Raw genomic sequence first — 57671 nt, 5'->3', positions numbered from 1 at the left:
TGACCACACCAAAGCTGATCCCCAGCGCGGCCTGCCAGAGCGGTAACGTTGGCGGGACAATCAGGGCAAACAGAATGGAAGTAACAAAGAAGCCTTCGTTGATCTCATGTTTACGAATAATGGCAAACAGCACTTCCCAGAACCCACCCACGATAAATACCGTGATGTAGATCGGGAGGAAGAACACCGCCCCCAGCGTCATCATGCTGATCCAGCCCGCGTCTGGGGCAAAACTCACGCCAAGCGACTGTGCCATACGGTAATGCCAGTCAGACTGGATCACCTGCGCCAGTTGCTGAGCATCGTACAGATGATGCAGCGCCGGAATGGTCTGCAGCCCCACGTTGTACATGCCCCAGAACATTGCCGGGAAGACGGCAAACCAGACCAGAATCATCATTCGCTTCAGGTCGATGGCGTCACGAACGTGCGCCGCGCCTTTCGTCACCAGACCTGGCGTGTAGAAAATGGTCGTCGTCGCTTCATACAGCGGGTAGTACTTCTTCAGTTTACCCTCGGTAAAATGCGGCTCTATTTTTTCAAAGAGGTGTTTTAAGCCCATGGTTATCCTTCCTGCTCAATGCGGGTTAACACCTCGCGCAATACCGGTCCATATTCGTATTTTCCCGGACAGACATAGGTACAGAGCGCCAGATCTTCTTCGTCCAGCTCCAGGCAACCCAGCGCCTGGGCGCTGTCGGTGTCCCCGGCAAGCAGATCGCGCAGCAGCACGGTGGGCAGAATATCGAGCGGCATAACACGCTCGTAGTTGCCAATCGGCACCATGGCGCGCTCACCGCCGTTTGTGCTGGTGGAGAAGTTGAACAGCTTATGACGCAGGAAGTGGCCGAGCGTGGTGCGGGTGACGGAATACTTTTCTGCACCTGGCAGCACCCAGCCGAAGAGCTCTTTCTCACGCCCTTCCAGCACAATGCTCACCTGCAGATGGAAGCGTCCCAGATAGGCCTGCGGCCCAACGGCATGACGGCCGCTGAGTACCGAACCGGAAATCAGACGGTTTTCACCCGCTTTGGTTTCGTCGTCCAGCAGTTCATTGATATCCGCACCCAACAGCGTTGTCACCAGGCGCGGGTTTGCCGCCTGCGGCCCGCCAATCGCGATCACTCGCTCTGTGCAGAGCTTACCGGTGGTAAAGAGTTTGCCGATGGCAATCACGTCCTGATAGTTAAGGTGCCAGACCTGTTTTGTCAGGCTGACCGGCTCAAGGAAGTGAATATGCGTTCCCGCCAACCCCGCCGGATGCGGGCCTGCAAATTCATTGAACGTCACCTGTCCCTGCGGATGGCCACCAAGTTTACCGGCACTGGCCTGGCACACGTGGACTTTCCCGGGCGTCAGCCGCGTGAGAACGGTCAGCCCGGCATCAAAGGCCTGACGTTGTGCCAGAATAACCGGCTGCGGGTCTGCACTGAGTGGGTTGGTGTCGATTGCCGTAACGAAAATAGCGGCCGGAACCGTGCCAGGCACAGGCGTTTTGCTGAAAGGGCGTGTGCGAAATGCGGTCCACAAACCGGCGTCCAGCAGTTGCGCCTGAACGGTTTCACGGCTCAACGCCGCGAGGTCTGCGGCCTCATAATGGGCAAACTCACGCTGTTCATCCCCTTCAATGCGGATAACCACCGACTGCAACATGCGGCGTTCGCCACGGTTGATCGCCACAACGGTGCCGCTGGCAGGGGCGGTAAACATCACGCCGGGATTTTTTTTATCTTCGAAGAGCGCCTGCCCTTTAATGACGCGATCGTCCTGCTGGACCAGCATTGAGGGGCGCATCCCCACGTAATCGTCGCCCAGAATGGCAACATGGCGAACGCTTGCGCCTGCCGAAACGTGCTGTTCGGGCACGCCTGCGATGGGCAGGTCAAGTCCTTTTCTTATTTTAAACATGTGGTTAGCAAGTTTCCGTGAACAACTATTCTGAGGGCGTGAAGTGTACCATTTCCGGCGTTTTCCGGGCAGATAAAACTCAGCTGCAGGTGTCAAATTGCGAACTGATACGCAAAGTTCCTGGAGCCAGCGCGATTTTGATGGGTTATAAAGTAAAACTAATTTGTAAACTAACAGCTCCGCTCTTGCGAAAATCTATAGCGGTGCTAATGTGAGCGCTCCTAACAGATTAATCTGATTTCGGGTCTCTTTTGCCGTTCTGGCAAGTTGGTCTTAGTTTTATCAAGGAACTTGTAGTATGCGTAAAATCGCATTGTTCATTGCGATGCTCCTGATTCCGTGCGTGTCGTTTGCCGGGCTGCTCAGCAGCAACAGTTCAACCACGCCTGTGAGCAAAGAATATAAACAGCAGCTAATGGGATCTCCCGTTTATATTCAAATCTTCAAGGAAGAACGCACACTCGACCTGTTTGTGAAAATGGGTGAGACATATCAGCTGCTCGACAGCTACAAGATTTGTAACTATTCCGGTGGTCTGGGGCCAAAACAGCGTCAGGGCGATTTCAAAAGCCCGGAAGGGTTTTACAACGTTCAGCGTAACCAGCTAAAACCGGATAGCCGTTTCTATAAAGCGATTAATATCGGCTTCCCGAATGCCTTTGACCGTGCGCACGGTTACGAAGGTAAGTATCTGATGATCCACGGTGCCTGTGTGTCCATCGGCTGTTACGCGATGACCGATTCCGGCATTGATGAGATTTTCCAGTTTGTCACGGGCGCACTGGTCTTTGGTCAGCCAAACGTTCAGGTCAGCATCTATCCGTTCCGCATGACCGATGCCAACATGGCGCGTCACAAGTACTCTTACTACGCGGATTTCTGGAAACAGCTAAAACCGGGCTATGACTATTTCGAGCAGACGCACAAGCCGCCAGTCGTCTCGGTTGTGGATGGCCGTTATGTGGTCAGCAAACCGCTGAGCCACGAAGTTGTCCACCCACAGCTGGCATCAAATTACACGGTCCCCGAGACAAAATAACACCCACTCGCCTGGCATAATCTTCTGCCAGGTCTCGTTGCCGGTCAGCGGCTGCGTGGCGATAACAGTGACCACATCGTTTGGTGTGGTCTCTTTCTGAAAATCAATTTCCACATCCTGATCGAGCAGCTTTGCCACGCCAAACGGTGCACGGCGGGTGATCCAGAACAGGTTCGTCGAGCAGAACGCCATCACATAGCGCCCGTCAGACAACAGCATGTTAAACACGCCCTTCTCGCGCAGTTCAGACGCCAGCGACGCAATATATTTAAATACCGCCGCCATGTTGCCAGGGGTGCGCGGATAACGCTCTGTTAGCTTATGCAGCAGCCAGCAAAAGGCTTTTTCGCTGTCGGTTTCGCCAACCGGGCGAAAATTACCGGTCTCCAGCGACTTATAGCCCGTAAGTTGCCCGTTATGAGCGTAGGTCCAGTTACGGCCCCACAGCTCACGGGTAAACGGATGGGTGTTTTCGAGCGCCACTTCGCCGCGGTTTGCCTGACGAATATGGGCGATTACCGAACAGGATTTAATGGGGTAATCCTGCACCAGTTTGGCAATCGGTGAGTTAAAGCTGGGTTGTGGATCCTTGAACGTGCGACACCCTTTGCCTTCGTAGAAGGTGATACCCCAGCCGTCTTTATGCGGCCCGGTTCCCCCACCGCGCTGTACCAGCCCGGTGAAACTAAAGCAGATATCGGTTGGCACATTGGCGCTCATCCCGAGCAGTTCGCACATAGATTACCTCCACTCCACAACTGCGGGGGGCACCGGTGCCCCCCAGCGAAGCCTTACTTAACCATCTCTTTTTCGATCAGCTGGATCAGGATGTGGATCACTTTGATGTGAATTTCCTGAATGCGGTCAGCATAACCGAAGTGCGGAACACGGATTTCAACGTCCGCGGTACCGTCCATCTTACCGCCATCTTTGCCCGTCAGGGTGATGACTTTCATCCCTTTTTCACGCGCCGCCGCAATCGCTTTGATCACGTTACCAGAGTTGCCCGAAGTGGAGATACCCAGCAGCACGTCACCTTCACGACCAACCGCTTCAACGTAGCGGGAGAAGATGTAGTCGTAACCGAAATCGTTGCCCACGCAGGAGATATGGCTCACGTCGGAGATCGCAATCGCCGGGTAGCCCGGACGGTTTTCACGATAACGCCCGGTCAGCTCTTCTGCGAAGTGCATAGCGTCGCAGTGGGACCCCCCGTTACCGCAGGAGAGCACTTTGCCACCGGCTTTGAAACTGTCGGCCAGCAGGACCGCCGCGCGCTGAATAGCGTGAATATTGGCATCATCTTTCAGAAAGTTAGCCAGCGTTTCCGCCGCTTCGTTCAGTTCGTTACGAATAAGATCCTGGTACATGAGGATAATCCTTCAGTATTGATGAGATAACACAGTGGAGTGTACCGGATAGCAATAAAAGCGAGAAGCTAAAGGGATGCGAATCGTCTGACGTTTTGCGTTTTCGTGCCGGCAAACAAACGAACAATGTGAACCAGGTTGTAATTATTTTGTAAACACATTGCTAAAGGAAATAACATCAACTACAACCATATCATCACAAGTGGTCAGACCTCCTACAAGCAAGGGAGCTTTTCTTTATGATGATTTTGAGCATTCTCGCAACCGTTGTCCTGCTCGGTGTGCTGTTCTATCACCGTGTAAGTTTATTCCTGAGCAGCCTGATTCTTCTGGCCTGGACGGCTGCGCTTGGCGTCGCAGGTCTCTGGAATATCTGGCTTTTAGTGCCGCTGGCCATCATCCTTCTGCCGTTTAACTTTGCCCCGATGCGTAAGTCGATGATCTCCGCACCGGTATTCAAAGGTTTCCGCAAAGTGATGCCACCGATGTCGCGCACCGAGAAAGAAGCGATTGACGCCGGTACCACCTGGTGGGAAGGCGATCTGTTCCAGGGCAACCCGGACTGGAAAAAACTGCATAACTACCCGCAGCCGCGTCTGACAGCGGAAGAACAAGCCTTTATTGACGGCCCGGTAGAAGAAGCCTGCCGTATGGCCAATGACTTTGCCATCACCCATGAAATGGCCGACCTGCCGCCGGAGCTGTGGGCATACCTGAAAGAACATCGCTTCTTCGCGATGATCATCAAAAAAGAGTATGGCGGTCTGGAATTCTCCGCGTACGCTCAGGCTCGCGTGCTGCAAAAACTGGCTGGCGTCTCCGGGATCCTGGCGATCACCGTGGGCGTACCTAACTCCTTAGGCCCGGGCGAACTGCTGCAGCATTACGGTACAAAAGAGCAGAAAGATCACTATCTGCCGCGTCTGGCACGCGGTCAGGAAATTCCATGCTTCGCACTGACCAGCCCGGAAGCGGGTTCCGATGCAGGCGCCATCCCGGATACCGGTGTGGTCTGCATGGGCGAATGGCAGGGCGAGCAGGTGCTGGGTATGCGCCTGACCTGGAACAAACGCTACATTACGCTCGCGCCTGTCGCTACCGTGCTGGGCCTGGCGTTTAAACTCTCCGACCCGGAAAAACTGCTGGGTGGTGAAGAAGATCTGGGCATTACCTGTGCGCTGATCCCCACCTCTACCCCGGGCGTTGAAATTGGTCGTCGCCACTTCCCGCTGAACGTGCCGTTCCAGAACGGTCCGACCCGCGGTCAGGATATCTTTGTCCCGATTGATTACATCATCGGTGGGCCGAAAATGGCCGGTCAGGGCTGGCGTATGCTGGTGGAATGTCTGTCCGTTGGTCGCGGCATTACCCTGCCGTCGAACTCAACCGGCGGGCTGAAATCGGTGGCGATGGGGATTGGTGCCTACGCGCACATCCGTCGTCAGTTCAAAATCTCCATCGGCAAGATGGAAGGGATCGAAGAGCCGCTGGCGCGTATCGCAGGCAACGCCTACGTGATGGATGCCGCCGCGTCGTTAATTACCTACGGCATTATGCTGGGTGAAAAACCGGCCGTACTGTCCGCGATTGTGAAGTACCACTGCACCCACCGCGCACAGCAGTCGATCATTGATGCAATGGATATCGCAGGTGGTAAAGGCATTATGCTCGGCGAAGGCAACTTCCTGGCGCGTGGCTATCAGGGCGCACCGATCGCCATCACCGTAGAAGGGGCAAACATCCTGACCCGCAGCATGATGATCTTCGGCCAGGGGGCGATTCGCTGCCATCCGTACGTGCTGGAAGAGATGGCCGCCGCGCAGAACAACGACGTGGATGCCTTCGACAAGCTGCTGTTCAAACATATCGGTCACGTAGGCAGCAATAAAGTGCGCAGCTTCTGGCTGGGTCTGACCCGCGGGCTGACCAGCGCCACGCCAACCCATGATGCGACAAAACGTTATTACCAGCATCTGAACCGGCTGAGCGCCAACCTGGCGCTGCTGTCCGACGTCTCCATGGCGGTGCTGGGCGGTAGCCTGAAGCGTCGCGAGCGCATCTCTGCCCGTCTGGGTGATGTGCTGAGCCAGCTCTACCTGGCTTCTGCGGTACTGAAACGCTACGACGACGAAGGCCGTCAGGAAGCGGATCTGCCGCTGGTGCATTGGGGGGTGCAGGATGCGCTGTATCAGGCCGAGCAGGCGATTGACGATCTGCTGGTGAACTTCCCTAACCGTCTGGTGGCAGGTGCCCTGCGCGTGGCGATCTTCCCGACCGGTCGTCATCATCTGGCGCCGTCTGACAAGCTGGATCATAAAGTGGCGAAGATCCTGCAGGTACCGAGCGCAACCCGCTCACGTATCGGCCGCGGTCAGTATCTGGCGCCAACGCCACATAACCCGGTGGGTCTGCTGGAAGAGGCGCTGCTGGACGTGATGGCCGCCGACCCGATTCACCAGAAGATCTGTAAACAGCTGGGCAAAAACCTGCCGTTTACCCGCCTGGATGAACTGGCGAAACAGGCACTGGCGGGTGGCATCATTGACAACAGCGAAGCCGCACTCCTGGTGAAAGCCGAAGAGAGCCGTCTGCGCAGCATTAACGTCGATGATTTCGAACCGGACGAGCTGGCGACACAGCCGGTAAAGCTGCCGGAGAAACACCGCAAACCTGAAGCCGCTTAACGCGTTTCGTCCTGAAAAACCCCGCCACGCGCGGGGTTTTTTATTGCCATCTTTTCTCTTTATGTCGTGCTACAGTGTCAAAAAGGGTCGTTTGAGGAGTCTGAATTGTGCCTGGTCTGAAGATTTCTATTTTGCAGCAACCTTTAGTGTGGATGGATGGCCCTGCCAACCTTCGCCACTTTGATCGTCAACTGGAAGGCATTACCGGGCGCGATGTGATTGTCCTGCCGGAGATGTTCACCACGGGCTTCGCGATGGAAGCCGCACAACAGTCGATGCCGCAGGATGAAGTGGTCGCCTGGATGCACGCCAAAGCGCAGCAGACCAACGCGCTAATCGCCGGGAGCGCCGCCCTGCAAACGGAACGCGGCCCGGTGAACCGCTTCCTGCTGGTTGAGCCGGAGGGGAAGGTCCATTTTTACGATAAGCGCCACCTGTTCCGCATGGCCGATGAGCATCATCATTATCAAGCCGGCAACGAACGCGTGGTGTTTGAATGGCGCGGCTGGCGTATTCTGCCGCTGGTTTGTTACGACCTGCGCTTCCCGGTCTGGTCGCGCAACCGCAACGATTACGACCTGGCGCTGTATGTCGCCAACTGGCCTGCGCCGCGCTCCCTGCACTGGCAGTCGCTGCTGGTGGCACGCGCAATAGAAAACCAGGCGTACGTGGTGGGGTGTAACCGCGTGGGAACAGACGGCAACGGACATCACTACCGGGGCGATAGCCGGGTGGTGAATCCGCAGGGCGAGATCATCGCCACCGCCGAACCGCATCAGGCGACGCGCATTGATGCCGAGCTGTCGTTGACGGCGCTAAAGGAGTATCGCGAGAAGTTCCCCGCATGGCAGGATGCGGATCCGTTTAGTATTGGGTGAAAAAAGCCGGGTGGCGGCTATGCCTTACCCGGCCTACAAAAAGCACAGCGTAGGCCCGGTAAGCGCAGCGCCACCGGGCGTTAATCAACTCACCAGCGCCTGCCCGTCTTTGCGGCTCTCCGTCGCGGCCACGTAGTGCCCTTCCGGCATCCGGTAAATCACCTGCGCACCGCCAAAGTTATACTCCTGGAGCGGATCTTCCACGACGATGTGGTGGCCACGTTCACGCAGGGCAGCAATGGTGTTGCGATCGAACGTCGATTCGACGATCACCTCCCGGCCCTGCACCACGCGCCAGCGCGGGGCGTCGATTGCCGCCTGCGGGTTTTGCCCGTGCAACATGATGCGCAGCGCCATCTGCATATGCCCTTGCGCCTGCATTGGCCCACCCATCACACCAAAAGACATCAGCGGCTGGCCGTTGCCGTCCATCGCAAAACCCGGAATGATGGTGTGGAACGGACGCTTGCTGCCCGCCAGCGCGTTCGGGTGCTTCGGATCCAGCACAAATCCGCAGCCGCGGTTTTGCAGGCTGATGCCGGTATCCGGTACCACAATCCCTGAACCAAAGCCCATATAGTTGGACTGGATAAACGAAACCATCATCCCGCTGGCATCCGCGGTGCTGATGTAGACCGTGCCGCTCTGCGTCGGCGAACCGTACTCAAAATCCGAGGCTTTATCAGGGTCGATAAGCGCCGCGCGCGATTTCAGATAATGGTCGCTCAGCAGCTCTTTAGCCGCAAACTCCATGTGCGCTTCATCCGCCACGTAGCGGTCGAGATCCGCCAGCGCCAGCTTCATCGCCTCAATGGATAAATGCAGGGATTGCACGGAGTCCGGATGATGGTGCTCAATGCCGCACTGCTCCAGAATGCCGAGCGCAATCAACGTGGCGATCCCCTGCCCGTTCGGCGGCAGCTCCTGCACCGAACCGCCGGCAAAGTCACGCGACAACAGATCCACCCAGTCCACACGATGGTTCGCCAGATCCTCAGCCGTCAGATGTGCGCCGTGCGCTTTGGCGAAGGCGGCAATTTTCTGCGCCAGCTCGCCCCGATAAAACGCCTCGCCGTTGGTTTTTGCAATCAGCTCCAGCGAGTTAGCCTGCGCCGGGTTACGGAAGATCTCCCCTACGCGCGGGGCGCGGCCTTCCGGTGCGAAGCAGGCGCTAAAGCCCGGCTGGTCTTTGAGTTTGTTATAACCGCGCTGCCAGAGATGGCCAATCAGCGGCGAAACCGGGAAACCGTTACGCGCATACTCAATGGCAGGCTGCGCCAGCGTGGTCAGCGGCAGCGTGCCAAAACGTTCCGCCAGCGCCACCCAGCCCGATACCGCACCGGGCACGGTTACCGCATCCCAGCCGATTTCCGGCATCGCCGTTTTGCCAGCGAACAGATCTGCATGCCAGGTCGCAGGCGAACGGCCAGAGGCGTTCAGGCCGTGGAGCTTTTCACCATCCCAGACGATGGCGAAGGCATCGCTGCCAATCCCGTTACCGGTGGGTTCAACCACCGTCAGCGCCATCGCGGTGGCGATAGCCGCATCAACGGCGTTGCCGCCCAGCTGCAGCATCTTCATCCCCGCCTGCGCCGCCAGCGGCTGCGAGGTGGCAACCGCGTTATGGCCCATCATCGGCGGGCGTCGTGAAGCGTAACCGGACGTAAAATCAAGCGCTTTGGTCATCATGACTCCTTAGTCGTGGCGCGGATCGAGCGCATCGCGCAGCCCGTCGCCGAGTAAATTAAAGCCCTGCACGGCAAGGAAAATCGCCACGCCGGGGAAGACGGACATCCAGGGCGCCTGCTCAAGGAAGCCTTTGGCGGTGTTAAGCATTGAGCCCCAGGAGGGGTTTGGCGGCTGCTGCCCCAGACCCAGAAACGAGAGACTGGCTTCGGCGATAATCGCCGAGGCAATGGCCAGCGTGGCCTGCACCAGAATGGGTGACATCACGTTCGGCAGGACATATTTGATGATGATCCAGCGATCCGGCAGGCCAATTGCCCGCGCGCCGTCGATGTACTCTTCGTTGCGAATGGCGATCACCTGGCCGCGCGTGAGACGGGCGAAGATCGGCATCGCGGAAAGGCCAATGGCGATCATGGCGTTGGTCAGGCTTGGGCCTAAAAACGCCCCGAGGGCGATCGCCATGATCAGAAACGGACAGGCCAGCAGCGCTTCGATAACGCGTGAGATCACCCCATCCCACATCTTCTGAAAGTAACCAGCCACCAGCCCCAGCGGCACGCCGATGACCACGGCGATGACTACCGACATACACCCCGCCATCAGCGAGGTTCTGGCTCCCCAGATAATGCGGGATAAAATATCGCGCCCCAGCTCGTCGGTGCCGAACCAGTACATCGCCGAGGGCGCTTTACGCACCGCGAGGAAATTCGCCTTCACCGGATCGAACGGCGCGATCCACGGTGCAAGCAGCGCCACCAGCACAAAGAAGCCCACAATCACCGCGCCGATCACCGCGCTTTTATTGGCGAGAAATTTCTTCAGCACCCGGTTCTGCGCGCGGGGCAGAACCGGCGCAACGGTTTGAGTTGTCAGTTCCGCCATGGTTAACCTCGCATTTTCGGATTGATGAGAACGTACAGCACATCGGCCAGCAGGTTCAGCAGCAGGAAGCCAATCGCCACGATCAGCACCACGCCCTGCACCACCGCGTAGTCGCGGTTAAACACCGAGTCGACGATCATTTTGCCAAATCCCGGAATGGTGAAGACCTGCTCGGTCAGCACCGCGCCGCCCAGCAGCTCGCCGAACAGCAGCGTGGTAAGCGTGATCACCGGCACCAGCGCGTTGCGAAACGCATGCTTGATAATGACGGCTTTTGGCAGCAGCCCTTTGGCCCGCGCGGTGCGGATGTAGTCAGCTTTGAGCACGGCGATCATGGAGGCGCGGGTATGGCGCATCAGCGTGGCCGCCAGCCCGGTGCCGAGCACGGCGGCAGGCAGCAGCAACGTCCGCAGGTTCTGCACCGGATCTTCACTAAACGGCACAAACCCGGACGCCGGCAGCCACTGCAGATTGACCGAAAAGACCAGTATCAGCAGGATCCCGAGCCAGAAGTGCGGTATCGAGATCCCGGAGATCGCCACAAAGTTCGCCCCGTGATCGACCCAGCTGTTTTTGTTCACCGCCGCGAGGATCCCCATGCTGATGCCGAACACCAGGGCGATGATCATCGCCAGCAGCGACAGCTCCAGCGTGACCGGCAGTTTGCTGGCGATAAGCTCGGTCACCGGTTCGTGCGTGCGTAAGGAGACCCCTAGATCGCCCTGCAGCGCGCGCGTCAGCCAGTGGAAATACTGCACCGGGATGGGCGCATCCAGATTGAGCTCAGCGCGCAGCTGGGCGATCACCGCCGGATCGCGCTCCTCGCCCGCCATGGCGATGAGCGGATCGCCGGGCAGCAGCTTCTGCAGCCCGAACACCATCATACTCACCAGCAATAGCGTCGGAATGGCCAGCAGCAGACGTTTGCAAATCAGTTCCAGCATGGTCTCTCCTCGGGACGGTTATTTCGCCAGCGTCACACCGGCCAGACGCACGATGCCGTCCGGGTACGGCTTAAAGCCCTGCACACTTTTGTTCAGGCCGAAAATGCGCGGCTCGAAGTAGAGGTAGGCAACAGGCATGTCGGTTTGCAGCTGCTTCACTACCTTGTCGTACAGCGGCTGGCGAACGGCTTTATCGTTGCTGAGACGCGCCTGGGTCAGCCACTCATCGACCTGCGCATTGCTGTAACGGCCGTCGTTAAGCGTCCCTTTGCTGTGGATAAAACCGTAGATGCTGCCATCCGGGTCCGGACGTCCTGACCAGCCGGAGAAGCTCAGCTGGTAATCACCGCTCTGCTGGCGATCGAGCAGCGTGGCGAACTCGGTCATCTGCAGATTCAGGGTAAAGCCCGCCTCGGCCACCATCGCCTGCAATACCTGGCCGACCTGCTGCGAGGTTGGGTTGTTCGGCACCAGCAGATTCACGTTCAGCGGCGTCGCGACGCCTGCGGCTTTAAGCAGCGCTTTCGCCTTGTCGACGTCACGCGGGGGCACCGGCAGGTTGACGTGATATGGGCTTACCGTCGAAAACGGCTGGTTGGCAGGCGTATACAGCCCCTCAAAGACCACCTGATTGAGCGCATCGCGGTCAATGGCCTGAGAGAACGCTTCACGCACGCGGGCGTCCTTGAACGGATCGTTCGCTGGCACCTTGCCATTATTGATATTGAAGGTGATGCCCTGATACCCGAGCCCCGTCACCTTCGCCAGCGACAGCTTGCTGTCGGCTTCGACGGTTTTAACGTCGCTGGCGGCAATGCCCTCGGTCAGATCGAGATCGCCCGCGCGCAGGTTCGCCAGACGCACGGAGGCATCCGGGATCGGCAGGTAGATGATCTTGTCGAAGTGGTAAGCGTCTTTATTCCAGTAGTTGTCGAAACGAGTCAGAACAATGCGATCCTGGGAGACGCGGCTGTCGAATTTATAAGGACCGGAGCAGACGGGATGGGCGGCAAAGTCCGGTTTTTTCGCCGCTTCGGGGGCCATCATCGCCCCGGCGCGGTCGGTGAGCTGCATTAACAGGGCAGCATCGGGGGTTTTCAGGTGCAGGGCGATCTGCATCGGGCCGGTGACCTCAACGGACTCCACGGACGATATTTCACTTTTACGCAGAGAGCCTTTTAAGGTCAGCGCCCGGTCGAGGTTGTATTTTGCCGCTGCCGCATCGAATTTTTCGCCATCATGGAAGGTGACGCCCTCACGCAAATTGAAGGTCAGGGTTTTGCCATCCTCGCTCCAGGTCCACTCTTTCGCCAGACCCGGCACCACTTTCAGGTTTTCGTCCACATCCACCAGCCTGTCGCACAGGGAGGCAAAAACGAAACGGCCATAATAGGTGCGCGCCAGATGCGGATCGAGCATGTCCGGGTCTGCACCCAGCCCTACTCGCAGCACGCTTTCAGCCTGGGCGGGCAGCGCCGCGCCGAGCAACATAACACTTCCCAGTACGGTCAAAAGAGAATTACGCATTGTCATTATCATGAGTTCCTTGAAGGAAGGGAGGAGTGAGAGGCCGCGTGTTCAAACAGCGCGCGGCGGCGCAGAAAGGCGGCAGACGGCGGTGCTATCTGGATAACACTGCGATCGCGGTTAATCTCCTGCCAGCGGTGGCAGGCAATCTGGCGTCCGCCTTCCAGCACCTGATTAATGGGCTCGGCAAGGCGACATTCATCCGTGGCATACGGGCAACGGGTATGGAATCGGCACCCGGACGGGGGATCGGCCGGGTTCGGTAAATCCCCTTGCAGCAACGGGGCAGCGCGTCGGGCGCCCGGCTGCATCTGCGGTGCAGAGGCGATGAGCGCCTGGGTGTAAGGATGGAGAGGCGCGTCAAAGATCTCGTCGACGCTGGCAAGCTCAACGATCTGCCCGAGATACATCACTGCCACGCGGTCGCTCATATGGCGGATGACCGCCAGACCATGGGCAACAATCACCATCGTTAGCCCCAGCTGATGCTTCAGGCTTTCCAGCAGATTGATCACCTGCGCCTGCACGGAAACATCCAGCGCCGAGACGGGCTCGTCTCCCAGCAGCAGTTTTGGCCCGGAGGCCAGCGCACGCGCAATACCAATGCGCTGGCGTTGCCCACCTGAAAACTCGTGCGGAAAACGCGCTGCCCAGGCGGCAGGCAGACCCACCGTTTTAAGCAGTTCCGCAACGCGATAGTGACGATCGGCTTTTTTCATCTCCTGATGCAGCCACAGCGGCTCACCCACAATCTGCTCAACCGTCATGCGCGGGTTTAGCGACGCAAAAGGATCCTGAAAAATAATCTGTAATTCCCGGCGCAGCTGGTTGAGACGAGCTCCTGAGGCGTGTGTGATCTCTTCCCCCTGATAAAACACGCGTCCTTCGCTGGCAGCCAGCAAACGCAGCAGCAGACGGCCGAGCGTGGATTTGCCGGACCCGGACTCCCCGACAATCGCCAGCGTTTCGCCGGGCATCACGGAGAGGGAGACGCGATCCACCGCCGTCACAAAGCGGGCTGGAGTAAAAAGCTTCTTCGGGCCGGGGAAGCGCTTGCTCAGGTCACGGGCTTCAAGAATGGGCGTGGTCATGCGATCTCTCCCAGCGCAATGTGTTGTTCCAGCGGCACGCGGAAGCAGGCGACCAGATGGTCAGCCCCCTGCGCCGTGAGCGACGGTTTTTCGTTATGGCAGCGCGTTTGCGCGAAGGGGCAGCGGGTCGCAAAGCGGCAACCTTTCGGCATGGATTCCGCCAGGGGAACCGCGCCGGGAATGGTGGCGAGCGGCCCTTTACGCGCGCCCGCGGACGGAATAGAGCCCATCAGACCAATGGTGTACGGGTGCTGCGGATCGGCAAAGATGGCCTCGACGCTCCCCTGCTCCACCACCTGCCCGGCATACATCACCGCCACCTGCTGCGCCACTTCCGCCACCACGCCTAAATCATGGGTGATCATCAGCACCGCCGTACCGGTCTCCTCTTTTAAGGTGTTGAGCAGCGCGAGGATTTGCGCCTGAATGGTGACGTCCAGCGCGGTGGTCGGCTCGTCGGCAATCAACAAACGCGGATGGTTAATGAGCGCCATCGCAATCATCACGCGCTGGCGCATGCCGCCGGAAAGCTGGTGCGGATACGCTTTCAAACGCATCTCTGCCGCCGGGATCTGCACCTTCTCCAGGATTTGCAGCGCGGTATTCATCGCCTGTGCACGCGAAACGTTCTGATGGCGCATAACCGCTTCGCTGAGCTGGTCCCCAAGGGTAAAGGCGGGGTTGAGCGACGTCATCGGCTCCTGGAAAATCATCGCCAGCTCGTTACCGCGGAGATCGGCATATTCCCGCGGGGAGAGCTTTCGCAGATCGTGGCGACGAAACTGCATATCGCCGCTGACAATCTGCGCGCTGGCGGGTAATAGCCCCATCAGCGCTAAGGAGGTGATACTTTTCCCGCAGCCGGACTCCCCCACCAGCGCCAGCGTTTCACCCGCTTTGACCGTCAGCGAGATACCGTCAAGCACACTCACCGGCGATCCGGCGAACTTAACGTTGAGGTTTTGCAGGCCCAGTACCGGAGTGGCTTCCTTAAACGGAATCGTCGTCATAGCGTGATGTCGTCCTCAAGGTGGATCGCCTGTATCAGGGCGTTTTGCAGGCTAAGCAGATGTTCGCGCATGGCGGCCGCTGCTTCGTTGGGCTGGCGATGGATAATCGCGGACATGATTTTATGATGATGGTCGTTGTAGACATCGACCCGTTCGGGGGTTCGGGCAAGCTCACGCAAATGCTGCCAGCCAGGCTCACGCCTGACGGCATCAATGGCATCAAAAAGACCGAGCATCAGGCGATTGCCTGCGGCCTCCGCTATGGCGCGGTGAAAGGCGCTGTCCCACAGTTCATTCAGATCGCGGTCGTCCGGGCTGACCTTATCGATGCGTTCCAGCATGCGCTGCATGAGCGCGAGGTTTTCCCTGGTGGCACGCAGTGCCGCAAGCCGGGCTAAGCCGGGTTCGAGCTGTAGACGAGCTTCCATCACTTCCAGAAGGTTGGTTTGCTGAACCAATCCCTGAAGGGCCAGCGGTTCCACAGGCGCAGCAGGACCAATAAAAGTGCCTTTGCCCTGCTTACGCCAGATCCGCCCCTCTTCTTCCAGCACATCCAGCGCACGACGTACTTCACGTCGTCCTACGCCGAGAGTTTCCGACAGCTCACGTTCCGTGGGCAGCGGAAGGCCTGGTGTTGACTCGTGCTGGTGAATAAGACCGCGCAATTGTTCAAGCGCGGTGCTGGAATTTGCCAGAAACCGTGACGGTTTTTCCATATTGGTTCGCTCGCTTTCATCATGACTTTATTGTTATTAACGATAAGTTATTGATATGAGGCGCTACTTATCGTGCTAATGATTAAGCAATAAACGAACCAATTTTATATTGGTTCAAAATTTCGCAGTGTAAAGGGTAATAACCTGTTAATTTATAAGCAGAACATCAAAAACGAATTGGCACGTCAAACGTTGCGCCAGCACATTAGCCATCCCGTTCACTGCACAAAAACAGTGCAACAAATGCACCAAAAACGATCAAATGTTAAATAAATGCACTTTTTATGTATATTCTTTGTTAACTAAAGATTATGTAACCGATAAAACAGGCAACGATGCCGCCGGTTGGTAACGCCGGGCACTGATATAACGGACGACGAGTCACAAGAAACAGGTAAATAATACGCTTTATAAACAGGACAACTATTTTCTGCGGCTATATTTAAATGCGTATTTTATTGCTCCACGCCGCTTACTTTAGTTAATAAAGTCCGTGCTTTTTCGGCTTATTAAACCGTGTCTTTCACCCGGTATTTCAGAAAGTAAACGACTCTGCCAAAAATTAACCAAAAAACAACAATTACAGCATTTTAGATAAAAATAAATGAATCTCACTCTCATTTAAGAACTTTTATAACACCTTGTATTATATAAAATTAATTCTTAAATCGCATTCATAATAGTCAGTTCATACTATTTAATTAAGATTATTGCCTGGTCCAGCATATGATTATTCCTAAAGAACGACGGCGTTTGTCAGACTCCGGCTTAATATCATTAACGTAAGAAAACATCGCGTGTGAGGTATAATATGTACTGTGCAACTAACAATCCTGGCTATTTATCTCATACAGGTGGACAACCTGTTTGTCATACCCCTGACATGCGTTGTTATGGTTGCGAAAAGCAATGCCGCTTTAATACGTCTGAAGATGGCCAGAACCGTGATTGCCACGCGCTTGAATATTATATCTGGCCTGATAATAACACCTTTTTGGTTGAAGGCATTCGCCATCACTTTGGCGAGGTAAATGATAAATATATTTCGCAGCCGGTTGTCATCATCGACTTCAGTCATAAAAACATCAATTATTTTTTATCTGAAAACTGGTTAGATCAGTTCAAAAACATGAGACTGATTCTTGTCACTGATAAAAAGATGACGGCAATTGCGCACTACTGGTTTTACAACGACACGTTAGAAACCACTATCAGTTCAATTATCTTTTATGACGATAGTGCAGAAGAAGTCTCGACGAAACTGAAAAAAACGTTCCTGGCAAAAACGATTAAACCGACAGGTAACAGACCCAAACTGAGTCAGAATGAATACTGCCTGTTTTCATTCCTCTTTAACGGATGGTCGCCAAAAAAAATCGCCTACCGGAACGGCACCAGTGTTAAAAACACCTACGCCATGAAGAACCGCATTGAACGCAAGCTGGGCGTGTCCATCACACGGCTTGCAAGTTAGTGTAAAACTGACAATACGCTCTGTCGAAAATTCCTGGACAAACAGAGCGTATTCTGACTGTCACTCGTGTTTTTCCGTAATGCATAATTTATCTGATTGTTGATATATTACATAATATTTTACATATATTATATGGACGCGTAGCGTTTGATCACATGAACATTATTACTATTAAACAAAATGAGAATGACAACTACACTATGCGTTGTTACGGATGTGTGCATAAATGCGCCTATGCTTCCATTCGCAGCACAAAGTGCGATGAATGTTCAGGAACAGAATTTTATATTTGGCCAGAAAATAACTCATTTCTGATAGAAGGCATTTTACAATACTTTGCTGATATTAATTCAAAAATAATTTCACAACCGATTGTTGTGATAGACTTTAATTACAAAAATATAAATTACTTCTTATCAAACAATTGGTTAGCTCAGTTCAGAAACTCGCGCCTGATTCTGATCACCGATAAAAAAATGGCGGCCATTGCCCACTACTGGTTCTACAACGACACGGCAGACACGATCATCAGCACGGTCATTTTTCATGATGACCTGGCCGAGGATATCAAAATGAAGATCAGCCAGTCTTTTATGGGGAAAATAATACGGCCTTCAGAAAAAAGAGCCAAACTTAGCGCAAATGAATATGCACTCTTTTCTGAACTGTATAAAGGTCAACTGCCTAAAAAGATTGCTATGAAAAATGCCACGAATGTCAAAAACATTTACGCCATGAAAATAAGAATTGAAACAAAGCTGGGCGTTCCCATTTCAAGGCTGGCGAGCTAATACGTCCACGTTAGAAAGAGACGTTAAAACATCAGCATAGCAAATTTGACGTAGAATATTCTTAAAGGAACAGTTACTTTTCCTTATTGTGTGTAAGAGGGATAAAACCCTACACTACGATATTACCAGTGCTTGTATTTTTACATAATCCACCCGCGTCACCCGTTGTATTTACGGATGCCCCTGGTCGTTTTTAAATAACATATTCTTTACTTTTTAATTCTAAGTGAGGAACGCAACTACAGGTCTGAATTCAAAATGAATACGCATCTCTCCACGGTAAAAATTAATTCAGAGCATACTCTTGATGATATTGAAGCCCCTGAAAAAGATTCTCTTCTGTGGGGCGTTGAATGGCTTTGTGGGCATCATTCTAAGTATGCCAGCAAAGAGGTGCTGTATGCAGGCCTGCCAAAAAGCGACAAGCTGGAGCCTGAAATGGCATTACGTATGCTTGAGCAGATGGGCATTTCCGCCGGTTGGGTTAAACGCGATCTGAATTCGCTTTCCTCCTGGCTGTTCCCTTTGCTTATTGCACGCAAAGACGGGACATACTGCATTCTTACCGCACGCAAGGGAAAGCGCGGGCAACATACGTATCAGATTGTGGTACCTGAAAACGACGGAACGCTCCTCGTTGCAGAGGCGGATTTACACGAGGCTTATGGCGGTTATGCCCTTGTGACGACGCCAAAACCCACGCTGGACGCGCGTGCTGAAGACCAGCTGTTACCGAAAGCCAAGGATGAAGGTCACTGGCTCTATTCGACGCTGTGGCGCTACCGGCATTACTTCTACAGCGCGGCACTGGCGGCGCTGCTGGCGAACATTCTTACGCTGGCCGGTACCTTCTTCACCATGAACGTCTATGACCGCGTGATCCCCACCCAGGCGTACGTCACCCTGTGGTCGCTGGCGATTGGCGTGGTGATTGCCATTATTTTTGAATTTGCCAGCCGACAAATCCGCGCCTATTTGATCGACATCGCCGGTAAAAAAGCAGATCTGATCCTCGGGGCGAAGCTGTTTCGCCAGGTGATGTCGATGCGCATGGAATACAAGCCGCAATCCTCCGGAACCTTTGCGAACCAGTTACGCGATTTTGAGGCCGTCCGCGACTTTATCACCTCTGCGACCCTCGCCACGCTGTCCGATTTGCCGTTCTGTCTGCTGTTCATGTTCATCATTTACATGATTGGCGGCCCACTGGCCGTTGTACCGCTGGTCGCCATGCCACTGATTTTGATTGTCAGCGTCATTATCCAGTGGCCACTGGGTCGCTACATGGAAGAAAACGTCCGGGAAATTTCGCTTAAGCAGGGTCTGCTGATCGAGAGCATCGAAGGGCTTGAGGCCTTAAAAGCCGCTCAGGGCGAAGGGGTGATGCAAAAGCGCTGGAATGATTTCAGCGCACTGGCTGCGGCCTCCTCGATGAAAACCCGCTATCTCTCCATGCTGACCACTAACTTTGTCTCTTTTGTGCAGCAAATCACCACCGTCTGCATCGTGGTGCTCGGCGTCTATTTAATCCACGCCGGAGAGCTGACCATGGGGGCCATGATTGGGGTGGTGATCCTCTCCAGCCGTTCGCTCGCGCCTCTGGCCTCCGTGGTCGGTCTGGCGCTGCGTTATCAGCACGCTAAAACCGCGCTGAAATCCCTTAACCAGCTGATGGAAACGCCGACCGAGCGCGATGCGCTGATCAATTATCTGCCGACGCCCAATTTCACCGGCAGCCTGCGTCTGAAAAAGGTGGGGTTTACCTATCCGGTACCGGGAATGATGGTCGCGCCACGCATTCTGGACAACATCAATATCAACATCGAGGCCGGGGAACAGGTGGCCGTGCTGGGCAAAATTGGCAGCGGGAAGTCGACCCTGCTGCGCGTGATGGCGCGCCTGTACCAGCAGAGCAGCGGACAGCTTTTCATTGATGGTGTGGATGCGACACAGGTTGATCCCGCCGACTGGCGCGCTGCGGTGGGTTACGTCGGGCAGGACTGCCGCCTGTTTTACGGCACCCTGCGCCATAACATCATCATTGGCAACCCGGGCGTGAGCACGGAAGAGTTTCTGCGGGTGGTTCGCCTGACCGGGCTTGATCACGTGGCGGCCAGACATCCACTGGGTTTTGACATGCCTATCGGCGAAATGGGCAATTGCCTTTCCGGTGGACAAAAACAGCTCGTCGCCCTCGCCCGCTGCCTGTTGCTGCGGCCAAAGATTTTGCTGATGGATGAACCCACCAGCTCAATGGATGCGATGACGGAAACCCTGTTCCTTCGTCGGCTCAAAGAAGCGACGCAAGGACAAACGCTGGTCATTGTGACCCACCGCATGTCCGTACTGAGCCTGGTAGAGCGTCTGATCGTCATGGAAGACGGACACGTAGTGAAAGACGGTCCCAAAGATCAGGTGATGGCCAGCCTGAATGAGAATGTCATGAAGAAAAAGCAAGCAATGCATTCAGTCGAAGAGAAGCAACAGAAACAAGGTGTGAATGAATGATGAACGAGGACGAAGTGAATCATAACGCCTCAAAGGGAGAGGCCGAAACGGATGCAGGCGTACCCTCAACGGCACTGGAAAACGTGAACGCTACGCAGAGAGCGGGCACCGGGCTGGCATTACACCCTGCACAGCCAACGGGGAAAGTGAAAGCCGACGATCTGAAATTCATGCACGACCTGCAGGGCGCGCTGATCGCACAGAAGACCCCTTTCAGCATGATCATGCTCTACACCATCACCCTGGTTGTGGTGGTGGCGCTGGTCTGGGCGCATTTCGCCCGGGTTGAGGAGATTACCCGTGGCGACGGGAAAGTGATCCCCGCCAGCCGCGAGCAGCTCATTCAGAGCCTGGAAGGCGGCATTCTCGAAGAGCTGAACGTGCAGGAAGGCGACATCGTCGAGAAAGGCCAGATTCTGCTGAAGATTGACCCAACTCGCGCCGGGGCCAGCTATGGCGAATCGTTGTCTAAAGTGCAGGGGCTGAAAGGCAGCATTGCCCGTCTCAGGGCGGAAGCCTACGACACGCCACTGACCTTCCCGCCGGATATCGCCGGGATTGAGTCAATCGTGCGTGATGAGACCCAGGCCTATAACGCCCGCCTGAAAACCCTGAATGAAAGCGTAGAGGCCTTAAAACGGAGCCTGACACTGGCGCAAAACGAGGTCAGTCTGTCGGAGCCGCTAGCGCGCAGAGGGTTAATGTCGGATGTCGAAATCCTGCGCCTCAAGCGCCAGGCGAACGAATTCAGCCTGCAGATCACCGAGCGTACCAACCGCTTCCGCTCTGATGCCAACAGCGAACTGAACCGACTGGAATCTGAGCTGGCGCAGGCGGAAGAAATTCTGCGCGGACGCCAGGACGTAATGAACCGTACCACGGTGGTGGCGCCCGTGCGCGGCACCGTCAACAACATCCGGGTGACAACCCGTGGCGGCGTCATTCAGCAGGGGGCGGAGATCATGACCCTCATTCCGCTTGAAGATAACCTGCTGGTTGAAGCCAAAATCAAACCCTCTGATGTGGCCTTTATCCATCCGGGCCTGCCCGCCACGGTAAAAATTACCGCCTACGACTATGCCATTTATGGCGGATTAAACGGTGTCGTTGAACACCTCAGTTCAGACACCCTGATCGATGAAGAGAAAGCCCGTCAGGGGCGTGGAGATTCTACCTATTACCGGGTGTTCGTCCGCACCGACCGTGCCGCGTTACAGGTAAAAGACAAGTCATTCCCGATCATGCCGGGAATGGTGGCAAACGTAGAAATCAGAACGGGGGAGAAGACCATTTTGTCTTACATCCTCAAACCGATACTGAAAGCGCGCGAAGCCTTCAGGGAGAGATAATTATATGGTTAAGGCACGTAAAGAGCGTCGTTGGGCAAGGGTAGCAACCGCAGTTGCACTCTGCTTGCCCTGCTCTTCTTTTGTCATTCCGCTGCACGCGGCTGACATTGCTCAGGCTAAAAGCAGCCTGGCGTCATTGCCGCCGATGCGCACACAGTCACAGCTCAACCGCGAAGTGCAGCCTGTGCAGCGGACGGTGTCGCACAGTGCGGCATCGCCGCGTTCGCTGCCCGCCATGCGTACCCAGTCGCAATACGTCAGTACGCAAAAGGCGATGCCAACGCAAGCCACTGCGCGCCCAGAACGTTACGCCTCTGCACCGACAGCCAGGGAGTTTGCCCCCGGCCCGTCAAAACCGGCGGAAAGCCGGGCTGCGCTGAAGAAAAACGCAGACTTCTTCCCGCCCGTCACCGAGTATTACAAACCGGACCCGGCGTACGCCGGGGTGCGTCGTGACGGCGGTGCGCGTCAAGCCATCAGCGGCATGTCGCAGGGCTACCATGCCGGCAGTCAGGATTCGCTTGTTTTTCTGCGCAGCATGGTGGCCAGAGCGCTGGCGTATAGCCCGGAACTGCGGGCCGCCTCAGCAGAGGTGATGGCGTCTGACTACATGGTCGATCAGGTAAAAGGCCAGCGCATGCCCCAGGTACGTCTGGGCGTAACCTCGCCGCTGTCGACCGTGGGCGGCGATCGCCAGTCGTCATCCAACAATAGCCATATCAGCGACTCTAGCGGCACGATCTCCGTTAATACGCCGATTATTGACTGGGGAAGGATCAGTAACCAGGTGGACAACTCTCTGGAAACGGCAAAAGCAGCCCGTTATTCAAAAGAGTATTCCCGCGAACAGTTGGCCTACAACACCGTGTCCGAGCTGATGAACATGGGGCGTTACCAGCACAGTAAGGTTGTGGCGAAACAGTATGTTGGCCGCATGAAAGAGCTGGTCACCATGCTGTCGCAAATTACCCAGGCAGACCGCGGCAGAGAGAGTGAACTGGTGCAGGCAAAAGCAAAACTGATGTCGGCCCAGGCGAGTCTCGACAATATTGAGCATCAACTGAGCGCCAGCAAAATCAAACTGGTGCGTCTGCTGGGGATCGAGCCTGAATTACCGGAAGGCATAAGCTGGCACGACACGGTCATTCCGGCGTCGGTGGCGCTTTCTGGGCTGGATAAAAACCCGATGATGCTGAACCTGCAGTCCAAAGTCCGGGCGGCAGAGTATGAGGCAGAAAGCATTAAATCGTCGGCCCTGCCGCAGGTGAACTGGGTCATCTCCAAAAGCACCGCCAAAGACAGCAACGGCAACGAAGCGGGTTGGTATACGGGCTTAAACGTCGAGTGGGAGGCGTTTAGCGGTGGCTCTCAGCGTGCCGCTGAGATGTCGGCACGGGCGAAAGCCAATATGGCGCAGCAGCAATATGAAGTGAGTTACAAAGATCTGGAGTATCAGATTAACTATCAGATTCAGGTACGTGACTCCTCTTTCCTGCGCGCCGATGATTACGATCGCCTGACAAGTGAAACGGATCGGGTGCGTCGTATGTTCTACGAACAGTGGTATCACCTTGGCAAACGCACCTTGCTCGACGTGCTCACGGCAGAAAACGATCATTTTAATAATCAGCTTTCTGCCATTAACAACCGCTACGACGGCTATATTTCCAACATTAACGTCATTGCCAGCGCCTCCATGCTGCTGTCATGGATGAAAATGAGCTAAGCGAAACAGACGTAATAAAAAGCCAGACCATCAGTGATGAGGGTCTGGCTTTTTTATGTCTTTCAGAAGGCGACTACCAGGGGGTGTCCTCTCTGCTGATCTCCGCCCAGCGCAGATACATATCGCTCGACATCATAAAATCGGTATGCCATTTCCACCAGGTGTGCAGCGTGTAGTACACCAGACATGGCAGATAGCAAAGCAGGAAATAGACCTCAAACCAGACCTGCCATCCCGAAAGCGTAAGCAGCACGCCGATAACAGCCGACCAGACACATTCCACGCCCACCAGCATCACCAGCCGCAGCCATAATGGTTTCTCAGACAGTGTCCTCCACGGGATTGACGGGGAGAAATAGAGATCAATCTCGTTAAGGAACAGATGGCCCAGAAACACATAGCGTCGGGTAAAGCGCAAGAACAGCAGATTGATTCCCAGCACCACCACGCAGAGCACCACCATGGTAATGATGGCGGTTAAGGTGAAGTAGCGCCCATAGAGATCAAACTGCGCACTGTTGCGTAAGGGGCTGATGGTCAGGAGATTCATCACCACACTCATCACGACAGCAACGGCCACATACTGTGAAAGCTGCGTGTATTTTGCCTTGTCTCTGGCTGAGGCAACGACCTGCTGAATATAGACATGGCGCAGCGCGGCAAAGATCCCCCAGATAATCAGCGGCGCCACGAAAACCATGATCAGCAGCGTGATGCCTGGCGTGGTCAGCGCAAGGAAGAGCCCCGTGATGCCCGCGAAAATCAGGATCGAGACGGCAAGCACGATAATCGGTTCGAAGATGATCGAATTCGTTTTCGGGCTCTCTTTGCCGACAAATACCGACAAATCAACATTCTTGACGACGCATTTATAGGCCCAGAAGGCCTTAAGGTCGGCAATGAAGCTATACCCGATCAGCGCGAAAATACCGCTCGCGACCCAGGCATCCTGCCGGGAAAAAGAGAAACCGGCATTTTTCCAGTAAAAGCCCAGCAGGATAAACGTCACGATATAGATAAAAAGCACGTTCCTTTTATCCTGATAGCGGATGAAGGTTAAATAATCTGGAATCATAGCTCGGCCATTACATCCCTAACACTTTTCTGCAGTGCAGGACACGCCCGGCAGAAAAACCGGAAAAATCATTTAGCATCTGTCCCAGATAGGGTTTGTTGCTCATCTCCAGGAACAGCGGCTGGTCTGGATGATGGATGAATCTGGCCATGGAATCGGCCCATTTCACCGTCTGCGTCAGATGCAGGGAGAGGTTCTCTTTGATATTGTCCGGCACCGTTTCGACTCTGGCGGTCACATTCATCAGCACGTCATAGGCTGGCGAGGTGAAAGGCTGTCCCGCCAGGAAGTCACGCATCAATTGCACGCCCTCAGCCATTAAACGAGTATGCCAGGCCCCGCTGACGCCGAGCTTGATCGGCTCATAGCCTTCATCGGCCAGCACTTTGGCAAAATCACTCAGCGCAGACGGGGTCCCGCCAATCACCTGCTGACGCGGGGTATTGTCGCAGCTGATATCCAGCGCGATCCCGGAACGGGTGATGATGTCACTCAGCGTGGCAAAATCGGCCCCCTTCAGCGCCAGCATCGCGCCTTTCTGCTTTTTACTCACCGAATCCATGGTACTGGCGCGAAAATGCAGCGTACGGAACAGGGTCTCCAGCGAGATCGCGCCTGCCGCGTACAGGGCACTGTATTCGCCAACGCTATGGCCGCAGGCACCCACGACGCGCAGCGCCGGGAAGCGCTCGCGGCAGAGGCTATAAAGCGATACGTTGATCGCCGTAACGGCCAGCTGTTGTACCGTGGTCTGGATCAGCCTGTTCATCGGCCCCTTAAGGCAGAGTCGGCGCAGATCGAGGCCCGACACATCGCTGGCACAATCCCAGATCTGTTTCGTCGTTGCATTGAGATCCCACAGATCGCTGCCCATACCAATCACCGGGTTTCCCTGGCCGGAAAACAGCAGCACCACAGGCTGCGATGGATTATCAAGCGTCATAGTCATTTCCTTATAAGTAATACTTAAAGCCAACATAGCCACCGGCAACATCGCCGAAGAAAGCAAACTCAGAATTTGCGCTACCCAGTGCTGAATAGACGCCGGTATACGCTTCCAGCTGGTCATCAATAAAGGTCAGCGGTGCGCTGATGTGGAGCCCCGACAGGGTGCTTTTATCCATCAGATTGACGACGAAATAAGGCTGCACGGCGATCTGATGCGTGAGCTGCACGCTGGACCAGGCGTTGAGATAGTGTTTCCCCTGCAACATGCCTTTGTTGCCCGTATTGCTGATTTCAGACGCCATCAGGTACTTATAGGAATCAAACGCCCTGTCGAGCGGCGCATAGCCTGTCGGCGTATTCAAAAAGGTCATCAGCTCGCGCTGTTTGCGCCATTCCGTGCGGGAGTAGCCTTCGCTCTGGTAATAATATTCCAGGCCGAAAACGTTAAAGGTATCAGTGGTATATTGCCCGCCCACCGCCAGCTCTACGCCATTTTTGTCCTTGGTCTCATACAGCGACGAAGGAAATGCATAGTTCTGGACTTCTGCACTTTTCTCCTCAGAGAGATGACGCCAGCGCTGCTCCCGGTGCCAGGCCATCCCGGCATTCAGGGTCAGCTGTGGGGTGTAGTGATAGCTGTCAGAGACGGCAACCGACTGCGAGTCTCCCAGCAGAATGCGCATCCCCGGGGTATGTTGACGGAAGGCATGTGAGGTATAGCTCAGAAGCCAGGCCTCGCTGCTGTTGCCACGCTGGTTCGCGGACCAGTTGCTGGAGGTCAGATAGTATTTATCGATCGTCGCCAGCTTCGGAATCATGGTCAGCGAGAGCGACTCATCCCGGTTGTCCATTGACAGCGTCGCGGCCCAGGACGAGGACTGATACGCAGTGCGAAGCGCGGGATCGTAAAGCCGCGTCGGTTTGAACCCGGCGTAGTAATGCGGAGTCAGATCGGAAGGTGAGCGCAGGAAAAAGAGACCCTGCTTCGCCTGAAGTTTTCCCACTTCAAGCTGCACGCTGTCTGAAACGGCGTAAACCAGTCTCAGACGCTCAATCAGCAGCTGAGAGCGGCTGTCGTCCTCTTCAAATGCCCCCACCTTGCGCGGTGAGTACCAGGTGAGCCCGTAGAGAGACAAATCCAGATCCAGCGCATTATCAACGATCGCGCACTTGCTGGTGAGATTCACGCCCGCGTCATTGTAGATATTGTGTCTGGTATAAGGATTTCGGCCGTTAATTCGCCAGTCTGAAATTTGTTTTTTGACCAGCGACACCTGCTCATACAGCGTGACAGTGCTGTTTTTTGCAAAGTCGGAACCGGACAGGCAGTCCGCCAGTGCGCTCACGGGCAGAGCGGAGAGTGCCAGGGTTAACCCCAGTAATGTGCGTTTCAATTGGCACCTCGCTGAATAGACTCGCGAGTAAAGTGGGATTCAGGCAAGGACTCCAGGCGAACATCGCTGTACTCCATCACGGAGTAGCTGTTACCGTGACGGGCCTCCTTCACAATAATTTTCATCGGACGCATCTTCCCTAATACCATCTGAAAATCCTGGTACAGCACTTCTTTCATCAATTTATTATCCAGAGAGTAATACGACGCTTTAAAAGGACGGTTCTCCCCCTCTTTTTCGACGTAATAGATGACTTTTGGCCACGTGACGTCATCCGTTTTGCGCACCAACTCCAGCTTATAGCACTGCGTATCGCCGCATGCTTCCTCGCCCAGCAGCGTGGCGTGGTAGGCATACTCAAAATTGGTGACAATGACGTCGCCATTGGAAATTTGTCCAATCAGGCGCTGCTGGCGCGAAACGGGAACCGGTCGACGCAGTTCTGGCGTGTAGAACCAAAGATCGTACCAGTCAGAGAGCAGCACTTTGCCTTTGTCCCGCGGAGGATAAATAAAACGCGCCAGCGAACGGGCATCGGCTTTCATTCCCCCTTCGGGTTTCATAAAGCGCATGGAAATATCCAGCACCTGCTTATTATCAGGCTGAGATGCGCCCGACTTATATTCATAAATGGTCAGGGTGTAGCGAAAAGGTTTATTCGGGGAACGAACCTCATCGGCACGACGAATAATCTCTGATGCTTCGTTATCCACCGGCGCTGATAATACCGCCGAGGAAAACAGGCACAGACAAAAGAGCAGTTTTGTGATGACAACGCGTTTCATATCGCTTCCTTACGAAAATTTAAAAGCATCTGAAATATTCAGCCGTGAAGCACGTAATGCAGGCAGCACAGAGGCGCCGGTTGCGGCCAGGATCGGTAATACGAGGGTTATCCAGGTCAGTGCTACGCTGTCGGTTTTAATAAAGGCCGTATAGCCCAGCGATTGCCCCGGTGACGGCGGCATCGCAATACCGTAAAGATTGATGGCAGAGGCAATGGCATAACCTGTCGCCAGACTGCCAAGGGCGCCGATAAGACCAATGAAAATCCCTTCCAGTAAAAACAGCCTGGTGACGTGCAGGGGTTTCAGGCCAATCGCCCTGAGGGTGGTTATTTCCCGGGTACGTTCGATAATATTCATGGTCATCGAATTGCCGATCATAAAGATCACGATCAATCCGACGATGAGCTTAATGAAGAAATAGATCCCGGATAATAAGCCTTCGACTTGCTGATAAAAGATCGAGGTCTCTTTCCAGTCTTTGACCAGCAGCGGTAAATGATGCTTCGCAATAAACTGGCGCAGTTTGGCGCTAAAGACGGCGGTATCGTCGTCCTTCAGCAGGATTAATACCTTACTGACGCTGTTGGTTCCCATGATGCGCTGTGCGGTATCAAGCGGGATTTTCATCGCCACATCATCGTAATCCTTAATACCGGACTCAAAGATGCCGCGAAGCTTCATCGATAACGCGCCCTGCCCGCCCTCGGTATTCACCACCAGCACATCCAGCCAGTCGTCGTAGTGGGCATTGAGCGTTTTCGCCAGCCCACTGCCCAGCGTGATTTCGTCGGTACGCACCCGGGAGAGATCGCTGCCGGAAATTAATTTATCAAACGATCCCAGCTTTAACGCGGGCAGCGGCTCCACACCCAGGGCGGAAAAATAGCTGGACGTTTCGCTTTCATATTGCGAAATCACCCCGGTAAATTCCAGCTGACCGGACAGCGTCGAAATATGCGGTGCAAGATCCGGATCGTTGAGAATCGCCTTTTTCAGGGATGCATAATCGGCAATCAGGCTTTTGTTTTTATTCGACGTCTGGAAATAATTTTCATTATAAATTTGCACGTGACCAATATTGGTTCGAATCGTTTGCTCTTTCAAAATCCAGAAAGAGTAATCGATAAACCCGCCATACAGAAAAATCGACACGCCACCGAGCATAATGGCGGCAATGGTTGAATAAGATCGTCTCTTGTGGCGAAAGAGGTTTAAAAAAGCAAACTTCACATCCCGCGAGCGGAATAATACGCACCAGAGGACAAAAATCAGAATCAGTACAACAACACTATTCGCTAACACCATAACCCCGGACATTTAGTTCCCTTTCACCAGCGGTAACAAGACCTCTGTCACTTCGTTGATATCCCACTCTGGCGCGTCGCCAGAAGCCAGTGGTAATGCAGAGTTGGCGTGACGCAGTTCTGTTTGCGCCAGCAGCGCGTCTGCCTCGGCGGTACGGTTACAGCTCAACAGCGCGCGATAACGCATTTCGTCAATGTGCTTCATCAACCCGGCATTGAATACGTCAGGGCTTTTCGCCATCTGTTCCGTATCTTTTAACGTCACCACACAGCGGCCAATATCGGCTGGCAGGTACGCGTCCACACGGGCACGCATGTAGCGCACCCGTTGATTGCCCTCGTAGAGGTCCACCGCTTCATCGAGATAGAAAAAGCCCGTTTTGCCATACTCAGACGCCCGAATGACGTCATTGGTATTGAGGGCATGTTCCGCCTGGCGCAGCATGCCGTAGGCATAAAAAACCAGCGACAGCGCGTTATCATTGGCCTTGTATTCGGTAAACAACGCACGGGTGATATCGGCTAGCTTATCGGCCTGTGTCGGGAAGCCATTTTTTATCACCTGCTCAGCCACGGGGGCCGCGGCGGCTTTAACGCTCCCGGCATAGGCCATGCAGATCAGCAGCCAGCAGAGAATGAAGAAATTACGATTGTGAATCATGAACTAATACTCCGTCCTTAATTTCAACCACACGCCGCGCGCGCTCTTTCAGCTGGCTTGAGTGCGTCGAAATAATGAAAGTGGTGCGCGTCTCCCGGTTGATTTTCAGCAGCAGATCGAGAATGGCCTCACCGGTGACCAGGTCGAGGTTTCCGGTTGGCTCATCGGCAATCACGACCTGAGGGTCATGCGCCAGTGCACGGGCAATAGCCACGCGCTGCTGTTGTCCACCCGAAAGCTGGCCCGGCTTACGATCGGTATATCCCGCCAGTCCTACGCTCTCGATAAAATGCAACGCCCGCTCTTTCGCCTCTTTTTTGCCAATGTGCCCATTCAGCACCAGCGGGTAAAAAACGTTATCAAATACGCTCAGCACGGGGATGAGGTTAAAAAACTGAAATATGAACCCCAGATGCTTGCCACGAATTTCTGATAATTGTTCTTCCGGTAAATTGTTGAGTAATTTTCGCAAAAACATCACCGAACCAAATCCCGGTTTATCAATACCCGACAGGATATTTAACAGCGTACTTTTACCGCTGCCGGAGGGGCCGCACAGTGCCAGAAATTCGCCTTTCTCTATTTCAAGATTGATATTTTTCAGGGCATCGACTTTGCCTTCGCCCGAGCCATAACTCTTATAGATATTGTTCAGCGATATCATTGGGAGTTCTTTAATCATTCCGCTCATGGGGGTGTCGTTATTCCTTGCAATAGTCAATGTCGAAATAGCTGTAACCGAACTGTTTATCGGGAACGACAGTTCTTATTTTTCCCGCAAAATGAGGAGCCTGCTGGAGATACGCAAAGCTTAATGCTGGCGTCAGACAGCCACTGGCACCAAAGGTATCGACCAGATCTAACGTCTTTTGCGGCGCAACGGTTGAGCGAGACAGCGTCTCTTTACGCAGACCGGCAAACGCCACGCGATCCGCTGCCTGCATGTCCTCAAGGGTATCGGCCATCACGTATTGACCGCCGTTCACCCGGATTGCACTTTCATGCTGACTAAAGATGAAACAGCCCGCGCGCTCAACGGTTAAATTGACATCCTGGGCTTTCCCCCTGCGCTTCTCTCCCCACTTCAGCGCGATATCTTCGTCCGAAAACACCAGCACCGGGATCGCACGGTAGGCGGCGCAGATCACCACGTAATCAAACACATCCCAGCTCAGATAATCCTTTGCCAGACTCATGGCCTGGATGAAGGATTGCCTTTCACCCCGGATTTTGCACGTCGGTGAATTCACAGAGAATTTCTTCACCAGGTTTTTTGGCAGCGTATCAATCATTGAGATGTGTAATGCGCTGGAGATATTTTCAAACGGTCCGGATTCCCCCCAGGAGTCGACATAAATAAATGCCGTGCGCTGCTTTAGCAGCTTCATTCGCTCTTTCGCCGGCAGCGCCATGAGCGCGTCATCCGCCGCTTGCTCCATCGCATCCAGGTATTTTTGATACTGAGGATTGCGGATCATCTCACCGGCATATAACTCCGGCTGCGTACCAAAACGTTTCAGACCCCAGCCGTTTGCATGGGTTGATTTGAGCGCTTTATTAAATAAATGCGACTCCCACGCGTTTAGCCAGCTGGGCTGATAGAAATAAAATTTATCTTCCGGCTCAATGAGCGAAAATGAGGATAAATACATGTTACTCTCCATGATCGTTCAACAGCCTGGATGACCCGTAGACATGACGGCGCCAATAATGGATCCATCTACGCCAACCCCAACTTTAAGCAGGTGGTTTTTGTGATGACCAATAACGCCACGGTCAATCAAAACATGCTGAGCAACGGCATCAATAATGGTGTCATTACCAACGGGGGAAATAAGCTCCTGCTGGGTGAGCGAATGATGACCAATAATTAAATCGACAATCCCAGAGCCGGTTGCGGTATAGCCAATCTGGCCTTTATAAGCCAGAACCGGAACCGGATGTCCTTCCGTCAACATCGCTATTGCTTTGGCTTCCGCTTTATCGCTGACGGATGAACCGTTACCGTGAGGGATAATCGCGCACAGTGCCTCAACGTCCAGTTCGGCTTTCTTCATTGTGGCCTGCATCACTTTTAAAATATTGGTGCTGAGCCATGAGCTGTCGTTGCTTCTGCCTGCGCTGATTTGGGTATAGGTTGTTTGCAACCGCACGCCGCCCTTCGCCTTTCTGGCGCGACGGTGGCGGGAATTTTCCAGCAGAATGGCGCTATAGCCTTCCGCGAAAAGCACCCCCTGGCTGTTTTCACCAAAGGGCTGAACAAGATGGCTATCCAGCATGGATTGCGTATCCAGAAACCAGATATCCTGCGTTTTAATTTTTGAGCAGTTCACCACCAGGACAATATCTACGCCGCCATGCTCGATGGCCTGGCAACCTAAATGCACGGCTGTCATGGATGAATTACTGGTGCAATTCATATTCGGGGGTAAATACTGCAGGTTATATTTACGCGCAAGGTGACCGGCAATACGATCCTGCGACATATTATCCACATGCAGCTGCATTAATGATTTTGAAAGATAAATATCTTCCACATCATTTTTGTTATAGAAACTCTTAAAGGCCATGCCATCGACCCGCGGGCCAATACCGGTTAAATAAACCCGGGCATTGCACCCGGCCAGCCATTGAACATCCAGGTCGGCCTGGTCGAGTGCATCGTCAATCAGACGATAAAGCAGATCTAATGCGCTATCATCCGTATGATCCAGCGTGGCAATATGTTTATTGCCATCGAACCCACATTTAATTGCCTCGTCGTCGGATTTAAACCAGGGCTTTCTTTCAACGCGTTTGCCCAGCTTCAGATTTTGAATAAGCTGAAGACTGTCTTCGGCAAACGGCAGACAAGAACTGAACCCCGAAATGATAGCGGCATTATCCACAATATTATCCTTTAATCACAAACGCGTAGTAGTTACCGCCTTCCGTCGCACCCACCAGCAATACGTGCTTCAGGGCAAGTTTTAACGGTTCACGAACGAAGTTAATTCGCTTATCGAAAAACTCGACGGTATGAGGAATAGCGGGAACCGCCTGCGTCTTAAAACAGTCAATGATGACGGCCAGGTTAAGCAGTCCGGCAGCAGACGCGACAAAGCCAAAGCAGGCGTTGTAGTTCACGACCGGTACGTCCGGTTTTGCCTGGGCGAAGGTGGCGTAAATCGCATCGATTTCAATGCGTGTGCTCTCATCGCTACCGTTGCTGGTACCACAGACCAGGTCGATCTCCTGCGCCGTTACACCGGCATCCGCCAGCGCACGGGCGATAGCCAGCGCCATGGAGGAGGATTTCTCGTCCCGCTGAGAGGCATCAAAATAGCTGTTGCTACAGGCTTTACCGTAACCGGCCACTTCCGCCAGCACTTCTGCACCACGCGCGGCTGCACGCTGCGGATCTTCCAGCAGCAACATGCAGGCACCTTCGCCAGGAATGTAACCCTTCGGATCGTTACCGTAGATCTGATATTCCCTGGCGTCGGAGGTCATATGCAGCTTGCGGGTAACGGCGTCCATATAGAGTGACATGGACGGGAAATACTCGTCCGCGCCGCCCACCAGCACCTGCGGCTGCAGATCCTGACGCACGATTTCGTAGCCGTAGGTTAATGCGCCTAATGCCGCATTCTCGCCGGTCGCCAGCGTAGTGGTGTAGCCCTTGATCCCTTCCGAAATACCGCAGAACGTCGGGATGGAGTTCATCAACGATCCCGGGAATTCAGAGGTTCTGACTTTACGTGGGTCTGGCTTAAGGCTCTGCAGATATTTGTAGGTCGTCTCCTGCGGGCCACTGGACATTCCCATGACCATGCCAAGCTCATCGCCATCACGCTTGATTTTACGCTTCGCCTGCTCCAGCGCTTCGGACAGGGCAATCAATGCGAACGTACCGCCACGCGTGGCCTTACGAGGGTCAAAGCGGCGCAGATGTTTACGCGGTTCCAGCCCGGAAACCTGGAAGGTTTTAAAGTGTTCATTCGCTTCCGGCAGCGTTTCGGCCAGCGCGTTGAAATCGTCACCAAACAGCGCTTCGAACTGACGGGTGGTTTCCAGCACATCCAGTAACTCTTTTGCCTCTTCCAGCGTGTCTTCCGGGAAGGTGACGCCGCCCAGCTCAACGGTATGGTTCTGTTTCCATACGTTGTCGAGGATCTCGTGAACGGTGTGACCAATCGCGGAAACGGCACCCAGGCCGGTGATCGCCACGCGCTTTTCGTCGTAGGTACTGACCGGGATCGAACAAGGCTCCATGCTGATAATCATGCTGCAGTTGTTACCGCCGAAGGCATAATTGTTCTTCATGAAGAGGTTGATTTTCTGGTCACGGAAGTCGTTTGGCACGTAATCCAGATCGCAGTTTGGACGCGCGTTGGTGAAGTTCAGCGTCGGCAGCACGCGGTTATCCGGCAGCGTGACCAGGCAGGCGATCAGTTCGACGATCCCCGCAGCGCCGATGTTATGACCAAAATAAGACTTGGTAGAGCTCACCAACAGTTTCTCATTGTTGGCAAACACCTTTTTCATCGCCAGCGTTTCGATACGATCGTTGGCTTCTGTTCCGGTACCGTGGGCGTTGACATATTCGATCTGATCCGGGGTAACGCCGGCATTTTCCATCGCCTTATGCATCACCTGTACCGCGCCGCTGGCGCGTGGATCCGGTCCGGTTTCGTGGAACGCATCGCAGGAGGTGGCATAAGAGAGAATTTCACCGTAAATGGTGGCGCCACGTGCGACAGCATGTTCGTACTCTTCAAGCACGATCGCCCCGGCCCCTTCACCGATGGACATACCCGAATTGCCGGAGAACGGCGTGCAGGCGTCCGGATGCATCACGTTCAGGGCATAAAAGCCCGCGAAGGTGGGCAGGTAGATAGGTTCTGTCCCGACGGCCAGCATGGTTTTGCTTTTGCCGTTCTGGATGTAGTCAAACGCCATGCCGACCGCGTTAGGGCTGGCCGTACAGGCGGTCGCGACCAGTTCAACACCGCCCTGTAACCCAAGCAGCGTGGAGACGCTGGAACAGCAGGAGGAGAAACCGCCAGAGAACAGCGCCTTACGCAGGGAAAAGTCTTCCATGCGTTGCTCAAACAGCGGCAGAAATGCCTCGGTCCCGGCAGATGACACGCCAACAATTAAACCGGTTTCTTTGAGGTGCGCTTTGTTCTCAGCCAGTCCCGCCTGATTGAGCGCATCTTTACCCACTTTGTAGGCCCAGAGTGCGGCATTATCCAGGGAGGCGATAACGTCGTCCGGTAATTCCGAATAGTCAATGTCATGCAAGACTTCAGCGGCTCTGGCGTTTTCAAACCATTTTGAAAAACGCACGCTGTCCGTGACGCCATTTTTTTTATTCAGTAAGGCGTTTCTGAAATCCTGCAGGTTTTCAGCCAGCGAAGAGAGAATACCGATCCCGGTAATGACAACCCGTTTTCTGTTTGTCTTCATAAATATATGTACCGCCATGTACAGGTAATGAGCAGCGAAAAGGATCCGTGGTGTTATTCCCACGGATTCGCTTCTCGCTGTATCGATTAATAATTACAGTGCGCTTTTCGCTTTAGAGGCATCCACAAAACTGTGTTCAGTTGGATTAACCAGCATGCTCAGGTTATAAATAAATGGCATACCTTTGGTTTTCGCGGCTACCGTTTCAGAGCGCGTTTGAATAGCAAAGCCGCTAATATCAGACCATGCATATTCATTGTCGATCAGCGCCAGGGCAATAAAGCACTGCAGGGCTGGAGAATAGATAGCCTTAGCGACTTTCCCTACCACCTGACCTTCAACCAGTACGTTATCGCCGGATTCAATGCCCGAACATTCGCCCTCGACAATCATGCCGATCACCTTGCGTGCGCCTTCGCGGTGAGAGAGCTCTTCGGCCGCGTCTTTACCTACAAATCCCTCTTTGTCGTACTGCACAGCCCATTGCAACTGCAGCTCTACCGGATTGAGGTTGTACTCAGCCCACAGCGCGTCATCCCAGCCTGGGTTTTCGATACGTACAATTTTCTGGTAGTCCAGCCCACCGGTCTGCAGCAGGTATTTGCCGCCGTGCTCCAGCAGTTGCTGCCACTGATCCAGCAGCTGTTCCTGCTGGCCAATAACCATATAGGCGAATTCCCCGTGTTTACCGCAGCGGAATACCATCAGCTCGTCGTCGGTATTCATGTACTCGTAATAAGGCAGACCAATCACGTCGAAACCGTGGATTTCAGACATCAGCTCCCAGGAGTACGGTCCTTCTACCATGATCGCGCCCCAGTTCTGCTCGCGCATGTCAGCAATTTCAGGGGTTTCCTGGATATCCAGTTCGTCGGCTTTTTCCAGAAGGGCGTTCAGGCCAGCGATAATTTCCGCCGCCGGAATATTCTCGGACATGATGTAATAGCCGTCGGATGAGCAGAGCACATATACATCACCGCGCACCGTACCGTCTTCATTCAGTACCAGCGAGTAGATCCCTTGCTCGTCACGGATAATTGAAACATCGGCAGAGACAAAATAATTCACCAGTGCCCAGGCATCATCACCCATCACGCTGACAATGGACATGTGTGAATAGTCCACCAGCAGGGCATTTTCACGTACGGCTTTATATTCCACCATCGGATCGTGATAGGCAGAAGGAACGTTGGCATTGTTGTAAATGCCCATTTTCGCATTGTTTTTTAAATGAAAATCATAAAGAGACTTCATAACGTGATCCTGTTATTCGCAATGATAAATTAAGCTTTTTTCTTCTGGATGATAAACGTCGCCAGATTGTTGATACTTCTCATATAAGAAGGATCATCGCTTTCGCTCACTTTGATATCGAAAACTTTATCCAGCATGACCACGATTTCCGTTGCATCAACGGAGTCCAGTTTTAAACCATTACCAAACAGGGCGGTATCATCATCAATTTGAGACTCATCGCGCTGAATATTTAAACGCTGAATAATCTCAGTTTTAATTGTCATCAGCACGTCCTTGCGCTGGTCAATTTCGTTTTTCATTGTAGACATGGTTTTAACTCTCTCAGGGGTTTACTTTGTTTCGCGGAAATTAATAATGGTGCCATGGCTAATTAACCGCTTGCCGACGTTAGCCGTCACGGAATAATGCTTAAAGCCATGGGCATCAGAAAATGCCAGCTTGCTGGTCACTTCAATCGAATCACCTGGGTAGGCAATATCTTTAAATTTCAAATTCTGGGCCGCCAGAACACCGCGAACCTGCGCGCGGCGCGTGCGAATGATCTCCCGCATCTCGTCACGCTGAATGAGCGCATGAATATCGCGTAACGATTTCAGTTCCGTGCCGTATGTCTGGTTGTAGATATCGCAAATATCGGTGAGGAACGAGAGATACTCGCTGGCCTGACCAAAAATCTCAGAAATAATAACCCCAGGCATGATCGGATCGTCCGGGAAATGTCCGAGCAAATAGGGCTCGTTGTAGGTGATGTGTTTGGTCACCTTCACAAAGCCATTTTCGCCATATTTGAAGTCATCAATTCTGTCGACCATCAGCAGCGGCTGACGCCAGCCGCCCATTTCCAGAAAGATCTTCGAGGGGATAACGTATTTAGACATAAATCACCGCATCACCAGGCCGCCATCGATAACGATGGTTTGACCCACAATGTAGCTGGAGGCAGTGGAGCCCAGATAAACGACGGTATTGGCAACCTCGTCGCATTTACCCAGACGACGCAATGGAATAGATGCCGTTACGCCACGCACCACCGTGCGGGATACTTTTTTCACCATTTTGGATTCAATCATCCCCGGCGCGATGGCATTTACGCGCACGCCATACGGCGCCAGTTCCGCCGCCAGCGTGCGGGTGAATCCCAGGATTGCGCCCTTCGACGCGCTGTAGTTCGCCTGCCCGACGCTTGGGATAATGGCCGCAATGGAGGCCACATTGATGATGGCCGGGTTTTCTGCGGAGCGCAGCAGCATTAAGGCTTCTTTCGTCAGACGGAAAATACTGAACAGGTTGGTGTCTACCACCTGGCTGAAGTCATCAAAGCTCATCGAGGCAAACAGGCTGTCTTTTACAATCCCGGCGTTGTTAACCAGCACATCAAGCTTGCCCGCTTCCTCGGTCAGGCGTGAACAGAGTGCACTGACACTCTGCGCATCGGCGAGATCGCACTGAATGACAGTGAGCTTGCTTCCTGCCGGATGCGTTTCTTTCAGTTCCGTTAATTGCGTGGCATTGGATTTATACAGCGCATAAACATCACAATTCTGGTCAAGAAATTTAGCGCAGATCGCCAGGCCAATATCACCACTGGCGCCGGTGACCAGAACCGTCTTTTCCTTAAGATCATTGTATTGATACATAATATTCACAATTAGTTAGGTTAATAAAGTATGACAACGGCTGTCGCATAGTGCTGACAATGCGAAATACTGAGCGAGGCATTCGCCATCTGCTTTTCAATAAGCAGCTCTTTGACTCGCCCAGAGAAAATCAGATGGGGACAACCCAGTTCGTCATGGTTTATTTCAATATCCTTAAAGGTGATGCCGTCGCGATATCCACAGCCAAGCGCCTTAACGACCGCCTCTTTTGCGGCCCAGAAACCTGATGCGCGCTCATAGTTAGGATCTTCCCGGTTAATTTTTATATTTTCTTGCGGGGTAAAGACGCGCTGTAAAAAATCGCTTTGCCAGTTTGTTATCGCTCGCTGTATGCGCGAAACTTCCACAATGTCCGTGCCGATACGCATTTATTGTGCTTCCCTTTCAAAGCTGATAAGAAAGATTCAGATTAAAATTAAATTTATTCACGTCCATGCTGCCAGGATATTTAACCGGCATGGAGACTGATGAATCGTACGCCAGGCTTTTCACATTCCCCTGAATACCCAGGGTGCTGCCGACGATAATCTCTTCGCCATAGACACTGTCCCGTCTTATATGACCGGCATCTACGCCAACATAATAATTTGCGTTCATTCCTCGCACCGGGCGATAAAATGTATTTTGCAGGTAGTACCCGCTGTTCCCGGTCAGGCCAACGCTGTTTTCAAACCCGCGCACGCTCCAGCGATCGCCCATCGTCATTTGATCCTGCAGCGTCAGCTCACGCGGTGCGTATTGCGCCAAAAAAAAAGCGCTATAGGCGTTTTGAGAAAATTGTCGGGTATAGCGACTTTCCACATTCACCAGCTGACTGACGGGACTGACATTGCCATACACCATATCCGGCGTTTTTTCGGCGCCGAACCAGGTGACAAAACGCTGCCAGGATACCGTTGAATCCCAGTGTGCATTTGCCAGCTGCTGCGTGTAATTCACGCCAAACCTGACGTTATCCATGTCACGCTTCTGTAAGACAAGTTCCTCGCCATTAAGGGTATAGCTGGCTTTTCGACGGATCAGCTCGGCATTCCCCGTCACCTTCCGGCTTTTATCCCGGTAGACCGTGCGCGTCGCCTTCACGCTGCCGTACTCACTCTTACCGGCGTAATCCACCGTGGTGTAATAGAGCGGTATCGCCTGACGTGACTTACTGCTGCTATAAAACAGCGAATAGTTCCAGTAGCCTACCGGCAGGGCATAGTAACCACTTACACTCTGATACTGACCCGTTGTGCTCTTCGTTCCGGCGAGATAAAACAGATCGCTAAACCGGGCGATGTTATAGAGATAGCCCACCACAGAGGTCAGGTGTTCTCCTGTCGCTTTATCGCCCCAGTTGTTATAGCTCGCCCGCACGCTCCACTGTTTTTCCCGGTTGGTGCTGATGCGAATGGTGCTATACCCGTGCTTCGTACCCGGCTCGATATTGATCTTCACATCCACGCCGGGTTCTTGCTGCAGGTTTTCCAGACCCTGCTCGATATCGCGAATATTAAGGATGTCTTCTTTCGCAAACGGCAGCATCCATGGATTAATATCATTATGCTCGACAATAATTTTTTCTATTTTCCCCGCATTGACGTCAAGCTTCAGCGTGCCAGACGAAATATTCTGCGAAGGGATCGTAATGCGGGTCGTGATGTAACCGGCATCGATATAAAAATCCTGTAACGCGGCGGCGATTTTCACCACACCGATGCTGCCCACGCAGCGTCCGACGATCTCTTTTTTTATCGCCTTTTCGGTTTTACGTTTCAAAAAATCATTATCAAGAACAAGTGCTTTAAGGGTAAAACAGTTTTTCTCCTCAGGTAATTTGTCCAGTCTAAATACTTTACGTTCGGTGCTGGAGAAAACATCCTGCCGATACACCTTGTGTTCTTTGAAAGTATTTAGATCTGCATTTTGCTGCTGTTTAATCAGGGCATTAATATCGTCAACTGCAAACGCTTGAGACGACATTACCAGCAATGACAGTAAAAATTTAAATCGCAGTTCCATTCACTTTCTCAGAAAAAAAGGCAGCAGGGTCTCGTGCTGACTTTGCGCTATCAGACAATAGCTGCTGCCTTTTGTTACACCTTTAGATTACATACCAACAATCGTGCCGGTATTGGTCACTTTATTGGTAATCAGTTCCATACCGTATAAGCCACCAAATACTGCATCCTGACCGCTGTTTGTCACGTTATTCGCAGTGACACCCGCAACGCCATAAGTCAGCATATTGAGGTAGTTATAGATATTCCCTGCTGTTTTCACAGACAGCGTATAATCGCTCACAATATTACCGCGGTTGTTAATGTCGGCACCGGCATTAATCACGATATTCTGTGCAAGGATATTGCCGTTGGCATTATTGGTAACATGACGCTGAGTATCAATTTTCGCGCTGGCCACACTCACGATGTCTTTAAAGTTCTCAACACCGTTCAGAGCATTAATCGCCAGAGCGTTACCTGAAGAGATTGCATTGCGGTTAGTCAGTGCACCTTTCAGGATAGTGAAGTTCAGATCGCCTTTACCGCTGATCCAACCGTAGTTGGTGACGTTGTTATCAACCGTCAGATTGAGATTCTTATCTGACGCGATAACGCCGGTCGCCGTGTTGCTCTCCATGCTGCCATCGCTGTAGTTGTTCAGCGTACCCGCAGTGATATCCAGGTTGCCTGCACTGTAGGTGGTGGCATAGTTGTTATAGAACGTACCGGCCGCTTTGATGATGGCGTCAGCGCCGCTCACCAGCATAGCGCGGGTGTTGTCCAGCGTCCCTTTAGACAGCACGCTCAGCGCACCGTTATCAGCGATGATGCTACTGTTGTTGTTGTAGACGTTTTGACCGGAAACCGCGACACCTTCACGGCCAATCATGCCACCCACATCGCCCGTCACACCGAAGGTTTCGCCATGATTACGTACGAAGTTGTTACCGTCACGGTTTTCAACATTCCCTGCCGCGTTCACGGAGAGCTTTTTGTCTGCCACGATCATGGCAGTGTTGTTGTAAACCGCGCCTTTGGACTCGACGGTGACATTCTTACCGGCAATCAGACCGTTGTTGTTATCAACGGTATTGGCAGCCAGCTTGATATCACCCGTCTGAGAAAGGACGGAACCACGGTTGCTGTCGAAATACCCCGTCAGCGCCAGATCGATATTGCCGTAAGCGGCAACCCGACCGTAGTCGTTGTTCAGACGGTTCGCTTTCAGCGCAATATCGCTACCGGACAGGAGCTGGCCGTAGTAGTTATCTACGGTGCCACCCGCATTGATAGTGATATCGCCAGTCTCAGAGCTGATTTCGCCGCGGCTGTTGCTCACATTCCCGGCCGCTGTCAGCGTGACATCACCCACCGCTTTGATTTTACGCGAGGCGTTATCAATGTTATTGGCACTTAAGGCAATGTCACCATAGCTGATCATATTCAGATCGTTATAGATATTGCCTTTAGCGCTCATCGCCAGGCTGCTGTCAGCCACGATATTGCCACGGTTGTTAATATCATAGACCGCAGAGATCGTGACCTTATCACCCACCATATTGCTGTTGGAGTTGTTGGTCACACCACGCTGGCTGTTCACCACCAGATGCTCGCCCGCGGCGATATCTTTCAGGTTTTCAACCCCGGTCTGTGCAGACACGGTCAGAGACTTCTCAGCGGAGAGCGTATTACGGTTAGTTAAAGAACCGTTCAGAATATTGAGAATGGCATCACCGAGGCTGCTGATCCAGCCATAGTTGGTGAAGCTGTTCTTCACATTCATGGTCATTTTTTTATCTGCCGCGATAACGCCAGTGGCGTTGTTATCTTCCAGCGCACCGTTGCTGTAGTTGCTCACGCTGTTGGCATCAATCAGCAGGTCGCCCATGCTGTAGATGGTTGCGTAGTTGTTCGTCAGGGTGCTTCCCGCTTTGATGGAGGCATCCCCGCCGCTGACCAGCAACGAACGCGCGTTATCAATGCTGCCTCGTGCCTGCATTGTAAGCGGGCCATTTTCAGCAATGATGCGGCTTTCGCCGTTATAGATATAGTTCCCGGACAGCGAGACGCCTTCTTTACCAACCATCCCGCCGTTCTGCTGCGGCATGCCGAAGTAGGTACCAAATGCGGATCCGAAGTCGATACCGTAACGGTTTTCGATGTTATCGCCTGCAGTGACGCTCAATACCTTACTGGCAACGATGAACGCGGTGTTGTTGTTCACCCCTGCGTTGGCATTAATGGTGACGTTTTGTCCCATAATGAAGCCACCGCGGTTGTTCAGGGCATTCGATGCCAGGGCAACATCCCCTTCTTCAGAGCTGAAGACGCCGATGTAGTTGGTGATGTTTCCACCCACTGCGGCACTCACACCGGTACGACCCGCAACACCGCCGTTGTCGTTACGCATAGAGGCCGCTTTGGCAATAACCTTGCTGTTTGAGTTCAGTTTGCCCGAGTAGTTATCAATCGCGCCGGCACTTTCAAGGGAGATATCGCCATTTGACGCCATCTGCCCACCGTTGTTATTGATGCTGTTCGCGGCAATCTGCACGCCCTTCTCAGCGATAATGCCTAACGAGTCATTACTGGCCGTGTCGGCGGTTTTGGTCGCGCCGTTGTTAATCGTACCTTTCGCGGCAATCTTGGTGAAACCACCCGCAGAACGGATCATGCCCCGGTTGTTATCGACGTTACCGCCGCTCACCACGTTCACATCGCCCAGGGAGTCGACTAAACCGCTGTTGTTGTTCACAGCAGCAGATTCAAGACCCACATACCCGCCCTTGATCTGGCCGTTGCTGTTATTCAAGGTACCGGTTTTTAACGCCACGATACCGGCTTCAATACCGACAGTATTTCCTTTACCGTAGTTGGTTAAGGTGTTGCCGTTGGTATCCGCAGCCAGCATGCCTGCCGCCGCCATTTTGCCGTTGGTGTTATCAATGGCGCCGCTATTGACATAGAGGTCTCCCATTGTCGAAATGTTGCCTGAACGGCTGTTGTTGAGGCTGTTTTTATTGGTGTCCAGCGCGATGGTACCCACAGAGGTAATATCCCCGGTGACGTTGCTCAGTGCGCCGTTGGTTTTAATATTGATCTGACCAGAGGACTCAATGCGCGCAGTGTTGTTCAGCAACTGACCGTTAGCGTCAATATTTACACCGTTGATGCCACCCGCAATAATGCCCTGGTTACGCACGCCGACCCCGCTTTCGGTGCTGACGAGGTTAATCTTATTGGCATACATACCGCCCAGCGCAGCAACGTCAATGCTGTTGGCATTACGCGTTCCGGCTGCGGTTACTGAACCGGTCACCTGACCTGCAGCGTTAACGTAGTTATTACCGGCGACAACGTTCAGCTCGTTAGCTGTGACTTTATCGGTCACGACAACATTGCGAGACAAAATTTCCGTCGGGCTGGCGTTATTCAGTTTACCCAGCGTAATGGTGCCACCGTTAACAGAATAACCGGCTAACTGATCGTTCTGAATATCCGGCGTACCGGTTGTCAGGGTCAGTTTACTGGTGTTAATGGAGCCGCCACCGTTAACGGTAATACCGTTCGGGTTAGCAATAATTAAATCGGCTTTATCGCCGGCCACTTCCATCATGCCGTTAATCGCAGAGGCATTTTTAGACGTGACTTCGTTCAGGATGACTTTCGCCGTCCCGGACGTCAGGTTGCTGTTCCCCTGAATCTTACCCGCCAGAACGGTATTTGATTCAGTCATGCTGTTATTGAAGATAAGCCCATTCTTATCAACGTTTAAGTTGTCATACACATTATGAGAAAGCCCCTTATCGTTGGCTTTATTAATGTTAATGACAGGCACATTCCCGGCAGTATAAACCACGCCGTTCTTGATGTTGATCTCTGCTGAGTGCGCAACAAATGGCAGAGCGAGTAGCACAGAAGCGGCAACAGGATGCCACTTCAACTCGAGTTGAAAGACTTTATTTTTATTACTATTCATTTAATCGACTCTTTATTTCGGAATTATTACATTTTTTCAAAATATAACATCACCACTCTAAATAACTACTTCACATCCGTTGATTACTGTTTATCCCCCCTTGTGGTTCCCTGATGGTTCATTAATTTAGATTTTAAGAGCATTCCTTGATATTAATTCTGGCATTTTTATCTGGAATTAGCATTCAGATTGCATAACATAAAGGGAACTTTTAACCAGGAACAAGTCCACAGGCATTAGGAATATTACACATTCCCGGCCTGTCAAGACTTATTCCTTATAAGAAGAGAGATGAATTACTCCTGATATGAGTAATCGCCATAGCTATAGGTGGCCGAAGCGCGTTTTTCAACGCCGTTGAATATGACCCCCTGGATGGCAATCCCGTTTTGATTGAATCGACGCAGCCCTGCTTCCACCTCCTGGACCGAATTCTGTTCGAATCTGACGACCATCAGAGACGTTGAGGCAAATCGGCCAATAATCGCGGCATCCGTAACGCTCAGAATTGGCGGCGTATCGAGAAGAATGACATCGTATTGCGCTGAACAGGCGTCAACGAGTGTCTGGAATTTCTCCGTCATAAACAGCTCGGCGGGGTTATTGACCATTCTTCCCCGGCCAATGAAATCGACGCCCTGGTACTCTGTCTCTTCTATCACCTGGGACACCGCCGCATTCGCAGAGAGATAATCGGCAAGCCCGGCATGGCCTTCCGCCTGCGAGAAGATGCTGTGCAAATATCCCCTTCTCAGATCGCAATCAATCAGCAGCACCCGTGAACCGGCCTGCGCCATCAGCACCGCAAGGTTTGAACTGACGAAGGATTTACCCACCCCCGGAGAGGTGCCTGAAATCATTAATATTTTATTTTCTGACTTCAGCATGGCGAAATGAAGGCTGGTCCGCAGCCCTCTTATCGCCTCGACCGCCAGCGAGGTTGGGGACGATTTCACTAACAGCTCATCAGACTGATAGGTGGTAATCGCCCGGCAGCGTCTGCTCTTTGTCAGTTCAGGTGCCAGCGGTACGACGGCGTGGACAGGGATGCCCCGTTTTTCCAGCTCCGCGGGTTGTTTGATCCCTTTAATTAACATGTTGCGTAGCAGAATCACACCGGAGGCGAACAGGAAGCCCAACAGCGCCGACAGGATGACAATCAACGTTTTTTTCGGTTTAATCGGCTTATGCTGCGTGACGGCATTGTCAATAATGCGAACATTGCCCAGCGTGCTGGCCTTATTGATATTGAGTTCATGCTGCTTATTCAACAGCACCATATAGATATCATTTCCCATCTGCACATCACGGGTCATGCTCAAAATTTCTTGCTGAGTCCGCGGCATCGTGCTGATACGTTGATTGAGCTTCTCTTTCTCTTCCTGCAGTACCGCACGTTTTTCTGACAGCGCTTTATAAGCCGGATGCGAACGTTTATAGAGCTTTGATATTTCAGCTTCTTTAAAGGTTAATTCATTCAGTTGGGTATCAATGGACACTACATTGTCTAAAATGAATTTCGCTTCAAGGGATAAATCCACCGACTCATTATTCTTTCTGAAATCATTGAGTTTCGTTTCTGCCGTCACCAGATTGTTTTTGATTTGCAGTAATTGTTCGTTCACAAAGGCCAGACTCTTGCTGGCCTCTTCTGACTTACGCTCAACGTCCTGGGCAAGATAATTGTGGCTGATGGTTTCAAGGATTTTACTGATCATGACCGGATCGGTACCGGTCATGCTCAGATGCAGCATCCCATTGCCACCGGATTTTCCATCCACGACAATATTGTTTTTGATCTCATCAATTACCGAATATTCATTGTGCTTACGTAAAATGAACACGGTGTCCTGGGTCAGTTCGGCACGTTCAATCATAAAATCAATGCCGTGCGCGTGAAGAGGAACCCCCACTTTACCGTGCAAAACGGCCTCGCCGACCTGCAGGGTGTACTCACCCGCAGCAGTTATCGTCAGGATCAACGCTTCGTTCAGGAACTCCTCGGGGACAGTTAAGGTTGAAACCTCAATGTTACCCGTGGGTTTACCAAGCAGGCGCAGGAGCAGGCCATTCGCAAACGGATAGCGTTTTTCAGTCACGGAGATATCCAGCCCCAGATCGCGCACGGTTTTACCGATCACCATCCGCGATTTAATTAACGAAATTTCAGATTCTGAAGCGACCCCGGAACCTTCAGGCAGCATAGTAGAGAGCTTATTCAACAGCCCCGTAGATGCATTTCTCTCAACCTGAATTAACGCATCACTTTTATAGACCGGCGCTAAGGTGTAAGCAATAACGATACCGAAAGCGATAAACAGTAATGTCGTCGCCGCTATCCAGACCTTACTGTAATATAAGACTTTGAGGAGTTGAACGATGTCAATATCCTCCTGCCGCGGAACATTATCGGTTTGCGAATTGCTAATCTGTTTGTCAAACATGCTCTAATCAGCCCTGATTATTTAACCTGCTGGAAAACCTTGACCCATTCTTCGGCAGCGGAAAAAAGTTGTTGAAAAATAACACCTGAGATATCTCGACCCCGACGATAAGGATCAGGAATTTCCATTTGCTGGAGCCAATATCCGAATAAAAATGTCTTTCCCCGGGCTTCCATTGCCAGGCGGGTCACGGCTTCAATATGGTTTTGCTCCATGGCCAGAATCAAATCATATTCACGACACATCAGCGGTGTAAGTTGTTTGGCACAATGCCCCTCTAACGAAAGGCCATTCTCACGTGCAGTGTTAACCATTACGGGATCTGCCGCTTCACCCGTTAACGCAGCAATCCCGGCGGAATCTACGATCATATTGGGCAAGCGTGAACGCAAAATACGTTCCCCCACCGGGGAACGACAAATATTGCCTGTGCAGACGACAAGAATGGACTGATACCTGCCATTCATATCAATTACTCCAGTTTCTGATGAAGCGCGTCGTTTCAGTCAGGCTGTAGACACCACTAATGGTTGGCATTAATTGATTAATGACTCTGTTCCAGCGCGCAATCGGTGCGGTCGTCACATACACAATATCGTACGGCTTGAGCCTGAATTCGGTGCCAAGCACCAGCGCCGTCGCATCCCTGGCATCAAGCTGATAAATATTTGCCTGTTTTCCCTTTGACGCATCCGGTTTGTTTTCCGAACGGATCACAAAAATACCGCTGGCATCACTGGTTAATTGATTCATGCCCTCCGCATTACCCAACGCTTCGGTCAGCGTCATGCCTGAGCGATCCATTTTCATGGTGGTTTGTTTCACCACATCGCCCATGACAAAAACTTTTAGATCATCATTACGCGGGATATACAGAATATCGCCGGAATAGAGCAACCTGTTCTGCTGCAGGTCGCCATACTGCATAAGCGCTTGCAGCGAAATGATTGATTTTTTACCGCCCTGGGTTAAAACAGCATTCCCCCAGTCTGCGTTTTCAGTCAGCCCCCCCGCCAGATTAACCGCATCAATGATGGTCAATGGAACGTTAGTGATAGGCTGCTGCCCGGACTGATTAACTTCACCAGAGACATACACTTTCTGAGAGCGAAACGCGGCAATCCCCACATCGACCTGTGGGGACTCAATGTATTTCGCCAGATGTTCGGTAATCAGCTCTCTGACTTCAGTGACCGTTTTATCCTTAACATGGATTTTCCCGATGTACGGATAAAAAATAGTGCCGTCTGAATGGACCCAGTTTCCCGTATCGCTGGCGCTACGATACTGGCCTGACGGGGTGGTAAGCTCAGGATGTTCCCACACCGTGACCATAATGATGTCCCCAACCCCAATACGGTACTCATACGCTTCGAGTCGTTTATTCAGCTCCGCATTGGCGTGGGCGACCACGACGTTTTCACGTAATTTCTCAATCAGCGCCGGCGTAACGGGGTAAACATTCACCTTTACGTCATTAATATTATCGGGGTCGGGCGTTTCGACAACCGTTTTTCCGTCGGTATCAATATGGCTTCCGGGGGTTATCTGACACCCTGCCAGTAAAAATAGCGTGGTGAAAATAAACAGAGCTGGCAATTTTCTCATACTTTTCTTTATGCCATTTCGGTGAAATGACATTTCCTTATAATTAATCAATCACCCATGGTGGTGCAGAGAGAATGAAGCGTGGCATTCCACAATTGATTAAATGATAAACCTTAAAAGTATGCATGTCCTGTAGACGTGGAGTAATCCTAACCCCTGACATCTCTTTCTTATCATTAATATAGAAAGCGGTCCAATCATCAGGCACGTAAACAATTCCCATTTATGCGAAGACTATTCTCACATATTAACCCTGAGACATCGTGTAAAATGAAAATATATACATACCGTATCATAAGATCGTTAGCATGCAAATCTTACACCAAAAAGAGGCGTGCAGAATACATTAACCAAAGGGATAAAAATGGATACGTCGCGGGTCATATTATCAAGATGTCATTTCAGCAACATCGGATTGCGCCATTTACTTTCCAATACGTTCAAAAAAGAAGAGATTCTCTCTTTTTATAATCAGCACCATTTTCATGACTGGGTAAAAGGTATGAAAAAAGATAGTTTTTTTACCTTGTACCTGGTGCTTCCTGACTCTATTTATAGCAACATCATCTACTTTCAGTGGCTTATCTCACTAAAACAGAAAACAAACCTCCACGCCATTGAAGAGATCATCATCGCTTACCACTCGGATATCTTTCCGGAGCTTTTCGCCTGCATCTGCTCGCATTACAAACATCGTCTCGTGAATATCAATAATCTGACCAACGATGAAATCGTCAGGAAAATGCATACCCAGCGTCACCCCAGCAAAAGCGGGATCGTCAAAAAACATATCGAACTGACGCATATGGAGTTCTGTGTCCTGAAGTTAATGATCTCAGGCTACACGATTGATGACATCAGTACCTTATATAACATCAAGCCAAAAACCACGTATACCTACAGCAACAGCATAATGAAACAGTTGGGGTTTAACTCTTTAAAGAAAATCTATTCCTGCGGCGAAATCATTAAATCCTCGATTGACCATGACATAATCAGAGAAAAGAAAAAGTACTACAGCATTGCCCACATTAAGATGTACGAACCACAAACTGCTTAATCCCTCACCGCCTCTAACACGTCACCCGTGTCTCCATAACATCGTCAAATTATTCACAAAAAAATACGGAAAGCGTCTCCGCAATCCGTATTTTTGTATCGATGCTGACTTAGTGGCTTTTCACTAAAATTTCTACGCGACGGCTATTGACGTTACATCCTGCCGCTTGCTGGCTGGCAGAGGTACCGCAGCCTTCAGCGCTTTGTGCTATTCCTTTGCCCGTCGTGTTATTGATCAGCTCCGGTTTAATCCCTTTCTCGATCAGCAATGAACGAACGGTATCGGCACGTGCTTCAGACAGGCGCTGGTTAGCCTCACGGCTACCAATTGCGTCGGTATAACCCACAATCTGGATCTCACTGACGTTATTCGCCTTTTTGGTAAATTTCACCACCTCGTCCAGCTTATTGCGGGATTCAGCAAAAATCCCTGCCGCATTACTTGCCGCAAAGCGGAACAGGACTTGCTCCTGAATAAGCACCACACCGCTGTTATTAACGTAATCACAGGTTTTTACCTGCGATGCACGGTTAATAATTTTGGTCTGCTTATGCATCTTACTCAACAGGGCTTCAGCCCGGGAACGCTCTTCCAGGGCCGCCGTATTTCCTGACGTACCTGGATTAACCTGAATAAAATAGGTTTGCGCACTCTCGGCATTGAGCTGTTGCAGAGGATTTTGTTTCCCCTGATAAGCAGGGTGATCGTTGAACCAGGACTCCACCGCATGCGCGCCTGGCGCGGCGCACAGGACGGTAAATTGCCCCGGCAGCAGTACCGACTGCAGCTCGCGGTCGACGTAGATCGTCGCGGGTACGCTCCCCTCAGGGTAATAAACCACAATTTGTGCCTGTTCCGGTGTCACATCCGCGACCGGGCGATAGGGCTGTGGTGCCGTCTTCCCTGAAGCGGTTTTGACGTCTGCCGGTATATCGATGACGTGCTTCACTCGTTCTGCCGAATATGCAGTGCTGGATATCAATACGCTGAGCGCGGCAGTAATCGCACACGCCAGGTTTATTTTTTTAAACTTATTAAGGGTTACTTTCATTTATCAAATTCCCGATTAACCCAGTGAATGACTGTGTAACAACGATTGGTAGATGCGTGCAGAAAGCCCGCCATCCGAAGATGGCGGGTATTTACTGGGTTACATCATGATTTGGTTATTCTGTAGCAGCGTCACCAAATCCGTTTGCACGTCAGCCAGCGTGACAACCTGCGTAAATCCATGCTGTCCGCCCTGACCGTCACGGTCGATACTGATCACGGTATCACTACCCACAACTTCCACCTTGACGTAGTCAAGTACGCCGCGGGAGGAGTAATCCAGCTCCAGTTTTCCTTCGTCTTCGAAGAAGGAGATAGAACCTTTGTAGTCAAGCAGTTCACTCATATCGAGCAGATCTGCATCACTGTCTTTCACCAGATTACCCACCTTAAAGCCGTGGATCGTGTCATGACCATTGCCACCGGTGCTGTCGTTGCTCAGACCTGCCAACACCTTGTACATCAGCGTATCGTTACCGCCGTTGACCAGGTAGAAGGCATCATTGCCACCACGTCCTTCAAACACGTTATTCGCGGAGTTATCCGTAAACGTATCTTGCTGGCTGGAACCTACGAGACCCTCGATGTTGAGGAGCTTATCGGTGCCGTTACCGGTTGCAGTGCCTGTCCACAGGTTCGCGTTGATCGCAGTGGTTGAACGGCTATAGTCAACAACGTCCATACCGGCAGTTTCGCTCCAGACAGGATTACCGCTCACAATCTGGTTCCAGCCGCCGCCACCGTTGTAGGTGTCGTTGCCTGCAGAACCGAAGAAGGTGTCGTTATAGCCCGTCCCGATGATCCCGTTGTTTCCGGAGGTGTTGTTCGCCGCATTGCTGCTTTCCGCCGTCAGTACGTAAGAGTCATGGGCTTTACCTGTTGTCAGGCCCCCCCAGCTCTCATTTACCGTACCGTTTGTGTAACCACCAATGCTACTCGTTGCGCCAACGTGATCCGCTTTACCATCGGTAATGCGCAGCATCTGCACGGAGTAAACTTCATTCGGATCCAGCCCGAAGAAGCTCACCAGACCCATACTGTTGCTGGAACCAGAGGACTGCGGGTTAATCAACTGGGTTGCCACAAGCTCGCCCGCTGAGTTGTATAACTTCACGGTGTTGCTGTAGAAGGTATTGATGCCGTTGCCGTCAACAATACGGATCTGCAGGCTCGTGCCGTCCGCCGCGATATTGGTGTTTTTCACCAGCATCGTGCGTCCCGCGTCGTCTCTTGCCACGACATCAGCATCTGCGCCAGAGCGGTACAGCACCAGGTCCATCGAACCGTCCCAGTCATAGTCGAGTGCGACGGCACCCGTCATGTTGTTGAACGTCGTGCTACCTGTCAGGCTGACTTTATTGGCGCCCCAGTTGTTACTACCGGTATTGGTATACAACATCGGCGAGCCAGTCACGCCAGAGCGTGGCACTTCGATGATGTCCATCTTACCGTCGTGGTTCCAGTCCACTGCCAGCGACGTGCCGCCATCAACGTTATCGCCAAACCACTGCGCCTGGCTGTCCGTTGCATTGAGCTTACCGGTACCATCATTCAGATAGATACGGCTCTCGTCGCTGTTACTGCCCCCCTTCGAACCACGGCTCAGGAACAGATCCAGCCAACCATCGTTGTTGTAATCCGCATAGGTCATGGAGATAGACAAGTTACCGTAGTCTTCATGGCCATCGTCACGGAACACGTTCGCGTAGTAGCCAACTTCACCGAAGTTGGTGTTCGACGTCCCGGTAGTCTGGTTATACAAGATACCCAGACCGCGGGAGTTGTTGCCGACGAGGTTGCCAGCGCCGTTGTAGTCGATATGTGCCGTAATATCTACGGTACCGTTGTTATCGATATCCACAGCCCCGACTTCGTGCAGCACACTCAGCGACGTTGGCAATGCCCCGCCAGGATGTCCGTCAGAGAAGCCGGAGTTGTCCTCGTAACTCAGCGTGCCCTGCGTATTTTTGATGAACGAAATGGAGTCTGCTTCAGAGTCACCCAGCACAAAGTCCAGATAGCCATCACCTTCACGGTCATAGGAAATCACGCCGCCGAGGTGGTTCAGGGTGCCCTGATCCAGCGCCTTCGCGGAGTAACTACCGTCCGCGTTCTGCAGCCAGTAGGCGGTACGACCCGCGTTGCTATAACTACTGATCTGAGACATGACGTCGGCATAGCCATCGCGGTTAATGTCCGCAAAGGCTGCGGAGTTAACATAACGGCTGTATGACGTGCTATCTACGTTGTAACCCGCACCGTTGTCGGTTGACGGCTGGGCAAGGTACGTTGAATCGTAGTCTTCACGCGTGACGGAGTCATAGACACGTCCGGCGTTAGCGGTCGATGTACCAGAAGTGCCACGAGCACTCTGGAAGAATGACCACAAACCGTCCTGACTGATGGTCACCGCAGCGGCGTTCAGACCGCGGCTATCCGCATCGGTCGTTCCCCCCCAGGTTTGTTCAATCAGCGTACTGCCGCCACCTTCGGTGACACCTGTACTGGTGCTGGCGCTCATGCTTGAGCGGTTACCCGCTTCATCCCAGACCACAAAGGCCAGGTTATGTGCGCCAGAAGGCAGTGACGTATTCAGACTCCAGGAGCCGTCAGCGTTAGCCTTCACGAAGCCAATGACTTGATCCAGACCTTCCTGATATGTCCCGTTGTTGTTGACGTCACTCACCAGCGAGACAATCGCCCCCGCTTCAACACGACCGTATTGACCACTGGAGAAGGTGAACGAATCTCCTGTGGTGGTGTGCTGCGGCACATCTGGCGCCCCGGTAATACCGTTCGGAGAATCCAGATCGATAACCACGTTGTAGCTATCCGCAAACTTCGTGTTCGTACCTGGGTTGCCCGCAACGTCAATGACCTGCAGCTTGAAGCTGTGAGTGGTGCTTGCTGTCGCTTCCGGCAGTACATAGCTCCAGCTCTGGCCGTTGAGTGCCAGCGTTTGCCAGGTTTTGCCGTTATCCAGGGAGATCTGCAGATGCTCACCCGCCTGTAGCGCCGCGCTCAGGTTACCGCTGATGGTCACCGTACGGTCACGGGTGACCATGTCGCTGTTAGTTGCTGTCGCAGCATGGCTGAAGTGATCACCGGTCGTCAGGCCATGGCTGGTATCGGTGGTGACTTTGGTGGTCGTAGACAGACCATTCATGTCACTGCCGCCTGTTGTCACCTGCAGCGCCTGAGAATCAGTGCTACCAACGTTACCGGCGTTATCCACCACGCGAGCCTGAATGGTGTAAGCACCATCATTCAGCGGCGTGTTCTGCATATCCACAGTCCAGGATGTACTGGTCACCGTTGAGGCACGCGTCCAGGTTGCACCGTTGTCGAGGCTAATCTCAATCCATTCGTCCGCCTGCAGGGCTTTCGTCAGCTGACCGTTAATCAACAGCGTGTTATCGCTGGTGATGAAGTCAGTATCTGATGCCCCCCGGTCTTCTGAAATAGAGCTGATATTGATAACCGCGTCAGACACGGTGGTATCGACAACAATCGTCCAGGTGTTGCTCGGCGTACTGATGTTGCCAGCCGCATCCGTGGAGGTTGCCACCAGATTCCAGGTGCCTTCAGTCAGCTTGTTCGCGTCAGTGATCTGCAGCGTCCACAGGCCCGTCGTGCTATCGGCAACGGCGGTACCAAGCAGAATACGCGTGGTCGCATCCACCTGATGGTACACATTGACCGTGCTTCCCTTCTCCGCCGTACCGGTGATTTCCGGCGTGGTGTCGTTGGTAGGCTTGCCGTGAGCAACGGAACCTTGAACAGGGTTCACATCATCCAGCACGTTTGTGATAACCGGCGCAACAGGCGCAACCGTGTCCACCACCAGATCGAAGTCAATCGGGGTGAGCGGGTTATTTGACGGATCGGTCCCGGTAATACGCAGCGTATGCGCGCCATCACTCAGGCTGCTCAGCGGCGTGAATTCCCAGTCACCGTTGGCATCTGCTTTCACCGTGCCAAGCTGAACGCCACCGACGTCAGTGATGATAATGGTGCTGCCTGCCGTCGCCTTACCAACCAGCTGTACCTGGCTGTCGTTGGTGACTTCACCCTCGCGAAGCACGCGTGAGCCGCCCGTTTCCTGGACATCATCCACCACCTGCAGCAGTTGCAGATAGCTTGCGCCCGTGGAGACGTTAACGGTGATATCGTCAACGATCGCGCTCGCGTTACCCGCCGGATCCGTTACCTGGGTCGCAAACTGGTGTTCACCATCTGCTAATGGCGTGGTTGGCGTGTACTGCCAGCTACCATCAGTGTTAGTCACAACAACTGAACCAATCGCCTGGCCGTTATCGTAGATAGTGACCGTGCTACCCTGCTCTGCTTTACCCGTGAAGGTCGGTTTGTTGTCGTCGGTGGTCATACCGTCGGTTAACTGACCTTTCCAGGCCCCCTGATCGTCAGCCACCTGTAAACCGGAAACCGGATTTGGTGCTGTTGAGTCAATAGTGAGGGTGAACGAACCACTACGATCGCTCTCCTGACCCGCGCTGTTGGTATTGGTCACCGTAAAGATATAGTTACCATCAGCCAGCGCTGGTGATGGCGTAAAGCTCCAGGTGCCATCGCTGTTCAGCGTTGTTTTACCCACAACCTGACTACCGTTGTAGATGGTGATGGTATCGCCTGCAACACCATCCGCAGTCCCTTTCAGGGTCGGCGTGTCATCTTTGGTCAACGCATTGTCGGCCAGATTGATAACGGTTGTGCCAGTATCATCCAGGACGTTAACAATCGCTGGCGCATTCGGGGTGTCAGACATAATGACGTCATAGCTGTCAGCCGGTTTCGCCACGTTGCCAACACTATCGGTTTCCGTCACGGTCAGTTTGTTGATTGAATCACCGTAAAGAGACTCAGATGGCGTCAGTTCCCATTTGCCATTCTGATCCACTTTGGTCGTGCCCAACACTTTCGTGTTGCCGTCTTTGTCGGTGGTATAGACGGTAATGACGTTGCCCGCTTCAGCACCAGAGCCGCGGATCACCGGACGTGAGTCATCCAGTACCCCGCCATCTGCAACAATACCCTGAACGTTACCCACGTTATCCGTTACGGAATCAATGGTCACTTTGCTCGCATCCGGCGCGGTGTAGTCGGTAGTCAGAATAAAGTCCGCAGACTTGTCACTGACGTTGCCGGCTTCATCCGTAGCCGTCACGTAGAAGGTGTTTTTGCCTTCCGGTAACTTGCTGCCCGGTTTGAAGTTCCATGCACCGTTGCTGTTCGCGGTGACTGAACCCAGCAGGGTGCCGTCAACGGTGTAAATATTGACGGTGCTGCCCGCTTCAGCCGTACCGTGCAGGATTGGCTGCGGATCGTCAGTGACATCGTTGCTGTTCAGATCGTCCTTGATCGTTCCCACCTGATCTTCCGCGTAATCGATACTCGGACGGTTCGGTGCTTTACTGTCAATTTCGAAGCTGAAGGTGCTGGAGGTATCCTCTTTACCCGTCAGATCTTTCGCGATTGCCGTAATGTTGTGTACACCATCGCCCAGATCGCTGGTAGGCGTAAATACCCAGTTGCCACTGGCATCGGCCTTGACGCTGCCCAACACCACGTTGCCATCCATGATGGTGACAGTGCTGCCTGCTTTCGCCTTACCGATGATTTCCGGACGCGCGTCGTCAGTGACGTCGTTCGCCTTCAGTTCACCCGTGACGCTGCCTTTATCATCCATTACGCGGACGATGGTGACCGGAACGCTGGAGGTATCAAGCGTGACGGTGACACCGGCATTTTCAGCCCCCAGGTTGCCTGCTGAATCTTCAGCACGCGCGGTGAAGGTGTATTCTCCATCCACCAGAGAACCGGTGGTGTAAGTCCAGTTACCGTTCGCGTCTGCAATCGCAGTACCGTTTTCCTGGCCGTTCACATAGATGTGAACAACGCTGCCTGGCTCTGCTTTACCGCTGATCGTCGGTGTCGCATCGTCAGTGGTATCGCCATTGGACAATGTACCGGTCTTCGGACCTTCGTTATCGCTCACGATAAAGCCAGTGACCTCACCCGGCTCGCTGGTATCGACCGTGATTGGGAAGCCGCCAGTCTGCGGGCTTACCTGACCAATGTCGTTAATCGCTTCCGCGACAAACGTATGAACGCCGTCCGCCAGTTTCGGCGTATTGAAGCTCCATTTGCCCTGGGCATCGGCCTTGGTTTCACCCAGCAGGGTGGTACCGTTCGGGCCGCCATAAATGCGAACCGTGACACCGGCTTCAGCCGTACCCGTCAACAACAAGGTGTTGTCGTTGGTTGTCGCATCCTTTTGTAATGGCCCGGTATGCGGCGCAACATCATCTTCCACACTGCTCAGGGTCGGTGGCAGCGGCTGACCGCCAGCATCGATCTGAATAATGTATTCCGGTGATGCCGCCGTGGTGTTACCCACGCTATCGGTCTCTTTCACCGTCAGGTTGTACGTCCCGTCAGGCAGGGCTTTCGTAACCTGAAGTTCCCAGGTGCCGTCAGCCTGTACTTTCGCGGTGCCGATCACCTTGTCACCGTTATAGACGGTGATGGTGTTGCCCGGCTCTGCGCCCGTACCCTTGATCAACGGCGTGTTATCGTCCGTCTTACCACCCGAAGCAATCGATCCGGTCACGGAACCAAAATCATCCACCACATCGGTAATGCTCACTTTGCTCGCATCCGGGGCGGTGAAGTCCAGAGTCAGGACAAAGTCGTCTGACGCAGAACTGGTGTTGCCCGCCTTGTCGGTGGCCGTCACGTGGAAGCGGTGCTCGCCTTCCGGCAGTTTCGCCACCGGTGAGAAGCTCCAGGTGCCGTCGGCTTTCGCCGTCACTTCGCCCAGCAGGCCGTTCTGATCGTAGATCTTCACGGTGCTGCCCGCTTCCGCCTTACCGCTCAGGGTCGGGGTCGGATCGTCGGTGGTGCCGCCGTTCGCCAGGTTACCCTGCACGCTGCCCACGTCGTCCAGCGCCGCGTCGATGGTCGGTTTCACCGGTGCATCGGTGTCGATGGTCACGGTCCAGCTGCTGCTGCTCGACTCATTACCCATCGGGTCCTTCGCCGTGGCGGTGAAGGTGTGGTCGCCGCGGCCCAGGTCCACGCTCGGCGTGAAGCTCCAGGTGCCGTCCGCGCCCGCGGTGGTGGTGCCCAGCACGTTGCTGCCGTCCATGATGGTCACGGTGCTGCCCGCCTTCGCCGTGCCGCTGATTTGCGGACGGGTGTCGTCGGTGAGCGCGCCCTGCGACAGGCTGCCGGTCACGCTGCCGGTGTCGTCGGTCACGGCGGTGATTTCCACCTTGCCCGGGACCACGTCAACGGTGATGACCACGTGCGAGCCTTCCGGCCCGGTGTTGCCCGACGGATCGGTGACGGTGGTGGTCAGGTCGTGTGCGCCGTTCGCCAGCGGCTGGTCCGGGGTGGGGCG

General features: G+C 53.1%; 42 protein-coding genes (1 of these 42 running past the window's edge). 9 read left to right on the top strand and 33 right to left on the bottom strand.

Annotated elements, in window-relative coordinates:
* Together AK59_RS0107505 and AK59_RS0107500 are read right to left on the bottom strand one after the other, a co-directional pair.
* Positions 1-562, bottom strand: the 5' portion of a protein-coding gene (locus AK59_RS0107505; protein WP_029882432.1) for an NADH:ubiquinone reductase (Na(+)-transporting) subunit B. Its footprint begins 674 nt before the window's first position; 562 of the gene's 1236 nt are visible here — the first part of the coding sequence; its start codon is at positions 560-562; its stop codon lies off the left edge, out of view.
* A 2-nt stretch (positions 563-564) separates the two neighbouring features.
* Entirely contained in the window at positions 565-1908 is a 1344-nt protein-coding gene (locus AK59_RS0107500) for a Na(+)-translocating NADH-quinone reductase subunit A (RefSeq protein WP_029882431.1), read from the bottom strand.
* 298 nt (positions 1909-2206) lie between these two features.
* Between AK59_RS0107500 and dpaA the strand changes: the two genes are divergently transcribed.
* Positions 2207-2947, top strand: a complete 741-nt coding sequence (dpaA, locus tag AK59_RS0107495) for a peptidoglycan meso-diaminopimelic acid protein amidase (RefSeq protein ID WP_013095729.1) — start codon at positions 2207-2209, stop codon at positions 2945-2947.
* Here the strand turns inward: dpaA and AK59_RS0107490 are convergent.
* Both AK59_RS0107490 and lpcA read right to left on the bottom strand, forming a co-directional pair.
* The gene (locus tag AK59_RS0107490; protein ID WP_013095728.1) at positions 2918-3685 is read right to left on the bottom strand and encodes a class II glutamine amidotransferase; all 768 of its coding nucleotides are present in this window, start codon (positions 3683-3685) and stop codon (positions 2918-2920) included. The genes dpaA and AK59_RS0107490 overlap by 30 nt on opposite strands.
* 53 nt (positions 3686-3738) lie before the next feature.
* Entirely contained in the window at positions 3739-4317 is a 579-nt protein-coding gene (gene lpcA / locus AK59_RS0107485; RefSeq protein WP_013095727.1) for a D-sedoheptulose 7-phosphate isomerase, read from the bottom strand.
* A 239-nt stretch (positions 4318-4556) separates the two neighbouring features.
* Between lpcA and fadE the strand changes: the two genes are divergently transcribed.
* Positions 4557-7001, top strand: a complete 2445-nt coding sequence (gene fadE, locus AK59_RS0107480; RefSeq protein WP_029882430.1) for an acyl-CoA dehydrogenase FadE — start codon at positions 4557-4559, stop codon at positions 6999-7001.
* A 107-nt stretch (positions 7002-7108) separates the two neighbouring features.
* On the top strand, positions 7109-7879 hold the full coding sequence (locus AK59_RS0107475) for an amidohydrolase (RefSeq protein ID WP_029882429.1): 771 nt from the start codon (positions 7109-7111) through the stop codon (positions 7877-7879).
* A gap of 84 nt (positions 7880-7963) precedes the next feature.
* Here AK59_RS0107475 and AK59_RS0107470 read toward each other — a convergent pair whose 3' ends face one another.
* From AK59_RS0107470 to AK59_RS0107440, 7 genes are read right to left on the bottom strand one after another with little or no spacing between them, the layout of a single operon-like run.
* Positions 7964-9565, bottom strand: a complete 1602-nt coding sequence (locus AK59_RS0107470) for a gamma-glutamyltransferase family protein (RefSeq protein WP_029882428.1) — start codon at positions 9563-9565, stop codon at positions 7964-7966.
* A gap of 9 nt (positions 9566-9574) precedes the next feature.
* On the bottom strand, positions 9575-10450 hold the full coding sequence (locus AK59_RS0107465) for an ABC transporter permease (RefSeq protein WP_013095723.1): 876 nt from the start codon (positions 10448-10450) through the stop codon (positions 9575-9577).
* A gap of 2 nt (positions 10451-10452) precedes the next feature.
* Positions 10453-11394, bottom strand: coding sequence for an ABC transporter permease (locus AK59_RS0107460; RefSeq protein ID WP_013095722.1), 942 nt, complete (start codon positions 11392-11394; stop codon positions 10453-10455).
* A gap of 18 nt (positions 11395-11412) precedes the next feature.
* Positions 11413-12927 (bottom strand): ABC transporter substrate-binding protein, encoded by a 1515-nt coding sequence (locus tag AK59_RS0107455; RefSeq protein WP_029882427.1) that lies wholly within the window; start codon positions 12925-12927, stop codon positions 11413-11415.
* 2 nt (positions 12928-12929) lie between these two features.
* On the bottom strand, positions 12930-14012 hold the full coding sequence (locus tag AK59_RS0107450) for an ABC transporter ATP-binding protein (protein ID WP_029882426.1): 1083 nt from the start codon (positions 14010-14012) through the stop codon (positions 12930-12932).
* A complete protein-coding gene (locus tag AK59_RS0107445) occupies positions 14009-15022 on the bottom strand; it encodes an ABC transporter ATP-binding protein (RefSeq protein ID WP_029882425.1) in 1014 nt (337 codons plus the stop codon). The genes AK59_RS0107450 and AK59_RS0107445 overlap by 4 nt, the downstream gene beginning before the upstream one ends.
* Positions 15019-15738, bottom strand: a complete 720-nt coding sequence (locus tag AK59_RS0107440) for a FadR/GntR family transcriptional regulator (RefSeq protein WP_013095718.1) — start codon at positions 15736-15738, stop codon at positions 15019-15021. The genes AK59_RS0107445 and AK59_RS0107440 overlap by 4 nt, the downstream gene beginning before the upstream one ends.
* Positions 15739-16549: 811 nt before the next feature.
* Between AK59_RS0107440 and AK59_RS0107435 the strand changes: the two genes are divergently transcribed.
* The 5 genes from AK59_RS0107435 (at position 16550) to AK59_RS0107415 (ending at position 23586) form a co-directional block, all read left to right on the top strand.
* Positions 16550-17212, top strand: a complete 663-nt coding sequence (locus AK59_RS0107435; RefSeq protein WP_029882424.1) for a helix-turn-helix transcriptional regulator — start codon at positions 16550-16552, stop codon at positions 17210-17212.
* A gap of 155 nt (positions 17213-17367) precedes the next feature.
* On the top strand, positions 17368-18003 hold the full coding sequence (locus AK59_RS0107430) for a hypothetical protein (RefSeq protein WP_029882423.1): 636 nt from the start codon (positions 17368-17370) through the stop codon (positions 18001-18003).
* A 258-nt stretch (positions 18004-18261) separates the two neighbouring features.
* Positions 18262-20511: a type I secretion system permease/ATPase gene (locus AK59_RS0107425; protein WP_029882422.1), complete on the top strand. Its 2250-nt coding sequence runs from the start codon at positions 18262-18264 to the stop codon at positions 20509-20511.
* Positions 20508-21860 carry an HlyD family type I secretion periplasmic adaptor subunit gene (locus tag AK59_RS0107420; protein WP_013095714.1) on the top strand — a complete coding sequence of 451 codons (1353 nt, stop codon included), beginning with the start codon at positions 20508-20510 and terminating at the stop codon, positions 21858-21860. Before AK59_RS0107425 ends, AK59_RS0107420 begins: the two co-directional genes overlap by 4 nt.
* 4 nt (positions 21861-21864) lie before the next feature.
* Positions 21865-23586 (top strand): TolC family protein, encoded by a 1722-nt coding sequence (locus AK59_RS0107415; RefSeq protein ID WP_029882421.1) that lies wholly within the window; start codon positions 21865-21867, stop codon positions 23584-23586.
* A 73-nt stretch (positions 23587-23659) separates the two neighbouring features.
* On the opposite strand, the gene AK59_RS0107410 is transcribed toward AK59_RS0107415, so the two are convergent.
* From AK59_RS0107410 to AK59_RS0107315, 20 genes are all read right to left on the bottom strand, one after another.
* Entirely contained in the window at positions 23660-24613 is a 954-nt protein-coding gene (locus AK59_RS0107410) for a hypothetical protein (protein WP_442854873.1), read from the bottom strand.
* 58 nt (positions 24614-24671) lie between these two features.
* On the bottom strand, positions 24672-25604 hold the full coding sequence (locus AK59_RS0107405) for an ACP S-malonyltransferase (RefSeq protein ID WP_029882419.1): 933 nt from the start codon (positions 25602-25604) through the stop codon (positions 24672-24674).
* 10 nt (positions 25605-25614) lie between these two features.
* Entirely contained in the window at positions 25615-27003 is a 1389-nt protein-coding gene (locus AK59_RS0107400) for a hypothetical protein (RefSeq protein WP_029882418.1), read from the bottom strand.
* Positions 27000-27788, bottom strand: coding sequence for an outer membrane lipoprotein-sorting protein (locus tag AK59_RS0107395; protein WP_029882417.1), 789 nt, complete (start codon positions 27786-27788; stop codon positions 27000-27002). The genes AK59_RS0107400 and AK59_RS0107395 overlap by 4 nt, the downstream gene beginning before the upstream one ends.
* A 9-nt stretch (positions 27789-27797) precedes the next feature.
* Positions 27798-29108, bottom strand: a complete 1311-nt coding sequence (locus AK59_RS0107390) for an ABC transporter permease (RefSeq protein WP_029882416.1) — start codon at positions 29106-29108, stop codon at positions 27798-27800.
* A complete protein-coding gene (locus tag AK59_RS0107385) occupies positions 29109-29756 on the bottom strand; it encodes a hypothetical protein (RefSeq protein WP_013095707.1) in 648 nt (215 codons plus the stop codon).
* Positions 29740-30447, bottom strand: a complete 708-nt coding sequence (locus AK59_RS0107380) for an ABC transporter ATP-binding protein (protein WP_029882415.1) — start codon at positions 30445-30447, stop codon at positions 29740-29742. The genes AK59_RS0107385 and AK59_RS0107380 overlap by 17 nt, the downstream gene beginning before the upstream one ends.
* A gap of 10 nt (positions 30448-30457) precedes the next feature.
* Positions 30458-31408: an ATP-binding protein gene (locus AK59_RS0107375; protein ID WP_032618448.1), complete on the bottom strand. Its 951-nt coding sequence runs from the start codon at positions 31406-31408 to the stop codon at positions 30458-30460.
* An 18-nt stretch (positions 31409-31426) separates the two neighbouring features.
* Entirely contained in the window at positions 31427-32644 is a 1218-nt protein-coding gene (locus tag AK59_RS0107370; protein ID WP_029882413.1) for a beta-ketoacyl synthase, read from the bottom strand.
* Positions 32645-32648: 4 nt separating this feature from the next.
* Positions 32649-35207, bottom strand: coding sequence for a beta-ketoacyl-[acyl-carrier-protein] synthase family protein (locus AK59_RS0107365; protein ID WP_029882412.1), 2559 nt, complete (start codon positions 35205-35207; stop codon positions 32649-32651).
* Positions 35208-35300: 93 nt separating this feature from the next.
* On the bottom strand, positions 35301-36461 hold the full coding sequence (locus tag AK59_RS0107360) for an aminomethyltransferase family protein (RefSeq protein WP_029882411.1): 1161 nt from the start codon (positions 36459-36461) through the stop codon (positions 35301-35303).
* Between the two features lie 29 nt (positions 36462-36490).
* The gene (locus tag AK59_RS0107355) at positions 36491-36772 is read right to left on the bottom strand and encodes an acyl carrier protein (RefSeq protein ID WP_013095701.1); all 282 of its coding nucleotides are present in this window, start codon (positions 36770-36772) and stop codon (positions 36491-36493) included.
* A gap of 21 nt (positions 36773-36793) precedes the next feature.
* A complete protein-coding gene (locus AK59_RS0107350) occupies positions 36794-37342 on the bottom strand; it encodes a 3-hydroxyacyl-ACP dehydratase FabZ family protein (RefSeq protein WP_013095700.1) in 549 nt (182 codons plus the stop codon).
* 3 nt (positions 37343-37345) lie between these two features.
* A complete protein-coding gene (locus AK59_RS0107345) occupies positions 37346-38101 on the bottom strand; it encodes an SDR family oxidoreductase (protein ID WP_029882410.1) in 756 nt (251 codons plus the stop codon).
* A 20-nt stretch (positions 38102-38121) separates the two neighbouring features.
* Positions 38122-38490, bottom strand: a complete 369-nt coding sequence (gene acpS, locus AK59_RS0107340; protein ID WP_014830751.1) for a holo-ACP synthase — start codon at positions 38488-38490, stop codon at positions 38122-38124.
* A gap of 16 nt (positions 38491-38506) precedes the next feature.
* Entirely contained in the window at positions 38507-40087 is a 1581-nt protein-coding gene (locus tag AK59_RS0107335) for a ShlB/FhaC/HecB family hemolysin secretion/activation protein (protein WP_258004137.1), read from the bottom strand.
* Between the two features lie 126 nt (positions 40088-40213).
* Positions 40214-44086, bottom strand: a complete 3873-nt coding sequence (locus tag AK59_RS0107330) for a two-partner secretion domain-containing protein (protein WP_156037793.1) — start codon at positions 44084-44086, stop codon at positions 40214-40216.
* A 296-nt stretch (positions 44087-44382) separates the two neighbouring features.
* Complete coding sequence (locus AK59_RS0107325; protein ID WP_029882407.1) at positions 44383-46530, bottom strand: polysaccharide biosynthesis tyrosine autokinase; 2148 nt, start codon at positions 46528-46530, stop codon at positions 44383-44385.
* A 17-nt stretch (positions 46531-46547) separates the two neighbouring features.
* Positions 46548-46997 carry an arsenate reductase/protein-tyrosine-phosphatase family protein gene (locus AK59_RS0107320; RefSeq protein ID WP_013095697.1) on the bottom strand — a complete coding sequence of 150 codons (450 nt, stop codon included), beginning with the start codon at positions 46995-46997 and terminating at the stop codon, positions 46548-46550.
* Between the two features lies 1 nt (position 46998).
* Positions 46999-48138, bottom strand: coding sequence for a polysaccharide export protein (locus AK59_RS0107315; RefSeq protein WP_013095696.1), 1140 nt, complete (start codon positions 48136-48138; stop codon positions 46999-47001).
* Positions 48139-48502: 364 nt separating this feature from the next.
* Between AK59_RS0107315 and AK59_RS0107310 the strand changes: the two genes are divergently transcribed.
* Positions 48503-49198 (top strand): helix-turn-helix transcriptional regulator, encoded by a 696-nt coding sequence (locus AK59_RS0107310; protein ID WP_029882406.1) that lies wholly within the window; start codon positions 48503-48505, stop codon positions 49196-49198.
* A 109-nt stretch (positions 49199-49307) separates the two neighbouring features.
* On the opposite strand, the gene AK59_RS0107305 is transcribed toward AK59_RS0107310, so the two are convergent.
* Positions 49308-50249 carry an OmpA family protein gene (locus AK59_RS0107305; protein WP_023622340.1) on the bottom strand — a complete coding sequence of 314 codons (942 nt, stop codon included), beginning with the start codon at positions 50247-50249 and terminating at the stop codon, positions 49308-49310.
* A 99-nt stretch (positions 50250-50348) separates the two neighbouring features.
* The coding region (locus tag AK59_RS0107300; protein ID WP_029882405.1) for an Ig-like domain-containing protein at positions 50349-57671 on the bottom strand (7323 nt) is incomplete at its 5' end.

The organism is Enterobacter sp. T1-1, from assembly GCF_000710795.1.
Lineage (GTDB): Bacteria > Pseudomonadota > Gammaproteobacteria > Enterobacterales > Enterobacteriaceae > Enterobacter > Enterobacter cloacae.
Note: the sequence above shows the minus strand (reverse complement) of the source record. Positions and strands in the feature narration are given on the sequence as shown.

Excerpts from the sequence above, each read along its gene's own strand:
- AK59_RS0107310 (WP_029882406.1), top strand. The coding sequence starts at position 48,503 with ATGGATACGTCGCGGGTCATATTATCAAGATGTCATTTCAGCAACATC.
- acpS (WP_014830751.1), bottom strand. The coding sequence starts at position 38,490 with ATGCGTATCGGCACGGACATTGTGGAAGTTTCGCGCATACAGCGAGCG.
- AK59_RS0107395 (WP_029882417.1), bottom strand. The coding sequence starts at position 27,788 with ATGAAACGCGTTGTCATCACAAAACTGCTCTTTTGTCTGTGCCTGTTT.
- AK59_RS0107385 (WP_013095707.1), bottom strand. The coding sequence starts at position 29,756 with ATGATTCACAATCGTAATTTCTTCATTCTCTGCTGGCTGCTGATCTGC.
- AK59_RS0107365 (WP_029882412.1), bottom strand. The coding sequence starts at position 35,207 with ATGAAGACAAACAGAAAACGGGTTGTCATTACCGGGATCGGTATTCTC.
- AK59_RS0107405 (WP_029882419.1), bottom strand. The coding sequence starts at position 25,604 with ATGACGCTTGATAATCCATCGCAGCCTGTGGTGCTGCTGTTTTCCGGC.
- AK59_RS0107355 (WP_013095701.1), bottom strand. The coding sequence starts at position 36,772 with ATGTCTACAATGAAAAACGAAATTGACCAGCGCAAGGACGTGCTGATG.
- AK59_RS0107445 (WP_029882425.1), bottom strand. The coding sequence starts at position 15,022 with ATGACGACGATTCCGTTTAAGGAAGCCACTCCGGTACTGGGCCTGCAA.
- AK59_RS0107325 (WP_029882407.1), bottom strand. The coding sequence starts at position 46,530 with ATGTTTGACAAACAGATTAGCAATTCGCAAACCGATAATGTTCCGCGG.
- AK59_RS0107345 (WP_029882410.1), bottom strand. The coding sequence starts at position 38,101 with ATGTATCAATACAATGATCTTAAGGAAAAGACGGTTCTGGTCACCGGC.
- AK59_RS0107465 (WP_013095723.1), bottom strand. The coding sequence starts at position 10,450 with ATGGCGGAACTGACAACTCAAACCGTTGCGCCGGTTCTGCCCCGCGCG.
- AK59_RS0107425 (WP_029882422.1), top strand. The coding sequence starts at position 18,262 with ATGAATACGCATCTCTCCACGGTAAAAATTAATTCAGAGCATACTCTT.
- AK59_RS0107330 (WP_156037793.1), bottom strand. The coding sequence starts at position 44,086 with ATGAATAGTAATAAAAATAAAGTCTTTCAACTCGAGTTGAAGTGGCAT.
- AK59_RS0107450 (WP_029882426.1), bottom strand. The coding sequence starts at position 14,012 with ATGACCACGCCCATTCTTGAAGCCCGTGACCTGAGCAAGCGCTTCCCC.
- AK59_RS0107435 (WP_029882424.1), top strand. The coding sequence starts at position 16,550 with ATGTACTGTGCAACTAACAATCCTGGCTATTTATCTCATACAGGTGGA.
- AK59_RS0107375 (WP_032618448.1), bottom strand. The coding sequence starts at position 31,408 with ATGTATTTATCCTCATTTTCGCTCATTGAGCCGGAAGATAAATTTTAT.
- AK59_RS0107415 (WP_029882421.1), top strand. The coding sequence starts at position 21,865 with ATGGTTAAGGCACGTAAAGAGCGTCGTTGGGCAAGGGTAGCAACCGCA.
- AK59_RS0107490 (WP_013095728.1), bottom strand. The coding sequence starts at position 3,685 with ATGTGCGAACTGCTCGGGATGAGCGCCAATGTGCCAACCGATATCTGC.
- AK59_RS0107350 (WP_013095700.1), bottom strand. The coding sequence starts at position 37,342 with ATGTCTAAATACGTTATCCCCTCGAAGATCTTTCTGGAAATGGGCGGC.
- AK59_RS0107305 (WP_023622340.1), bottom strand. The coding sequence starts at position 50,249 with ATGAAAGTAACCCTTAATAAGTTTAAAAAAATAAACCTGGCGTGTGCG.
- AK59_RS0107500 (WP_029882431.1), bottom strand. The coding sequence starts at position 1,908 with ATGTTTAAAATAAGAAAAGGACTTGACCTGCCCATCGCAGGCGTGCCC.
- AK59_RS0107440 (WP_013095718.1), bottom strand. The coding sequence starts at position 15,738 with ATGGAAAAACCGTCACGGTTTCTGGCAAATTCCAGCACCGCGCTTGAA.
- AK59_RS0107390 (WP_029882416.1), bottom strand. The coding sequence starts at position 29,108 with ATGTCCGGGGTTATGGTGTTAGCGAATAGTGTTGTTGTACTGATTCTG.
- AK59_RS0107430 (WP_029882423.1), top strand. The coding sequence starts at position 17,368 with ATGAACATTATTACTATTAAACAAAATGAGAATGACAACTACACTATG.
- AK59_RS0107455 (WP_029882427.1), bottom strand. The coding sequence starts at position 12,927 with ATGACAATGCGTAATTCTCTTTTGACCGTACTGGGAAGTGTTATGTTG.
- AK59_RS0107315 (WP_013095696.1), bottom strand. The coding sequence starts at position 48,138 with ATGAGAAAATTGCCAGCTCTGTTTATTTTCACCACGCTATTTTTACTG.
- AK59_RS0107320 (WP_013095697.1), bottom strand. The coding sequence starts at position 46,997 with ATGAATGGCAGGTATCAGTCCATTCTTGTCGTCTGCACAGGCAATATT.
- dpaA (WP_013095729.1), top strand. The coding sequence starts at position 2,207 with ATGCGTAAAATCGCATTGTTCATTGCGATGCTCCTGATTCCGTGCGTG.
- AK59_RS0107470 (WP_029882428.1), bottom strand. The coding sequence starts at position 9,565 with ATGACCAAAGCGCTTGATTTTACGTCCGGTTACGCTTCACGACGCCCG.
- AK59_RS0107420 (WP_013095714.1), top strand. The coding sequence starts at position 20,508 with ATGATGAACGAGGACGAAGTGAATCATAACGCCTCAAAGGGAGAGGCC.
- lpcA (WP_013095727.1), bottom strand. The coding sequence starts at position 4,317 with ATGTACCAGGATCTTATTCGTAACGAACTGAACGAAGCGGCGGAAACG.
- AK59_RS0107380 (WP_029882415.1), bottom strand. The coding sequence starts at position 30,447 with ATGAGCGGAATGATTAAAGAACTCCCAATGATATCGCTGAACAATATC.
- AK59_RS0107460 (WP_013095722.1), bottom strand. The coding sequence starts at position 11,394 with ATGCTGGAACTGATTTGCAAACGTCTGCTGCTGGCCATTCCGACGCTA.
- AK59_RS0107360 (WP_029882411.1), bottom strand. The coding sequence starts at position 36,461 with ATGAAGTCTCTTTATGATTTTCATTTAAAAAACAATGCGAAAATGGGC.
- fadE (WP_029882430.1), top strand. The coding sequence starts at position 4,557 with ATGATGATTTTGAGCATTCTCGCAACCGTTGTCCTGCTCGGTGTGCTG.
- AK59_RS0107335 (WP_258004137.1), bottom strand. The coding sequence starts at position 40,087 with ATGTCGTCTCAAGCGTTTGCAGTTGACGATATTAATGCCCTGATTAAA.